General features: G+C 60.0%; 52 protein-coding genes (1 of these 52 running past the window's edge). 28 read left to right on the top strand and 24 right to left on the bottom strand.

Annotated elements, in window-relative coordinates:
* A protein-coding gene (gene rph, locus BY454_RS08380) for a ribonuclease PH (RefSeq protein WP_104416054.1) crosses the window boundary here: on the top strand, positions 1–707 show its 3' portion. The gene continues 10 nt to the left of window position 1, outside the view; the window shows 707 of its 717 coding nt (coding positions 11–717); its start codon lies off the left edge, out of view; it ends in the stop codon at positions 705–707.
* A gap of 507 nt (positions 708–1,214) precedes the next feature.
* Here the strand turns inward: rph and BY454_RS08370 are convergent.
* Positions 1,215–2,021: an exodeoxyribonuclease III gene (locus BY454_RS08370; protein ID WP_104416056.1), complete on the bottom strand. Its 807-nt coding sequence runs from the start codon at positions 2,019–2,021 to the stop codon at positions 1,215–1,217.
* Positions 2,022–2,102: 81 nt separating this feature from the next.
* On the opposite strand from BY454_RS08370, the gene pyrE reads away from it, so the two are divergent.
* Together pyrE and BY454_RS08360 are read left to right on the top strand one after the other, a co-directional pair.
* Complete coding sequence (gene pyrE, locus BY454_RS08365; protein WP_104416057.1) at positions 2,103–2,741, top strand: orotate phosphoribosyltransferase; 639 nt, start codon at positions 2,103–2,105, stop codon at positions 2,739–2,741.
* A gap of 3 nt (positions 2,742–2,744) precedes the next feature.
* On the top strand, positions 2,745–3,401 hold the full coding sequence (locus BY454_RS08360) for a DUF4124 domain-containing protein (RefSeq protein ID WP_104416058.1): 657 nt from the start codon (positions 2,745–2,747) through the stop codon (positions 3,399–3,401).
* Positions 3,402–3,428: 27 nt separating this feature from the next.
* Here BY454_RS08360 and BY454_RS08355 read toward each other — a convergent pair whose 3' ends face one another.
* Positions 3,429–3,767: a DUF2782 domain-containing protein gene (locus BY454_RS08355; protein ID WP_104416059.1), complete on the bottom strand. Its 339-nt coding sequence runs from the start codon at positions 3,765–3,767 to the stop codon at positions 3,429–3,431.
* Between the two features lie 110 nt (positions 3,768–3,877).
* On the opposite strand from BY454_RS08355, the gene polA reads away from it, so the two are divergent.
* Positions 3,878–6,610 (top strand): DNA polymerase I, encoded by a 2,733-nt coding sequence (gene polA, locus BY454_RS08350; protein WP_104416060.1) that lies wholly within the window; start codon positions 3,878–3,880, stop codon positions 6,608–6,610.
* Between the two features lie 192 nt (positions 6,611–6,802).
* The gene (locus BY454_RS08345) at positions 6,803–7,168 is read left to right on the top strand and encodes a hypothetical protein (RefSeq protein WP_104416061.1); all 366 of its coding nucleotides are present in this window, start codon (positions 6,803–6,805) and stop codon (positions 7,166–7,168) included.
* 31 nt (positions 7,169–7,199) lie between these two features.
* On the opposite strand, the gene BY454_RS08340 is transcribed toward BY454_RS08345, so the two are convergent.
* The 3 genes from BY454_RS08340 to BY454_RS08330 all read right to left on the bottom strand — a co-directional run bounded on the left by BY454_RS08340 (position 7,200) and on the right by BY454_RS08330 (position 11,091).
* The gene (locus BY454_RS08340; RefSeq protein WP_104416062.1) at positions 7,200–8,588 is read right to left on the bottom strand and encodes an OmpP1/FadL family transporter; all 1,389 of its coding nucleotides are present in this window, start codon (positions 8,586–8,588) and stop codon (positions 7,200–7,202) included.
* 116 nt (positions 8,589–8,704) lie between these two features.
* Complete coding sequence (locus tag BY454_RS08335) at positions 8,705–9,826, bottom strand: PilT/PilU family type 4a pilus ATPase (protein WP_104416063.1); 1,122 nt, start codon at positions 9,824–9,826, stop codon at positions 8,705–8,707.
* 230 nt (positions 9,827–10,056) lie between these two features.
* On the bottom strand, positions 10,057–11,091 hold the full coding sequence (locus tag BY454_RS08330; protein ID WP_104416064.1) for a type IV pilus twitching motility protein PilT: 1,035 nt from the start codon (positions 11,089–11,091) through the stop codon (positions 10,057–10,059).
* A 52-nt stretch (positions 11,092–11,143) separates the two neighbouring features.
* On the opposite strand from BY454_RS08330, the gene BY454_RS08325 reads away from it, so the two are divergent.
* The 10 genes from BY454_RS08325 to BY454_RS08280 all read left to right on the top strand — a co-directional run bounded on the left by BY454_RS08325 (position 11,144) and on the right by BY454_RS08280 (position 19,994).
* Positions 11,144–11,857 (top strand): YggS family pyridoxal phosphate-dependent enzyme, encoded by a 714-nt coding sequence (locus tag BY454_RS08325; RefSeq protein ID WP_104416065.1) that lies wholly within the window; start codon positions 11,144–11,146, stop codon positions 11,855–11,857.
* A gap of 63 nt (positions 11,858–11,920) precedes the next feature.
* Positions 11,921–12,754 (top strand): pyrroline-5-carboxylate reductase, encoded by an 834-nt coding sequence (gene proC / locus BY454_RS08320; RefSeq protein ID WP_104416066.1) that lies wholly within the window; start codon positions 11,921–11,923, stop codon positions 12,752–12,754.
* Positions 12,755–12,776: 22 nt separating this feature from the next.
* Positions 12,777–13,361 (top strand): YggT family protein, encoded by a 585-nt coding sequence (locus BY454_RS08315; RefSeq protein WP_104416067.1) that lies wholly within the window; start codon positions 12,777–12,779, stop codon positions 13,359–13,361.
* Positions 13,362–13,397: 36 nt separating this feature from the next.
* Positions 13,398–15,362: a dynamin family protein gene (locus tag BY454_RS08310; protein ID WP_104416068.1), complete on the top strand. Its 1,965-nt coding sequence runs from the start codon at positions 13,398–13,400 to the stop codon at positions 15,360–15,362.
* A 124-nt stretch (positions 15,363–15,486) separates the two neighbouring features.
* Positions 15,487–16,635 (top strand): homoserine O-succinyltransferase MetX, encoded by a 1,149-nt coding sequence (gene metX, locus BY454_RS08305; RefSeq protein WP_104416069.1) that lies wholly within the window; start codon positions 15,487–15,489, stop codon positions 16,633–16,635.
* Positions 16,632–17,234: a methionine biosynthesis protein MetW gene (metW, locus tag BY454_RS08300; RefSeq protein ID WP_104416070.1), complete on the top strand. Its 603-nt coding sequence runs from the start codon at positions 16,632–16,634 to the stop codon at positions 17,232–17,234. Before metX ends, metW begins: the two co-directional genes overlap by 4 nt.
* Positions 17,231–17,683, top strand: coding sequence for a DUF4426 domain-containing protein (locus BY454_RS08295; RefSeq protein ID WP_104416071.1), 453 nt, complete (start codon positions 17,231–17,233; stop codon positions 17,681–17,683). The genes metW and BY454_RS08295 overlap by 4 nt, the downstream gene beginning before the upstream one ends.
* 4 nt (positions 17,684–17,687) lie before the next feature.
* A complete protein-coding gene (gene rdgB, locus BY454_RS08290; protein ID WP_104416072.1) occupies positions 17,688–18,287 on the top strand; it encodes an RdgB/HAM1 family non-canonical purine NTP pyrophosphatase in 600 nt (199 codons plus the stop codon).
* Positions 18,280–19,446, top strand: coding sequence for a radical SAM family heme chaperone HemW (hemW, locus tag BY454_RS08285; protein WP_104416073.1), 1,167 nt, complete (start codon positions 18,280–18,282; stop codon positions 19,444–19,446). The genes rdgB and hemW overlap by 8 nt, the downstream gene beginning before the upstream one ends.
* A complete protein-coding gene (locus tag BY454_RS08280; RefSeq protein WP_308471496.1) occupies positions 19,443–19,994 on the top strand; it encodes a hypothetical protein in 552 nt (183 codons plus the stop codon). The genes hemW and BY454_RS08280 overlap by 4 nt, the downstream gene beginning before the upstream one ends.
* Before the next feature lie 55 nt (positions 19,995–20,049).
* Here the strand turns inward: BY454_RS08280 and trmB are convergent, their stop codons facing one another.
* The 3 genes from trmB to BY454_RS08265 all read right to left on the bottom strand — a co-directional run bounded on the left by trmB (position 20,050) and on the right by BY454_RS08265 (position 22,711).
* Entirely contained in the window at positions 20,050–20,775 is a 726-nt protein-coding gene (gene trmB, locus BY454_RS08275; RefSeq protein WP_104416074.1) for a tRNA (guanosine(46)-N7)-methyltransferase TrmB, read from the bottom strand.
* Between the two features lie 74 nt (positions 20,776–20,849).
* Positions 20,850–22,382 carry a YifB family Mg chelatase-like AAA ATPase gene (locus tag BY454_RS08270; RefSeq protein WP_104416075.1) on the bottom strand — a complete coding sequence of 511 codons (1,533 nt, stop codon included), beginning with the start codon at positions 22,380–22,382 and terminating at the stop codon, positions 20,850–20,852.
* Between the two features lie 74 nt (positions 22,383–22,456).
* Positions 22,457–22,711, bottom strand: a complete 255-nt coding sequence (locus BY454_RS08265; RefSeq protein WP_104416076.1) for an accessory factor UbiK family protein — start codon at positions 22,709–22,711, stop codon at positions 22,457–22,459.
* A gap of 387 nt (positions 22,712–23,098) precedes the next feature.
* On the opposite strand from BY454_RS08265, the gene glnK reads away from it, so the two are divergent.
* Positions 23,099–23,437, top strand: a complete 339-nt coding sequence (glnK, locus tag BY454_RS08260; RefSeq protein ID WP_091703047.1) for a P-II family nitrogen regulator — start codon at positions 23,099–23,101, stop codon at positions 23,435–23,437.
* A gap of 70 nt (positions 23,438–23,507) precedes the next feature.
* Complete coding sequence (locus BY454_RS08255) at positions 23,508–24,776, top strand: ammonium transporter (protein ID WP_104416077.1); 1,269 nt, start codon at positions 23,508–23,510, stop codon at positions 24,774–24,776.
* A gap of 102 nt (positions 24,777–24,878) precedes the next feature.
* Here BY454_RS08255 and speE read toward each other — a convergent pair whose 3' ends face one another.
* The gene (gene speE, locus BY454_RS08250; protein WP_104416078.1) at positions 24,879–25,760 is read right to left on the bottom strand and encodes a polyamine aminopropyltransferase; all 882 of its coding nucleotides are present in this window, start codon (positions 25,758–25,760) and stop codon (positions 24,879–24,881) included.
* A gap of 132 nt (positions 25,761–25,892) precedes the next feature.
* Between speE and speA the strand changes: the two genes are divergently transcribed.
* From speA to BY454_RS08225, 5 genes are all read left to right on the top strand, one after another.
* Positions 25,893–27,803, top strand: coding sequence for a biosynthetic arginine decarboxylase (gene speA, locus BY454_RS08245; RefSeq protein ID WP_104416079.1), 1,911 nt, complete (start codon positions 25,893–25,895; stop codon positions 27,801–27,803).
* A gap of 153 nt (positions 27,804–27,956) precedes the next feature.
* On the top strand, positions 27,957–28,556 hold the full coding sequence (locus tag BY454_RS08240) for a sigma-70 family RNA polymerase sigma factor (RefSeq protein ID WP_104416080.1): 600 nt from the start codon (positions 27,957–27,959) through the stop codon (positions 28,554–28,556).
* Complete coding sequence (locus BY454_RS08235) at positions 28,553–29,191, top strand: ChrR family anti-sigma-E factor (protein WP_104416081.1); 639 nt, start codon at positions 28,553–28,555, stop codon at positions 29,189–29,191. Before BY454_RS08240 ends, BY454_RS08235 begins: the two co-directional genes overlap by 4 nt.
* 155 nt (positions 29,192–29,346) lie before the next feature.
* Positions 29,347–30,138: a tRNA cyclic N6-threonylcarbamoyladenosine(37) synthase TcdA gene (gene tcdA / locus BY454_RS08230; protein WP_104416082.1), complete on the top strand. Its 792-nt coding sequence runs from the start codon at positions 29,347–29,349 to the stop codon at positions 30,136–30,138.
* Positions 30,139–30,161: 23 nt separating this feature from the next.
* A complete protein-coding gene (locus BY454_RS08225) occupies positions 30,162–32,051 on the top strand; it encodes a cation:proton antiporter (protein WP_104416083.1) in 1,890 nt (629 codons plus the stop codon).
* Here BY454_RS08225 and BY454_RS08220 read toward each other — a convergent pair.
* From BY454_RS08220 to BY454_RS08210, 3 genes are all read right to left on the bottom strand, one after another.
* Entirely contained in the window at positions 32,048–33,022 is a 975-nt protein-coding gene (locus BY454_RS08220; protein WP_104416084.1) for an NADP-dependent oxidoreductase, read from the bottom strand. The genes BY454_RS08225 and BY454_RS08220 overlap by 4 nt on opposite strands.
* A 3-nt stretch (positions 33,023–33,025) precedes the next feature.
* Complete coding sequence (locus BY454_RS08215) at positions 33,026–34,105, bottom strand: SMP-30/gluconolactonase/LRE family protein (RefSeq protein WP_104416085.1); 1,080 nt, start codon at positions 34,103–34,105, stop codon at positions 33,026–33,028.
* Between the two features lie 113 nt (positions 34,106–34,218).
* Positions 34,219–35,010: an alpha/beta fold hydrolase gene (locus BY454_RS08210; RefSeq protein WP_104416086.1), complete on the bottom strand. Its 792-nt coding sequence runs from the start codon at positions 35,008–35,010 to the stop codon at positions 34,219–34,221.
* Positions 35,011–35,171: 161 nt separating this feature from the next.
* On the opposite strand from BY454_RS08210, the gene cls reads away from it, so the two are divergent.
* A complete protein-coding gene (gene cls, locus BY454_RS08205) occupies positions 35,172–36,605 on the top strand; it encodes a cardiolipin synthase (protein ID WP_104416087.1) in 1,434 nt (477 codons plus the stop codon).
* Here cls and BY454_RS08200 read toward each other — a convergent pair whose 3' ends face one another.
* Both BY454_RS08200 and BY454_RS08195 read right to left on the bottom strand, forming a co-directional pair.
* The gene (locus BY454_RS08200; protein ID WP_374953543.1) at positions 36,606–38,684 is read right to left on the bottom strand and encodes a patatin-like phospholipase family protein; all 2,079 of its coding nucleotides are present in this window, start codon (positions 38,682–38,684) and stop codon (positions 36,606–36,608) included.
* Positions 38,685–38,826: 142 nt separating this feature from the next.
* Complete coding sequence (locus BY454_RS08195) at positions 38,827–39,441, bottom strand: hypothetical protein (protein WP_104416089.1); 615 nt, start codon at positions 39,439–39,441, stop codon at positions 38,827–38,829.
* Between the two features lie 181 nt (positions 39,442–39,622).
* On the opposite strand from BY454_RS08195, the gene BY454_RS08190 reads away from it, so the two are divergent.
* The gene (locus BY454_RS08190) at positions 39,623–39,988 is read left to right on the top strand and encodes a hypothetical protein (RefSeq protein WP_104416090.1); all 366 of its coding nucleotides are present in this window, start codon (positions 39,623–39,625) and stop codon (positions 39,986–39,988) included.
* Between the two features lie 3 nt (positions 39,989–39,991).
* Here BY454_RS08190 and BY454_RS08185 read toward each other — a convergent pair whose 3' ends face one another.
* Positions 39,992–42,694, bottom strand: coding sequence for an ATP-binding protein (locus tag BY454_RS08185; protein ID WP_181049666.1), 2,703 nt, complete (start codon positions 42,692–42,694; stop codon positions 39,992–39,994).
* 154 nt (positions 42,695–42,848) lie between these two features.
* Here BY454_RS08185 and BY454_RS08180 point away from each other — a divergent pair, with 154 nt between their 5' ends.
* The gene (locus BY454_RS08180; RefSeq protein WP_104416092.1) at positions 42,849–43,082 is read left to right on the top strand and encodes a DUF2789 domain-containing protein; all 234 of its coding nucleotides are present in this window, start codon (positions 42,849–42,851) and stop codon (positions 43,080–43,082) included.
* A gap of 6 nt (positions 43,083–43,088) precedes the next feature.
* On the opposite strand, the gene BY454_RS08175 is transcribed toward BY454_RS08180, so the two are convergent.
* From BY454_RS08175 to argH, 8 genes are read right to left on the bottom strand one after another with little or no spacing between them, the layout of a single operon-like run.
* Entirely contained in the window at positions 43,089–44,474 is a 1,386-nt protein-coding gene (locus BY454_RS08175; protein WP_104416093.1) for a GGDEF domain-containing protein, read from the bottom strand.
* An 11-nt stretch (positions 44,475–44,485) separates the two neighbouring features.
* On the bottom strand, positions 44,486–45,448 hold the full coding sequence (gene xerC / locus BY454_RS08170; protein ID WP_104416094.1) for a tyrosine recombinase XerC: 963 nt from the start codon (positions 45,446–45,448) through the stop codon (positions 44,486–44,488).
* An 8-nt stretch (positions 45,449–45,456) separates the two neighbouring features.
* Positions 45,457–46,218: a DUF484 family protein gene (locus BY454_RS08165; RefSeq protein WP_104416095.1), complete on the bottom strand. Its 762-nt coding sequence runs from the start codon at positions 46,216–46,218 to the stop codon at positions 45,457–45,459.
* Between the two features lie 17 nt (positions 46,219–46,235).
* A complete protein-coding gene (gene dapF, locus BY454_RS08160; RefSeq protein ID WP_104416096.1) occupies positions 46,236–47,138 on the bottom strand; it encodes a diaminopimelate epimerase in 903 nt (300 codons plus the stop codon).
* A gap of 13 nt (positions 47,139–47,151) precedes the next feature.
* On the bottom strand, positions 47,152–48,402 hold the full coding sequence (gene lysA, locus BY454_RS08155) for a diaminopimelate decarboxylase (protein ID WP_104416097.1): 1,251 nt from the start codon (positions 48,400–48,402) through the stop codon (positions 47,152–47,154).
* A 44-nt stretch (positions 48,403–48,446) separates the two neighbouring features.
* A complete protein-coding gene (lptM, locus tag BY454_RS08150) occupies positions 48,447–48,599 on the bottom strand; it encodes an LPS translocon maturation chaperone LptM (RefSeq protein WP_258075599.1) in 153 nt (50 codons plus the stop codon).
* 56 nt (positions 48,600–48,655) lie between these two features.
* Positions 48,656–51,505 (bottom strand): class I adenylate cyclase, encoded by a 2,850-nt coding sequence (locus BY454_RS08145; protein WP_104416098.1) that lies wholly within the window; start codon positions 51,503–51,505, stop codon positions 48,656–48,658.
* A gap of 42 nt (positions 51,506–51,547) precedes the next feature.
* Positions 51,548–52,957, bottom strand: coding sequence for an argininosuccinate lyase (gene argH, locus BY454_RS08140; RefSeq protein WP_104416099.1), 1,410 nt, complete (start codon positions 52,955–52,957; stop codon positions 51,548–51,550).
* A gap of 188 nt (positions 52,958–53,145) precedes the next feature.
* On the opposite strand from argH, the gene BY454_RS08135 reads away from it, so the two are divergent.
* From BY454_RS08135 to BY454_RS08120, 3 genes are all read left to right on the top strand, one after another.
* Positions 53,146–54,150, top strand: coding sequence for a sensor histidine kinase (locus tag BY454_RS08135; RefSeq protein ID WP_308471497.1), 1,005 nt, complete (start codon positions 53,146–53,148; stop codon positions 54,148–54,150).
* Positions 54,143–54,886: a LytR/AlgR family response regulator transcription factor gene (locus tag BY454_RS08130; protein ID WP_104416101.1), complete on the top strand. Its 744-nt coding sequence runs from the start codon at positions 54,143–54,145 to the stop codon at positions 54,884–54,886. Before BY454_RS08135 ends, BY454_RS08130 begins: the two co-directional genes overlap by 8 nt.
* 428 nt (positions 54,887–55,314) lie before the next feature.
* Positions 55,315–56,238 carry a formylglycine-generating enzyme family protein gene (locus tag BY454_RS08120; protein ID WP_104416103.1) on the top strand — a complete coding sequence of 308 codons (924 nt, stop codon included), beginning with the start codon at positions 55,315–55,317 and terminating at the stop codon, positions 56,236–56,238.
* A gap of 38 nt (positions 56,239–56,276) precedes the next feature.
* On the opposite strand, the gene BY454_RS08115 is transcribed toward BY454_RS08120, so the two are convergent.
* Positions 56,277–57,572, bottom strand: a complete 1,296-nt coding sequence (locus BY454_RS08115; protein WP_146082692.1) for a hypothetical protein — start codon at positions 57,570–57,572, stop codon at positions 56,277–56,279.
* Positions 57,573–57,671 lie beyond the last annotated feature (99 nt).

Genomic DNA, 57,671 nt, shown 5'->3' with positions numbered 1-57,671 from the left:
GCGGCAGAACACCGGAACAACCCAGAGACGTTCGCATTACCCGCAACTTCACCCGCCACGCCGAAGGCTCGGTACTGGTGGAATTCGGTGACACCAAAGTGATCTGCACCGCCTCCGTCGAAAACAAGGTTCCCCCGTTCCTGCGCGGCGAAGGCAAAGGCTGGATCACCGCCGAATACGGCATGTTGCCCCGCTCCACCGGCAGCCGCATGGGCCGAGAAGCCGCCCGTGGCAAACAGGGCGGCCGCACCGTGGAAATCCAGCGCCTGATCGGCCGCAGCCTGCGCGCCGCTGTCGACATGAAAGCGTTGGGCGAGCACACCATCACCATCGACTGTGATGTCATCCAGGCCGACGGCGGCACCCGCACTGCGGCCATCACCGGTGGCTGCGTGGCGCTGGTGGACGCCCTGAACTACCTGGTGGCCGAAGGCCGCCTGAAGAAATCCCCACTCAAGCGCATGATCGCGGCCATCTCCGTGGGTATCTACAAAGGCACGCCCGTTGCCGATCTGGACTACCCGGAAGACTCCGAGGCCGATACCGACCTGAACGTGATCATGACCGACGAAGGCGGCTTCATCGAAATTCAGGGCACAGCCGAAGGCGCGCCGTTCCAGCAGGACGAGCTGGACGCCATGCTGGCTTTGGCTCGCAATGCCAGCGACACTTTGTTTGCCGTGCAGAAGGAAGCTCTGGAGGGCTGATTTCTGGACTTGGGAGTTAGCTTCTCTGGAGTTGACTCCCGCGAGCCCGGGTGGGGAAACCTTTCCGGGACACGCTACAAGCACCCGCAAGCGGGTCCGGCCAGCAATCACAGATTGCTGTCGTTCGGCTGCGCATGAAGCTTCGCTTCATAAACACTTGCCTCACCCATGTGCGCTCGACTCCGGCCTTCCCTGGCCGGAGACGGTCCCGGAAAGGTTTCCCCACCCGGGCCCGCTACTTGCCACTCCTATCAAAGCAACGGTTTATGGTATCGACATCGCCATACCGCCAAACCAGGTTATCAGAGAGCTTCTTAAAAATTCGGGATGCGAGACTAGGCGCCTGCACAGAGTCCAATAAGCACTTACGGGATGTCTTCCCCAGAATTTCGAAGGCCAAGGATGGCCTGAGAGAAGCGCACATGGATGTGCTCGTAGCGGTTCTGGGGAAGGCATCCCGTAAGGGCGTCTCCCCCAGCTCCGATAGGCGTGACACTAGGCAGTAAGTTAGAAACCGATTTCGATGTCGTAGTCCATCACCACGGGCGCGTGATCGGAGAACCGCGCAGACGGATCAATCCAGCCATCCTGGATGGTCTTGCGGATGCCAGGCGTCAACAGCTGGTAATCCACTCGGATGCCGGCAGCCTTGCTCGGCCCCTCCACCTGCTCCGGCCACCAGGTAAACTGATTGCTCTGCTTGTTGATCTCCCGGAACGCATCAATACAGCCCATTTCATCAAACAGACGGTCCAGCCATGCACGTTCGTGGGGCAGGAAACCGGAGAAATCCATGCGGTGATACAGCGGGCTCGCGTCGGTCACGTGATGAGCGGTTTGCAGGTTAGCGCCAAAGATAAACTGCCGACGCTTGCGCAGCGTCTTCTGCATATGAACACCGAAGGCTTCCATGAACTCATCCTTGTGGTCCAGCACCGTCAGGTCATCCTCGCCGGTCAGCTCTTCTTCGCGGCCAAGGGCACAGGGGGCCAGCACCGATGCCACGGAAACCTTGTCAAAATCCGCCTGGATAAAACGCCCTTCGCGGTCGGCCTGCTCATTGGCAAAGCCGTACATGATGGCCTTGGGGAAGTGACGGGTGTAAATGCCCACACCGCCGTGCTCGTTCAGCTCGCCATCAATGAAGTAGGCCTCATAGCCTTCGGGAATCAGGTTCTGGTCCTCAATCTCGTAGGCGCGCATGCGGTGATCCTGAACGCAGACCACGTCCGCGTCCTGGTCGGCCAGCCAGTCGAAAAAACCGTTTTCAACAGCCCGGGCCAGACCATTGACACTGATTGATACTACCCGCATACGTGTTCCCTGATTCGCTTTGTGTGTATGATACCGTTTTTACATTCTAATTAAAGTTGCAACCCCGCCAGAACCCTTGCCATGCACGACTATCAGCGAAAGTTTATCGAGTTTGCCATCCAGCGGAATGTGCTGCGTTTCGGGGAATTCACCCTGAAATCCGGGCGCACCAGCCCCTACTTTTTCAACGCCGGGCTGTTCAACACCGGCGACGACCTGCTCCAGTTAAGCAAAGCCTATGCCGCAGCCATAGAACGCAGCGGGCTGGATTATGACATTATTTTCGGGCCAGCCTATAAGGGCATTCCCTTGGCCACCGTGACCGCCATGGCCCTCGCTACAGACGGTAACAGCAAACCCTTTGCATTCAATCGCAAAGAGAAGAAAGATCATGGCGAAGGCGGCAACATTGTCGGCGCACCATTAGAAGGCAAGGTGCTCATTGTTGACGACGTCATCACCGCCGGCACCGCCATTCGCGAGTCCATCGACATCATCCGCGCCGCGGGCGCAGAGCCTGCCGGCGTTCTTATTGCACTGGACCGCCAGGAAAAGGGCAATGCCGAGCTTTCCGCCATCCAGGAAGTCGAAAAAGAATTCGGCATCCCAGTTGTGAGTATTATTCGTCTGGAACAGGTATTGGATTACCTGAAGGCCAATCCGGAATTCGCCGGCCATGCGGAGAACGTGGCGGCCTACCGGGATCGTTACGGAGTTTAAGGCATGCAGCATCGCCCGATTGTTTCTTCCGCCATTGCCCTGCTGACCACCATTGGCATGCTGGCATCAACCGGCGCGCAGGCGGGCATGTACCGCTACGAAGATGAAAACGGGCGAATGGTGATTAGCAACACAATCCCGCAGGAGGCCACCAAGCGCGGCTACGACATCCTGGGCAACAACGGCCGGGTCGTGGAAACCGTCCCCCCGGCCCCAACAGCAGAAGAAATTGCGGCCCGGGAAGCCGAAAAGGAGCGCAAGCGCCAGGCGGAACTTCAGCGTCAGAAAGACGAGAAATTGCTGGAACGCTACAGCCACCCGGATCAGGCCGTGCGGGCAATGCACCGCAAAATCCGTGAAATGGAAGGGATGATTCAGCTGAAACGGGGCAACATCTCCGTTATATCCAGTCAGTTGAACAACGAACAAAGCCGCGCCGCCGATATGGAGCGGGCGGGCCGGGAAGTGCCCGAGGCGTCACTGGAAAAGATTCGTCGCCTGGAAGCGCAGATTGACGACGTGGAACAGGAAATCCAGAACCAGCGCCGTCAGATTGAAGACATGAAAGACGAGTTCAAAGCGGACATCACACGCCTTGAGACAATTACGGGCGAGGAACGCACACTGCCACTTGAGCCCCCGGAGAACGATTCACAGTAATCGGCCCCGGGACTCGCGCCGGGCTGCTTACCAGCGGAAAATCACCCAACTGGGGATCAACAGATCCGATTCTGTGTCCTCAATCCAGCCACCGCCTTCAGCCGGCACCAGGTAATACTCCGGCCCCACCTCTGGCACCACCTTGATTTCCATCAGCTGGCCATTCACGCGGTACTCATAGAACACCTTGTCCTCGCCGGGCCGGATCACGATCTGCGTATCGCTGGCCGGAGGCTGATAATCCGAGATAACCACCGGCTCATCTGGCGTCTCTACCGGCGTGGTATCCAGTGCACCTTCATCCTGAGCCAAGGCCGGCACCGAGACACAGCCAAGCAGCAGAGCAGAACAGGCGATTCGTTTCATTTTCGTGATACCCTTTGATCCAACGTTTGTCGGGAGCCGCTGAACAGCTCCATGGCTACAGAGTTGCACAAGCCAACCCACGCTTCAACAGAATCCGGACCTGTTTCAACATGAGTGACAACAAGACCCCACCCGTGGTTCTGGTGGACGGATCGTCCTACCTGTTCCGCGCCTATCACGCACTGCCGCCACTGACCACCAGCAAGAACCACCCCACCGGCGCCATCAAAGGGGTGATCAGCATGCTACGCCGGCTGGAGCAGGATTTCCCCGGCTCCAAGGTCGTGGTGGTGTTTGATGCCAAGGGCAAAACCTTTCGTCACGAAATGTACGAAGAGTACAAAGCCAACCGCCCACCGATGCCGGACGATCTGGCGGTACAGATTGAGCCCATCCACGAGATCGTCAAGGCCATGGGCCTGCCACTGCTGATCGTGCCGGGCGTGGAAGCCGACGACGTGATCGGCACCCTGGCTCACGAGGCCACCAGCAAAGGCATCGATGTGGTGGTGTCCACCGGCGACAAGGACATGGCCCAGCTGGTCAGCGACCACGTCACCCTGATCAACACCATGACCGAAACCGCCATGGACCGCGACGGCGTGGTGGACAAGTTTGGCGTCTCGGCCGACCAGATTGTGGATTACCTGGCCCTGGTGGGCGACAAGGTCGACAACATCCCCGGCGTGAACAAATGCGGCCCGAAAACAGCGGTTAAGTGGCTGCAGACCTATAACGATCTGGACAACCTGATCGAACACGCAGACGAGATCAAAGGCAAGATCGGCGAGAATCTGCGTGAGGCCAAAGACACCCTGCCCCTCAGTCGGCAACTGGCGACCATCCGCACCGATGTGGAACTGGAGTTCGGCCTGGAAGACCTGACCGACCGGGAGCAAAACGACGACCAGTTGCTGGAACTGTTCAAGGAATACGAGTTCCGCACCTGGGTGGCCGAGCTGGAAGACGGCGACAATGGTTCCGGTGGGCAATCGGAGCAGAATGGCGATTCTCCCATGCCAGAGAAGCCGGAAAAGCGCTATTCCGTCGTCACCGACCAGGCAGAGTTTGACCAGTGGCTGGAGCGCCTGAAAAACGCCGCCCTGTTTGCCTTCGACACCGAGACCACCAGCCTCCGCTATATCGACGCGCAAGTGGTTGGCGTGTCCTTCGCCATTGAAGCCGGCGAAGCAGCCTATGTTCCCCTGGCCCACGACTACATGGGCGCTCCGGATCAGTTAGACCGTGAGACTGTCCTTGAACAGCTCAAGCCCTTACTGGAAGACCCCAAGCAGAAAAAGGTCGGTCAGAACCTGAAGTACGACAAGAACGTGCTGGCCAACCATGGCATTACCCTGGAAGGCATTGCCGAAGACACCATGCTGGAGTCCTACGTCTATAACTCTGTGGCCACCCGCCACGATATGGACAGCCTGGCCCGCGTCTATCTGGATGAGCAGACCATCAGCTACGAATCCATCGCCGGCAAAGGCGCAAAACAGCTCACGTTCAATCAGATCGACCTGGAAAAAGCCGGCCCCTACGCCGCCGAGGACGCGGACATCACCCTGCGCCTGCACCATGCTCTGAGCCCCAGACTCAAAGAAACCGGCAAACTCGAATCGGTGTACCGGGACATTGACCTGCCACTGGTACCGGTGCTGTCGCGCATGGAGCAAAGAGGCGCGCTGATCAGCGCCAGCACCCTGCGTACCCACAGCCAGGAGCTGGCCGAGCGCATGGCCGAGTTGGAGAAAGAGGCCCACGAAGTCGCCGGTGAGGCTTTTAACCTGGGCTCACCCAAACAGCTGCAGGCGATCCTGTACGACAAGTTCGGCCTGCGGGTGATCAAGAAGACCCCGAAGGGCGCGCCGTCCACCGCCGAACCGGTGCTGCAGGAACTGGCCCACGAGCACGAACTGCCACGACTGATTGTGGAACACCGCAGCCTGAGCAAGCTCAAGTCCACCTACACCGACACTCTGCCAAAGCTGATTCATGAACGCACCGGCCGGGTTCATACCTCCTACCATCAGGCGGTGACGGCAACCGGGCGACTATCCTCTTCCGAACCAAACCTTCAGAACATTCCGATTCGCACCGAGGAAGGCCGCCGCATCCGTCAGGCATTCATTGCCCCGGAAGGCCACAAGCTGCTGGCGGCAGACTATTCCCAGATTGAACTGCGCATCATGGCGCATCTGTCCGGCGACAAAGGACTGCTGAAGGCTTTTGAACTCGGCGAGGACATCCACAAGGCCACCGCCGCCGAAGTCTTCGGTGTCAGTCTGGACGAGGTTTCCTCCGACCAGCGCCGCAGCGCCAAGGCCATCAATTTCGGGCTGATCTACGGCATGTCCGCCTTTGGCCTGTCCCGCCAGTTGGAGGTGGATCGCAGTACCGCGCAGAACTACATTGACCGCTACTTCGAGCGTTATCCTGGCGTTCTCAAGTACATGGACAACGTTCGCAAACAGGCCCATGACGACGGCTACGTGGAAACCCTGTTTGGCCGGCGCCTGTACCTGCCGGAAATCAACGCCCGCAACAAACAGCTGCAACAGGCCGCCGAACGCACCGCCATCAATGCCCCCATGCAGGGAACCGCAGCCGACATCATCAAGCGGGCCATGATTGAGGTGGACAACTGGCTGCGCACCGAGCACCCGGACGATGCCTGCATGACCATGCAGGTGCACGATGAACTGATCATCGAAGTACGGGAAAGCGCGCTTGAGAAAGTCAGAAAAGGGTTGCTGGAACGCATGTCAGCGGCCGCCGACCTGGACGTCCCGCTGGTTGTGGACGCAGGCGTGGGTGATAACTGGGACGAAGCCCACTAAAACCCTCTTACCCAGCCCGCTGCGCCCTGTTGCCGTGCAAAATCGCCCGATTTGTGCGGAAACAGGGCGTCTTCTGCCTATCCAGACCGCCTGACGCCAGTATCCACTGGTTGCAATAAACGGCACGGAACCTGCTTTGCCGACAGTATCAGGGCAAACGCCCTTTAAAGCTGAGGCAATGCGAGGCCCGTCATGAATTCCACCACCCACGAACGCACCTGGTTGTTCGAGCCGGAACTTCTGAGACTCGTTCACCAATGCCGGCGCCTGATCCAGTCCGAGTTCGGCATCAAACTGCACTTGAACCAGGACGATCTGGAAGAACAACTGGCCGACTACGCTGAGAAAACCCGATCACGTCACCTGGTTCACACCTGGGAAGCCTTGAAACAGCGGGTACCGGAACTGGACCAGTCCATGGCGACTGACGCACCGAAGAAAACGTATCGGGGCCAACCCATCGCGGATGATGAGGGCGGCATACAGAAAGAAGCGTTGGGGGAACCACCTCGCCCCCGGCACAACAAGGTGATTTACCGGGGACAGGTGATCGGCTGACCGGGGCAGTCAGCCGCTTAGCAAGGCTGGATTAGAAAGCCTTGCTGACTTGGAGGGAAGCGCTCCAGGCGCTGAGGTCGTATTCGGCCTGGTAGTTGCTGGGATCGTCTTGACCTCCCAGCTGCGCTCTATCGTCAGGCTCACCACCATGTTCATATTTATACTCGTTAACCTTGGCATCTCCGTCAAAGATCAAAGTGCCTACAGCCGCGTCAACAGCCCAACCACTTTGGGAGTCTTTCCATTGAGTACCGAGCGTCAGCCAGTGACGATCTTGGGATGGAATTCGTGCAGTGACAAATTCATCAACTGGCGACTCGTCATAAGCATAACCCGCTTTTAACTTCCAATTTGACGTCGCCTGCCAAATACCACCGACATTAAACTGCCAAGTATTTTTCCACTGTTCGGTGACGTGAGTTATGATGCTACCATCTTGTTTGTTGATGACATCCAATTCCTCAAAACGACTCCAGCGTGCATAGGTAGCCCCAGCCAATAGCGTAAGGTCATCCGTTAATTGATGACTAACCCCCAGCATTGCACTCTCTGGGATATTCAAAGGGACCTTGGCGTCTCGTGTAAAGTCAAAGTTCCCACTGGGACCACCTCCTGCGTTAGCCGGTGTCACCACATTGGTAAACTCAGCATCACCCTCCAACTCAAGCTCCGTACCTGTTTGCAGGTTCAATCCTAACTGCGTTTTATCCGTCAGGTCGTAGAGGAAACCCACTCGGAAGGTGACTCCAACATCGTCACCCTCAACATTTGCGTAACCCTGATCAGGATATAGCGGACCAGCTGGCCCTAATTGACTTTGAATGTAGCTATTATCTATAAATCTCGACAACTTGCCCTCGGCATACATAATGTTCATACCGATACCCATGGACAAACCTTCTCCATTGCTAGCCGAGATTGAAGGAGCAAAAGATATTACTGAGAGCTCAGTTTCATCAGCAAAGTAGCGCCCCCTAAAATCATCCTCATAATCAGCAGCCAATCCATAAGGGGCATGAAGTGCAAACCCCACATCTATCGAATCACTCACCTCGTGAGTTACAAATAGACTGGGCAATACAGCAGGATCTGCAATATCACCACCATTAGACCCGGTAACATTATCACCAACTTGGTCTGTGGCGACGATTGTGCCGCCCTTCGCCTCCGCATCAATATCCAACACAGAAGCACCAAAGGAAACATTGGTACCCGACAGCTTGCTCATACCCGCCGGGTTAAAGAAAACGGTACTGGCATCTTCAGCGTGCGCAGCAGCACCGGCGTTGGCGTAGCCGGAGGTCGCGGCACTTTGTTCGTTAAGGGAAAAGCCCCCCGCCATGACGGTAGCCGGTGTGGCAATGGCCGCCAGGGTTGCGAAACGGACAGCTTTAGCGAGTGTATTGTACTTGTTGTTCATAACGACTCCTTAAACGGTTTCACGCTGAGTATAGGCACCATTTCCTTGCCGTCACAACCAAATTAAACGAACGTTTGAACTATTTTTGTTAACTTTTGTATCAAGGGCTTGGCGAATCAATCGTCCTGAATGGAAAGCTTATCCACGGAAGAAGACAGCTGGTCGCCTCCCTTCGCATCCGCACCCAATTTGATCATCAGACGCAGGTCGTTTGCCGAGTCAGCGTGGGCCAGGGCGTCTTCGTAGGTGATGGAGCCCTCGGAGTAGAGTTTGTAGAGTGCCTGGTCGAAGGTCTGCATGCCGGACTCGTTGGACTTGGTCATCAGCTCCTTGAGCTTGTGCACCTCGCCCTTACGGATGTGGTCCGCCGCCAGCGGGGTATTGATCAGCACCTCGATAACCGCCTTACGGCCGTTGCCGTCCGGGGTGGGGATGAGCTGCTGAGCCACAATGGCCTTCAGGTTCAGGGACAGGTCCATCCAGATCTGGTTGTGCTGCTCCGGCGGGAAGAACTGGATAATCCGGTCCAGCGCCTGGTTGGCGTTGTTGGCGTGCAGGGTAGCCAAACACAGGTGGCCGGTTTCGGCGAACTGCACGGAGTATTCCATGGTCTGGCGGGTCCGCACCTCACCGATGAGAATCACGTCCGGAGCCTGGCGCAGGGTGTTTTTCAGCGCCACTTCAAAACTTTCGGTATCGATGCCCACCTCACGCTGGGTCACGATACAGCCCTGGTGCTGGTGCACGAATTCGATAGGATCTTCAATGGAGATGATGTGGCCACGGCTGTTTCGGTTCCGGTGGCCCAGCATGGCCGCCAGGGAAGTGGACTTACCGGTACCGGTAGCGCCCACGAACATGATCAGGCCACGCTTGGTCATGGCCAGCTCCTTGATGATTTCCGGCAGGGAAAGATCATCAACGTTCGGAATTTTCACCTCGATCCGACGCAGCACCATGCCGCATAGGTTGCGCTGGAAGAAGGCGCTCACCCGGAAACGGCCAATGCCACGGGCACTGATGGCGAAGTTGCACTCGTGGGTTTCCTCAAACTCGGCGCGCTGTTTGTCGTTCATAGCGCCGTAAACCAGCTCCCGGGTCTGCTCCGGCGTGAGGGCATTTTTGGTGACGGGCAAAACCTTCCCGTTCACTTTCATGCTGGGCGGCACGCCTGCGGTGATAAACAGGTCCGAACCGCCTTTTTCTACCATCAGCCGTAACAGTTTTTCGAATTCCATTTTTCTTTACCTACTTTGTTTATCCAATCCGGGTGCAAGGGTGAAGCAGCATTTGCTCAATACTATGGAGCGGGCAAACTCCGAGGTATACAGGCGCGGGTTGGCAGCCCTTTCCGGGACTGTCTGCAGCAGGGATGCTGCAGTCAAGCGTACAGGGACGTATTTACAGCGTGTCCCGGAAAGGGCTACCAACCTGCGACCATGCACCAAGCCAGAAGCCCGACCAAGTTTTAGAAATTATCCGGCATCTTCGCTTTCGCGCGCGCCGCTTCGCGGGAAATCAGACCCTTCTGCAGCAACCGTTCCAGGCACTGATCCAGGGTCTGCATACCCAGGGACCCGCCGGTCTGGATGGAGGAGTACATCTGGGCGATCTTGTCTTCGCGGATCAGGTTCCGGATGGCGGGCGTACCCAGCATGATTTCGTGGGCGGCAATCCGGCCGCCACCCATTTTCTTCATCAGGGTCTGGGAGATAACCGCCTGAAGGGACTCGGAGAGCATGGAGCGGACCATCGATTTCTCTTCCGCCGGGAACACGTCGACCACACGGTCAATGGTCTTGGCGGCGGAGGTGGTGTGCAGGGTGCCGAACACCAGGTGACCGGTTTCGGCGGCGGTCAGGGCCAGACGAATGGTTTCCAGGTCCCGCAATTCGCCCACCAGGATGATGTCGGGGTCTTCCCGCAGGGCGGAGCGCAGGGCTTCGTTAAAGCCGAGGGTGTCGCGGTGTACTTCGCGCTGGTTCACCAGACACTTTTTCGAGTCGTGCACGAATTCGATGGGGTCTTCGATGGTCAGGATGTGCTCATAACGGGTGTCGTTGATGTAGTCCATCATCGCCGCCAGGGTGGTGGACTTACCGGAACCGGTAGGGCCGGTCACCAGCACCAGGCCCCGGGGCACCGAGGAGATGTCCTTGAAAACCTGGCCCATGCCCAGATCATCCATGGTCAGCACTTTCGAGGGGATGGTCCGGAACACCGCGCCGGCGCCACGGTTCTGGTTGAAGGCGTTAACACGGAAACGGGCCACACCGGGAACCTGGAAGGAAAAGTCGGTTTCCAGGAATTCCTCGTAATCCTTGCGCTGCTTGTCGTTCATGATGTCGTAAATCAGCCCATGCACTTCTTTGTGCTCCATGGGCGGCAGGTTGATCCGGCGGACATCGCCATCAACACGAATCATCGGCGGCAAACCGGCAGACAGGTGCAAATCCGACGCACCCTGTTTCGCCGAAAAGGCAAGCAGTTCAGTAATATCCATAGGTTTCCTCGGAGGGCTTTTTCTTTTGGTCCAGAAGCGGCAAACTCACAGTATGAGCAGCATAGCAGACAACATCGGGAGCGTAACCCGACGCATACAAAAAGCAACATTGGCCGCCGGGCGGGAGCCCGGCAGTGTGAGCCTGTTGGCAGTCAGCAAGACGCGTCCGCCGGAAGACCTTCGCGCAGCAGTCACCGCCGGGCAAACCGCCTTTGGCGAAAACTACCTGCAGGAAGCGCTCGACAAGATCGAAGCGTTGCGTGACCTACCTGACCTGGAATGGCACTTCATCGGCCCGATCCAGTCCAACAAGACCCGACAGATTGCCGAGTCCTTTGCCTGGGTACACAGCGTGGATCGGCTGAAAATCGCCCGCCGGCTGAGCGAACAGCGGCCCGAGGGCCTGCCTCCGCTGAATATCTGCCTGCAGGTGAACATTAATGATGAGGCCTCAAAATCCGGCTGCACGCTGGATCAGTTGCCGGACCTGGTGGCTGCAATCGGCGAACTGCCCAACCTCCGCCTCCGGGGCCTGATGGCCATCCCGGACCCTGACCAGCCGGAAGGCGAGTTGCGCCTGAGCTTCCGTCGGCTCGCCAATGCACTGAACGCCCTGAAACAGCAGCACCCGGATGCCGGCCCCCTGGACACCCTTTCCATGGGTATGTCCGGCGACATGGACCTGGCCATCGCCGAAGGCGCCACCTGGGTGCGCGTGGGCACGGCCCTGTTCGGAGCACGGCCACCCAAACAGGCACAAGGCTGAAGTCGGCGGTTCCTGCTATGATGCCGAGATAACCCATTAATCGACCAAGTTCGGGAGTGAACCTTGAGTACTTCACCGACCATTTCCTTTATCGGCGCCGGCAACATGGCCAGCGCCATCATTGGCGGCATGCTCGACAACGGCTTCCAGGCCGACAAGATCTGGGTCAGCGCCCCTGACGACAACCACCTTCAATCTATCCGCAAGCGCTTTGGCATCAGCGTCACCACCGACAACCGCTACTGCGCCCAGCAGGCCGACATGGTGGTTCTGGCGGTAAAACCCCAGGTGATGGCCGAAGTATGCCAGGACATCGCCCCGGTGGTGCAGAATACCCGCCCATTGATGGTGTCGATTGCCGCCGGCCTGACGGCGGACACCCTGGACGAGTGGCTTGGCGGTGGCCTGCCCCTGGTTCGGGTGATGCCCAACACTCCTTCCCTGGTGGGTAAAGGGGCTGCCGGCCTTTACGCCAACAGCCAGGTGAAAGACAAGCAGAAAAAGATGGTGCAAGCGGTGTTCGAAAGCATCGGTTCGGCGCTGTGGGTGGAGGATGAGAACCTGCTGCACGCGGTCACCGCCCTCTCCGGCAGTGGCCCCGCCTATTTCTTCCTGATGCTCGAAGCGCTGGAATCCGCCGCCACAGAAGCCGGCATTGCCCCGGAAACCGCGCGCGAACTGGCCATCCAGACCATGGCCGGTGCCGCCGAAATGGCCGGTCGCAGCGAGCACGACCCGGCCCAGCTCAAGCGTAATGTCATGTCACCGGGTGGCACCACCGAGCAGGCTATTCACACCTTCGAAGACGGTGGTCTTCGCGAGTTGGTGAAAAAAGCCTATGGCGCCGCGTTCAAGCGCTCCCAGGAAATGTCCAAAGAACTGGCCAAAAAACAGTAACCGATCACGGAGACACCGCTAAATGCTGGCAGACATTGTCATTACCGTTCTGGCGATCGCCTCCACCTTCTATATGACGGTGGTGTTGTTGCGCTTTTTGCTGCAACTGGCACGAGCTGATTTCTACAACCCCATCACCCAGTTTGTGGTGAAGGCCACCAATCCGCCGTTGCGCCCCCTGCGTCGTATCATCCCTGGCCTGGGAGGCATTGATGGGGCCTCCCTGGTGCTGGCGGTGATCATCCAGGCGCTCACCTTCTTCCTGATTCTGGTGGCCCTGAACGGCGGCATTCCCATGGTGAATCCGCTGACCTTGCTGGTCTGGGCGGTACTTAACGTTCTCAGCCTGATTGTGAAGATATACTTCTGGTCCGTGATCGCGGTGGTCATCGTGAGCTGGATTGCACCCCAGAGCGGGCACCCGGCCATTCAACTGGTGGCACAGTTGACCGAACCGGTGATGCGCCCGGTACGAAACATCATGCCGTCCATGGGCGGCCTGGACTTGTCCCCGATCATTGTTTTTCTGATCCTGAACGTGATTACTGTCGCTATCGATCACATGAAAATCGCGGCAGGCATGGGTTCTCTTGGCCTGGGCATGTAATCCGGGGCAATGTCGAAATAGAAGAAGGAACGTCCGATGCAACAACAGGGAACACTGTCACGGCAGGTTGAGGCCTACCATCAGTGGAAAAAAGACCTGATCCGGCAGATGGGGCATTATCGACTCTGGCTGCAGAACAATGACCTGTTTTCGGATGACATCGGGCAGCGCATCCGCAACGGGGTGGAACTGCTGCTCGAAGACGAACTGACCATTGCCTTTGTGGGCGAATTCTCCCGGGGCAAAACGGAGCTGATCAACGCCCTGTTCTTCTCCGGGTATGGCCAGCGGATGCTGCCTTCCCAGGCGGGCCGCACCACCATGTGCCCCACCGAGCTGTTTTTCGACCGGGAGCAGGGACAGAACTACCTCAACCTGCTGCCCATTGAAACCCGGACAGGCGAGCTGTCACTCCAGCAACTGCGCAAACAGCCCGAACGCTGGCAACGCTTTGAGCTGGACGAGCACCAACCCGACCTCATGCGGGACGTGCTGGCCGAAGTCGCCCGCACCAAAAGCGTCTCACCGGACTACGCCCGGGACCTGGGATTCAACGAAGCCATGCTGGATCAGGACCGGGAAAACCCGGGCCAGGTGCTTGTACCGGCTTGGCGACATGCCCTGATCAGCATCCGCCATCCCCTGTTTGAACAAGGACTGCGTATCCTGGATACGCCGGGCCTCAACGCCCTTGGCTCGGAACCGGAGCTGACCTACAGCATGCTGCCCCGGGCCCACGCCGTTATCTTTGCCCTCAGCGCCGACGCCGGTGTCACCGCCAGCGACATGGCGCTGTGGAGCGAGCACATCGATACCCGGGACGCCGACCACCGCGCCGGTCGCTTCGCGGTCCTGAACAAGATTGACGTGCTGTGGGACGACCTTCAGGGCGAGGAATACACGGCCGCCGCCATTGAACGCATCCGTGGCGAGACCGCGGATCACCTGGGCATCAACCATCGCGATGTCATTCCCCTGTCTGCGAAGCAGGCCCTGTTGGGTCGTGTTCGCCAGGACGACGCACTGTTTGCACGCTCCAACCTGGACCAACTGGAAAACCTGATTGTCCAGCGCATTCTCACGTACAAAGAGCAGTTGATCACCCAGAACCTGATCAGCGACCTGCTGGGCATGCTGCAGAACAGCCAGGCCAACCTCAAGGCCCGCCTCGATGGCCTGGAGCAGGAGCGGGAGGCCTTTAGCGGCGCAACCACGGATAAAGCCACCCTTCGGCGCCTGGCCGAACGCGCCCAGAAGGATTATGAGTTTTACAACAAAAAGCTCATTACCCTTCGCTCTTCCCGACGGCTGATGGACTCCCAGGGCGACATCCTGGCCAAGATCCTTGACGAGGACCGGTTCGAGGCCCACGCCGACAAAGTCCGCAAGATGATGTCCAAAAGCTGGACCACCGCCGGCATGAACCGGGCCATGGAGCAGTTCTTCGAGCTGATCGAAAACGACATGGCAAACCTGTTGAGTGAAGCCCATCTGGCCGAGAAAATGGCCACCGGCATCTACAGCCGATACAACGAACACCATGGCACCCACCATCTGGCACCAACACCACTGCGAGTGGGACGGCACATGATCGCCGTCCGGGACCTGCGCAAAAAGGCCCGGCGCTTCCGTATCAGTCCCAAGAACGTGCTGACCGAGCAATCCGTACTGGTTCGGCGCTTCTTCAACGTTATGGTCAGCGAGGCGCGCCAACTGCATGAACGCGCCAGGAAAGACGTCGAACGGTGGCCACAGCAGGCCCTGTTGCCGGTAATGCAGTATTCCCTGGAACAGAAACAGATGCTGGAACACCAGATCCGCCGTCTGCGTGAAATGGTGGAGACCGACCGCAACAGCCGCACTGAACGGGAGCGGCTGGACAAGACCATCGCCGGCCTGCAACGGCAGTTGGCCATGACCAACGCCATGAGCCGACAGATCCGCAAGCCGCCACCCAGCACGGTACAACAGAAGGTGGTAAACCTCTCCGGGGCGGTTTAACACCAGCGGTTGCCGGTTGCAGCCACCGGCAGCCGGCTTTAAACTGACCGGCTCGCGCACGTTCGCGCAACTTCACGGCCGTTGGCCAGATATTCGTGGACCGGACCAGGAACCCATCACACCCATGCCCGATTCCCTGCCCCCGGATTCCGTGGGCCTTGTCAGCCCCGAAACCCTGCATTTTGATCAACCGATCGAACTGGCCTGCGGCCAGACCCTGAACAGCTACGACCTGGTGGTTGAAACCTACGGCGAGCTGAACGACGACGCCAGCAACGCTGTCCTCATCTGCCATGCCCTGAGCGGCCATCACCACGCCGCCGGTTACCACAGCATGGATGAACGCAAACCCGGCTGGTGGGACAGCTGTATTGGCCCAGGCAAGCCCATCGACACCGACCGTTTTTTCGTGGTCAGCGTTAACAACCTTGGGGGCTGCCATGGCAGCACCGGCCCGGCCTCGATAAACCCAGACACCGGCAAGCCCTATGGCCCGGACTTCCCGGTTATTACCGTGACCGACTGGGTGGAAAGCCAGGCCCGGTTGGCCGATCGCCTGGGCATTGAACAATGGGCCGCGGTGGTTGGCGGCTCCCTGGGTGGTATGCAGGCAATGCAGTGGAGCCTGAGTTACCCGGACCGGCTGCGCCATTCGGTGGTGATCGCCTCCACGCCAAAACTGAGCGCCCAGAACATTGCCTTCAACGAGGTGGCCCGGCAGGCAATCACCTCCGACCGGGAATTCCACGAAGGCCGCTATTACGATTTTGACACGGTTCCCCGCCGTGGCCTGATGCTGGCACGTATGGTGGGCCACATCACCTACCTGTCCGATGCTTCCATGGGCGAAAAATTTGGCCGGGAACTGCGGGACGAAGCCTACAAATTCGGCTTTGGCGCCGAGTTCCAGGTGGAAAGCTACCTGCGCTATCAGGGTGAGCGGTTTTCAGAAAGCTTTGACGCCAACACCTACCTGCTGATGACCCGGGCGCTGGACTATTTCGACCCCGCCTGGGACACCCACGGGGATCTGCCCAAGGCCCTGGCGCCGGCGCGCTGTGAATTCCTGGTGTTGTCGTTCAGCACCGACTGGCGTTTCTCCCCGGCCCGTTCGGAGGAGTTGGTGAACGCCATGATCTCGGCCCGCAAGAAAGTCAGCTACGCGGAGATTGATGCCCCCTGGGGTCATGATGCCTTCCTGATTCCCACCCCCAGGTACACCGACATCTTCACCGCTTACATGGACCGGGTTGCACGGGAGGTAGGCGCATGAGACCGGATCTTGAAATCATTCAGCAATGGGTGGGCCCGGGCCAGCACGTACTTGACCTGGGTTGCGGCGACGGCACGCTACTGGATTACCTGCAGCGCGAGCGCAACGCCACCGGCTTTGGTCTTGAAATCAACCCGGACCACATCACAACGTGTATGGGGCGCGGCGTCAGCGTTATCGAGCAGAACCTGGATACCCAAGGCCTGGAGAACTTTGACGACGGCATGTTCGACATCGTCCTGATGACCCAGGCGCTACAGGCCGTTCGCCGGCCCGACATGGTGATCGAGGAAATGTTGCGGGTCGGTCGGGAAGGCATCGTCACCTTCCCGAACTTTGCCCACTGGCGCCTGCGCTGGGGCTTGGCGCTCTCAGGTCGAATGCCCGAATCAAATGCACTACCTTATAAATGGTACAACACGCCAAACATCCGACTGTGTACGTTCAAGGATTTCGAGGCGTTGTGCCGGAAAAAAGGCATTCGGATCAAGACCCGACGCGTGGTGGACGGCCAGCACCAGAATAGTTGGCTGGCCAGGGCCTGGCCCAACCTGCTCGGTGAAATTGCCATTTATCGCATTACACGGGAGGAATCATGATGATCACTCGTCACGCCACGGCTTTGCTATTCACCCTGACCGCCTTGCTACTTGCCAGCGTCCAGGCACACGCCGATCAGAAGGACTTCGGTGAATACACGGTTCTCTGGAGCGTGTTCCCCAGTACTTTCCTGGCGCCAGAAGTCGCCAAGGCCAATGATCTGCAACGGGGCAACGGCATAGGCGTCGTTAACATCGCGATCATGCGTGAGGCGGAGAATGGCCAGCTTAAACCGGTCAATGGTCAGGTAGAGGGCAGCGTCTCCAACGACATCCAGCAAACCACCTTCCTGGGATTCCGCCGGATCAAGGAAGGAGATGCCGTTTACTTCATCGCCCAATACCAGTACCAGTCAGGCGGTATGATGACTTTCAACGTGACCGCACAGCCGGCAGGCTCTGAAGATGATCTGCCCGTGCGCTTTACCCACACACTGTTCCAAGACTAACCCCATGAGCCGAAGACTCGTTATCGCCAGCAATAATGCCGGCAAGATTGCCGAACTGGACCACCTGCTTTCCCCACTGGGCCTTGAGCCCGTGGCCCAGGGCGAACTGGGTGTGACCGAGGCGGAGGAGCCGGCCGTTACCTTTGTGGAAAACGCCATCCTCAAGGCGCGGAATGCCGCCCGCCAGACCGGTCTGCCGGCCCTGGCCGATGACAGCGGCCTGGCCGTGGACGCCTTGGATGGTCAACCGGGTGTGCGCTCCGCGCGATATGCCGGCCCCCAGGCCAGCGATGCCGATAACGTGCAGGCCCTGCTGGCTGCCCTGAAAGACGTACCCGATAAAGAAAGGACGGCCCAGTTCCACTGCGTGCTGGTGTATCTGCGCCATGCCGATGATCCCACACCGATCATTTGCCACGGTCGCTGGCCCGGTCGAATTCTGTTCGAGCCCAAGGGCGATGGCGGTTTTGGTTACGATCCGGTTTTCCTGGTGCCCGAATACTTCCGGAGTGCCGCCGAACTGACCCGTGAACAGAAAGGCCGCATCAGTCATCGTGGGCGGGCACTGGCCAGCCTGCTGGAGCAGTTGAAGGCCGATGCCTGATCCCCAGACCACGCAGGCCAGCGATCCGGCGGTGGTATGTCCTCCCCTGTCCCTGTATATCCATGTGCCGTGGTGTGTGCGCAAATGCCCCTATTGTGACTTCAACTCCCACGCCATCCGTGGCGAGATCCCCGAATCCGACTACCTGGCCGCGCTGATTGAGGACCTGGACCAGGATCTGGCACTGGTACGCGGACGACCCATTGAGAGCGTATTCATCGGCGGGGGCACGCCATCGTTGATGTCCGGGGACTTTTATCGACAACTGTTCGAACAATTGCGCCAACGGCTGGATTTTCGCAAAGACCCCGAGATCACCCTGGAGGCGAACCCCGGCACGCTGGAAGCCGGCCGCTTTCGTGAATTCCGGGAAGCCGGCATAAACCGACTGTCCATTGGCGTTCAGAGTTTCAATCCCGAGCATTTACAGGCGTTGGGGCGGATCCACGACAGCGAGGCCGCGCGCAAGGCCATCGAAAGCGCGCGGAGCGCCGGCTTCGACAACTTCAACATCGACCTGATGCACGGCCTGCCAGGCCAGACACCGGAGCAGGCGCTGAGGGATCTTGAGATTGCGGTGAGCTATCAGCCCACCCACCTGTCGTGGTACCAGCTCACCATCGAACCCAACACCGAATTTTTCTCCCGACCGCCCGAGATCCCGGACGATGATCGCCTGGGGGATATTTACGAGGCGGGCGCGGCGTATCTCCACCGCCAGGGCTTTTGCGATTATGAAGTCTCGGCCTGGAGCCTGCCCGGACGTGAGAGCCGCCACAACCTGAACTACTGGACCTTTGGCGATTACCTCGCCCTGGGCGCAGGCGGGCACGGCAAAGTCAGCCTGGAAGACGGACGTCTCCTGCGCTACTGGAAAACCCGCCAGCCCGACGCTTACCTGAACCGAATCGGCTCCCGTACCGCTGGCAAAGAGGAGATTAAAGCGGAAGACCGGCCCCTGGAATTCATGATGAACGCACTGCGCCTGAGGCAAGGCGTGGAGGAGTCACTATACTGTGAACGTACGGGTTTACCGCTATCATCCATTGCGGTAAAACTTGAAGAACTGAGGAATCAAGGGCTGCTGACCCGGGACCGCATTCAGGCCACGGAGCAGGGTCAGCGCTATCTGAACAGTTTGCTGGAGCGTTTTCTGTGAAGGACCATCCACGACCAACCTGGCTGCCCAACCTGCCCATGCGCCTGCCCATGAAGATCTCCATGGTTCTGGCCGCCTCCCTGTTGATCGCCATGGCGGTCGTCAACCAGCCTTTGCAGACCGCGGCAGCGCCTCAAGGCCTGATCAGCTTCCAGTTGGCTGGCAGCGCCGAGCAGACCCACGCCATCCTCCTCAGCTGGCCTCGCGACACCCTCACCCTGGCGAAAGTGGCCCTGTGGCTGGATTTCCTGTTTGTGGTTACCTACCTGGCGGCCCTGTTGCAGTTGACCCGGCATTTCACCCGGGATCGGCCCGGCATTCGCGAGCGCATGATTGCCCGGGGCGTACGCACCCTGTTTGTCGTGGCCGGGTTGAGCGATGTCATTGAGAACATCGTGCTGCTGAACAACTTCAACCCGCCCTCCGATGGCCTGAGCCTGACCGCTGCGATCCTGGCGCTACTCAAATACACCGGGTTTGTACTGGGCGCAGCCGGGTTGGTGGTGATCCGGGCGGCGCGGCGGCACCCTCTCAGCCACAGCCAGTAAAACGTTCAGCGGTCGCCACCCCAGTCTTTCGGCCTGGAGTGGCCCTGCCGGCGAATCAGTTGGTGCGGTAGAACAGCAGGTCCCAGACACCGTGACCCAGGTTCTCACCCCGCTTCTCGAACTTGGTGATCGGTCGCTCCTCGGGGCGAGGCGAATAACCGCCCTGCTCCTGGGTGTTGGCGAAACCTTCGGCTTCGTTCATCACCTCCAGCATGTGCTCGGCGTAGTTTTCCCAGTCCGTGGCCAAGTGCAATACACCGCCAACCCGCAACTTGTGGCGGATGCGCTGGACGAACTCCGGCTGCACCAGACGACGCTTGTGGTGCTTTTTCTTCGGCCAGGGATCCGGGAAGAACACCATGACCCGGTCTAGGCAGGCTTCCGGCAGGCAAAGGTCGATCACATCGTTGGCATCGATGCTGTACACACGCACATTCTTGAGCCCGCGCTCCTCGACTTCCTTGAGCAGGGCGCCGACACCCGGCAGGTGCACTTCCACCCCGATGAAATCCTGCTCCGGCGCTGCCTCGGCCATGTCCGCCAGAGAGCGGCCCATGCCAAAGCCGATTTCAAGGTTCAACATGTTGTCACGCCCGAATACCTGGCGCGGATCAATCATGCCGTCCTCACGGGTCAAGCCGTATTCCGGCCACAGCCGGTCATAGGCCTTTTTCTGGCCTTCGGTCATGCGGCCCTGGCGCAACACAAAGCTGCGAACACCACGGCGGGTCGTTACCGGGTTTTCTCCGGAAGACTCTCGATTATCTGTCTGATCGGTCATCTGTCATCCTCAACTGCCACAGCGGATGTTGGTCTTGTCTGGAATTTGGTGACAGTTTAACAGAGTCCCGCCGGTCAGGCTGAAATCACCGAGCTCTGGCCCTGCTGCCGATCCAGCTGGCGATAGCCCAGGGCCTCCATCAGGTGCTGGCGCTGCAGGTGACCATGACCTTCCAGGTCCGCCAGCGTGCGTGCCACACGCAGGATCCGGTGCAGCGCACGGGCCGACAACCCCAGGCGCTCCATGGCCGAAGACAGCAACTGCTGGCTGTCCGCATCCAGTGCACAGGCGCTATCCAAAGCCTTCCCGGACAGGGCAGCGTTCAGCACGCCCCGGGCATCCTGGGCGGCACGAGCCGCCATAACCCGCTCGTGTACCGAGACACTGGATTCACCCTGCTCCCCACTGGCCAGCAGGACATCGCCCGTCTGTACGGGCACTTCCACATGCAAATCGAATCGATCCAGCAACGGGCCGGATATCTTGGCGCGGTAGCGCATTACCTGAGTCGGTGTGCACTGGCATTCGATGGTCGGATGCCCGTGATAACCGCAAGGGCAGGGATTCATGGCAGCCACCACCTGGAAGCGGGCGGGAAAGGTCACCTGCCGGGCAGCCCGGCTGATCACAATTTCCCCACTTTCCATGGGTTCGCGCAGCACTTCCAGTACCCGGCGGTCGAACTCCGGCAGCTCATCAAGGAACAGCACCCCACGATGGGCCAGGGAAATTTCTCCGGGCCGGGGACTACTCCCACCACCCACCAGCGCCACCGCCGAGGCCGTATGGTGTGGCGCCCGGAATGGCGGTCGGCGCCAGGCACCGGCCTCGACCGCATGCCCCGCAACCGAGTGCACGCTGGCCACTTCCATTGCGGCCTCATCCGCCAGCGTGGGCAGAATGCCGGGCAGCCGGCTCGCCAACATACTCTTGCCCGTGCCTGGAGGGCCGAAAAACAACAGGTTGTGTCCGCCGGCCGCCGCCACTTCCAGTGCCCGGCGCGGCACCTGCTGGCCCCGCACATCCGCGAGATCCGGGCCTGAAGACCCAGAGGCCGTCAGAGCGGCATCCTCAGCACGGGGCACAGGCACCAACTTTGCGCGCCCCGACAAGTGTTCACAAACCGTCAGCAGGTGGGTCGCCGCCAGCACGTCACCGTCGCTGGCCAGGGCCGCTTCGGCTGCATTGTCCTGGGGCAGGAGCAATGAGCGACCAGCCTCCCGGGCGGCCAATACCGCCGGCAGCACGCCTTTTAATGGGCGCAGGGCGCCATCCAGGGATAGTTCACCGATGCATTCCAGATCATTCAGGGATTCCGCCGGGATCTGTCCGGAAGCAGCGAGGATACCGAGAGCGATAGGCAGGTCGAAGCGCCCACCCTCCTTGGGAAGGTCGGCCGGCGCCATATTGATGGTGATACGACGGGCGGGAAAATCAAAGCCGGCGTTCAACAGGGCACTGCGGACCCGGTCCTTGGATTCACGGACGCCGGTCTCCGGCAGGCCGACAATAGAGAGTGCCGGCAATCCGCCGGACAGATGCACTTCAATGGTGACCGCAGGGGCACTGACCCCGACGCTGGCGCGGGAGTGAACAATGGCAAGCATGACAACCTTCCGTGGTGATGAGCAGATAGCGCCGGGCACCATTCCTTTGCCCGGCCTTCAACGTGCGTTGACGATCAGGATGAGGAGGTGCGGCTTTCCAGCTCGGCTACCCGTTTTTCCAGCAGATCGACTTTCTCACGGGTCTTTTCCAGAACGGCCTGCTGGGCATCGAATTCCTCCCGGGTGACCAGTTCCAGACGGGACATCACCGCCATCACACTGGCACGGACCTGGGTTTCCACATCGTCCCGGGCAGCCCGGGCCATGTCAGGGACAAACTGTCCGAACTGGCCCTGTAGCTGGGCAAAAATATCCTGCGGCCCTTTCATGAGACACCTCTATTGCGGGTTTCTGTCGGTATGCGTTCGTTGCCGGCCACAGATTGAAGCTGACAACATCATGTTTTTACAGTGTATCACAGCGGTGCCGGTGCCATACTGTCAACACATAGCTTTGCAGTAGCTCGGGACCGCGCGGGCTGCTCTATTTTAAGCCAGCGGTTGACACCGCGCCCCACATTGGTGCGCGCAACTGCGCTAAAATAGAACCGCTTTAGGTCAAGCAACTGTATTAAAAGAACTTTTTTGCGTTGGCACACCCGATGCTAAAGCCTACGTACGCAATCCGCACAATTGACGTGCGAGGTAGCAGCATCCCGAACTCAACAACTGGCCGAAGGGCCCACCTGTTGGGACGGCTTTATCAAGGAGACAGCAATGAAACTTGTGACAGCAATCATCAAGCCTTTCAAACTGGATGATGTCCGTGAGGCACTTTCCGAGATTGGCGTACAGGGCGTGACGGTCACCGAAGTGAAAGGCTTCGGTCGGCAGAAGGGCCATACCGAGCTCTATCGTGGCGCAGAATACGTGGTGGACTTCCTGCCCAAAGTGAAGGTGGAAATCGCCATTGGCGACGACCTGCTGGACCAGGTCATCGAAGCCATCACCAAAGCGGCCAACACCGGCAAGATCGGTGACGGCAAGATTTTCGTGACCGAGCTGGCTCAGGCCATCCGGATCCGGACTGGCGAGACCGGCGAAGAAGCAGTCTGATAACAGACATAATAAATCTCAGCCAACGCAAAAATTTCTGATTTGACAAGCCTTGTGCGGAGGGCTTCCCATGGAAAGTAATCTTTTTCACCTGCAGTACGCTATAGATACGTTTTATTTCCTGGTGTGCGGTGCATTGGTTATGTGGATGGCAGCAGGCTTTGCCATGCTGGAATCCGGTCTGGTGCGCGCCAAGAACACCACTGAAATCCTGACCAAGAACGTGGCCCTGTTTGCCATTTCCTGCATCATGTACCTGGTGTGCGGTTACGCCATCATGTACGGCGGCAGCTACTTCCTCTCCGGCATCGCCGGCATCAATGTCGAAAGCATTCTGGGTGATTTCGCCGCCCGTGACGGTGGCTTCGAGGGTGGTTCCATCTACTCTGCCGCTTCCGACTTCTTCTTCCAGGTGGTCTTCGTCGCTACCGCTATGTCCATCGTATCCGGTGCCGTGGCTGAGCGTATGAAGCTGTGGTCTTTCCTGATCTTCGCCGTGTTCATGACCGGCTTTATCTACCCGCTGGAAGGCGCCTGGACCTGGGGCGGTGCTGACGTGTTCGGCATGTTCAACCTGGGCGACCTGGGCTTCAGTGACTTCGCCGGTTCCGGCATCGTGCACATGGCTGGCGCTGCTGCCGCCCTGGCTGGTGTGCTGCTGCTTGGTCCGCGTAAGGGCAAGTACGGCCCGAATGGCGAAATCCGCGCCTTCCCGGGTGCCAACCTGCCGCTGGCGGCTCTGGGTACCTTCATCCTGTGGATGGGCTGGTTCGGCTTCAACGGCGGTTCCGTTCTGAAACTGGGCGACATCGCCAGCGCCAACTCCGTGGCCATGGTATTCCTGAACACCAACGCTGCCGCTGCTGGTGGTGCCGTTGCGGCCCTGATTACCGCTCGCGCCATGTTTGGCAAGGCCGACCTGACCATGCTGCTGAACGGCGCCATCGCCGGTCTGGTTGTGATCACGGCCGAGCCTTCCACTCCGAGCGCTCTGACAGCGACTCTGTGGGGTGCCCTGGGTGGTCTGCTGGTGGTACTGAGCATCGTGACTCTGGACAAGCTGCGCATTGACGATCCGGTCGGTGCCATCTCCGCGCACGGCGTGTGTGGCCTGCTGGGTCTGCTGCTGGTACCGGTTACCAACCCGGGCGCGACCTTCAGCGGCCAGATCATCGGCGCCCTGACCATCTTCATCTGGGTATTCGTGGCCAGCCTGATCGTCTGGGCAATCCTGAAAGCCGTGATGGGCATTCGGGTTTCCGAAGAAGACGAGTACGAAGGCGTCGACCTGTCCGAGTGTGGTATGGAAGCCTATCCGGAGTTTGTTTCCAGCAAGTAAATCGCTGGCAAACAGACAAACAAAAAGGGGTGCCGATATCGGCACCCCTTTTTTATGCAAGCCCGAAACTGGCCTGCCTCGGAAACGGACTCAAATCAATGATCAGCCCTCTTCCGGGCGCACCTCATCTTCCAGTGCATCCACCATGAACTGGGGCATGGCCAACGCGCCCTGATGAACGCCCCGGTTGTAATAGCGGGTCACGAAGGGACGATTGACGGCATCCTCTTCCCGGAAATACTTCAGTGGGTTTTCCTTGCTGCCCATGGTGCAGCTCCACCACCCGGTGGGGTAGACCGGCTGCGGGAATGCCAGAGTCTGTACATGGTCCAGGCCTGCCTGGCGCATGTCACCATGAATGTCCTTGATAATGGTGTCGGTGTGCAGCAAGGGCGACTCACTCTGCTGGACGATGATGCCGCCCTCACCCAACGCCGCCATGGCGTCCCGGTAAAAATCGAGCGCAAAAAGCCCTTCCGCCGGGCCCACCGGGTCGGTACTGTCGACGATCACCACATCCACGCTGCCCGGCTCAACATCCCGCATCCACTGGATACCGTCACCAAAGAAGAAATTGGCGCGGGGGTCATCGTTGCTTTCGCACAGTTCCGGGAAGTACTTCTCGGACATCCGGGTTACCCGCTCATCGATTTCCACCTGCCAGGCTTCTTCCACGCCCGGGTGCTTCAACACCTCTTTCAGGGTGCCGCAATCGCCCCCGCCGATAATCACCACCTTTTTCGGGTTCTTGTGGGTAAACAAGGCCGGATGCGTCATCATCTCGTGGTAGAGAAAATTGTCGCGGGAGGTCAGCATCACACAACCATCAAGCACCATCAGGTTGCCGAAGGTTTCGGTTTCATAAATTTCGAGCTTCTGAAACGGCGTTTGCTCCTCATGGAGCTTACGCTTGACCTGCAGGGAAAATGCGGTGCCCTGATCCTGGAAAACCTCGGTAAACCAACCGTCGTTCAATGCTGTCATGTCTGCCTCTCAGTGTGTGCGATTACCGCCGGGCCCGGCCGTTTGCGGGCGGCGTATTGTAGGGCCAGCGGCCAGCTCCTACAATGCAGCCAAACACCGCGCGCCCGGTTTCCAATGAACAGGATAGCAACCATGCCCCACTCCGCAGCCCAGCCTGCCCACAAGGTCTACAACATTGCCCACTGGAGCGACGGTTATATCTCTGTCAACGCCAGCGGCGAGGTGGAAATCCGACCGGACCGGGGCCAAACGGACGCCCACATCAATCTGCCGGCCCTGACCCGGACACTGACCGAACAGGGCGTGGCTTTGCCGGTACTGATTCGCTTCACCGACATCCTGCATGACCGGGTCAATCGCCTGTGCAACGCCTTCAACAAGGTGACCGCCGAGCAGGGATACCAGGGCAAGTACACCGCCGTCTATCCCATCAAGGTCAACCAGCAGCGCCGCGTGGTGGAAGAACTGCTGGCGGCCGAACCAGCCGCCTCCGCCGGTCAGGTCGGCCTGGAAGCGGGCAGCAAGCCGGAACTCATGGCCGTGCTGGCACTGACCGGCAAAGCCGGCTCCACCATCGTGTGCAACGGCTACAAGGACCGGGAATACATCCGTCTGGCACTGATTGGCCGGAAGCTGGGCTACCGCGTGTTCATTGTGGTGGAAAAGCAGTCCGAGTTGCCCGTCATCCTGGAGGAGGCGGACAAACTCGGTGTGGCCCCGTTGATTGGTGTGCGCGCCCGCCTGGCCACCATCGGCAAGGGCAACTGGCAGAATACCGGGGGCGAGAAATCCAAGTTCGGCCTGTCCGCCAGCCAGGTGCTGGATGTGGTCGAAACCCTGCGCCGCCATAACGCGCTGGATGCCCTGCAACTGCTGCATTTTCACCTGGGCTCGCAGATTGCCAACATCCGGGACATCCAGACCGGCCTGCGGGAATGCGCCCGGTTCTACACCGAACTGCGTCAACTCGGCGCCCCGATTGGCACCGTGGATATTGGCGGTGGCCTGGGCGTGGATTACGAGGGTACCCGCTCGCGCAGCAGCTGTTCGATGAACTACAGCGTGGCCGAGTACGCCTATAACGTGGTGCACGTGCTGCAGGCTGAATGCGACCGCCAGGGCATTCCCCACCCGGACCTGATCAGCGAATCCGGCCGCGCCCTGACGGCCCACCATTCGGTGCTGGTCACCAACGTGATCGACCAGGAAAAGCCCGATCAACGGCCATCGAAACAGCCATCCCCGGATGCTCCCGCACCGCTGCACGATCTCTGGCGCGACCTGCAAAGCCTGCGCGACGAGCACTCCTCCCGCTCGCTGGCGGAGATCTACCATGACATTCTGCACGCCATGGCCGATGTCCATGCCCAGTTTGCTCACGGTCTGCTATCACTGGCCCACCGGGCTCAGGCGGAAAACCTGTACACCGTGGGCTGTCGTCTGCTGCACAGCGAACTGGATACCGCCAACCGCGTGCATCGGGAAATCCTCGATGAGCTGAATGAAAAGCTGGCCGAAAAGCTGTTCGTCAATTTCTCTCTGTTCCAGTCCCTGCCCGATGTCTGGGGCATTGACCAGATTTTCCCGGTGATGCCGATTAATGGCCTGACCCGCCCGCTGAACCGGCGAGTGGTCATCCAGGACATCACCTGCGATTCCGACGGCCGGATCGACCAGTACGTGGATGGCCAGGGCATCGAAACCACGCTACCCCTGCCCGAGGAACGGGCAGACGACCCACTGCTCATGGGCTTTTTCATGACCGGCGCCTATCAGGAAATCCTGGGAGACATGCACAACCTGTTTGGTGACACCCATTCCGTGGACGTGCGCCTGAACAAGGACGGCCACTACGCCGTCACCGAAACCGTGGAAGGTGATACCGTGGCCCGGGTCCTGCGCTATGTGAATTTCGAACCGGCAACTCTGCTCACCGCCTACCGGGAAAAGTTTGCCCACAGCGAGCTTCCCACGGCACTGAGCCAGACCCTGTTGGCCGAGTTGGCCGAGGGCCTGGATGGCTACACCTATCTCGAGCAGTGAGGCAATTCCTCACCGCTCGATTATTTTTTTCGTACGCAAGAGCAATCCACTTATTGCAACAGGGCGTAAATCCCTGCACTGACAAATCTGCGATGAGTGAATAAAATGATTGCTATAAAGCGCTCAACACACGCGACCGTCAAGGAGCGTCCGGTGACCACACTGGATCAGAAACCAGCCAAAGCCGAGGGCCGTAAAGACCCTTGGGGTGTGCTGCTGGAGAAAGTTGGCAAGCATCAGGACCGGGCCGCCTACCAGGCCCTGTTCGAGCATTTTGCCCCGCAGATCAAGTATTACGCGATCTCCAACGGCATCGCCAATCACGCGGAGGAGCTGGTTCAGGAGGTGTTCATCTCCATCTGGCGGCGCTCCTGCCTGTATGACTGGCGCAAGGCTGCGGCCTCCACCTGGATATTCACCATCGCCCGGAACCAGCGCATCGACATGCTGCGCAAGCTGCAGCGCAGGAACGCCGAGATGGCCGTGGAAACCGAGGATCTGTGGCAGATTCCCGGCGAAAATGAAGACGAACCGGTCACCTCACTGCACCGGCTGATGTCTGAGCGCCGTATCCGGGAGTCCCTGGGCCAGCTGCCCGAAGAACAGATTACCGTCATCGCAAAAGTGTACATGGAACATAAATCCCACCAGATGGTGGCCGACGAGCTGGGCATTCCACTCGGCACCGTGAAAAGCCGGGTGCGCCTGGCACTGAACAAACTGAAAGTGATCTTGCAGGACCAGAACGTATGACCCGGCATCATCCTGACAGCCTTACCCTGATGGAATACAGCGCAGGCAACCTGAGCGAGCCGCGGGCGCTGTGCATCCGGCTGCACCTGGAGCAATGCCCCGAGTGCCGTGGCCGGGTGGACACCCTCGACAGCCTGGGCGCGGTCATGATGGACCAGCAGCCCAAGGTTTCGGTATCCGATACCAGCTTTGAGCAGTTGATGGCACGCATCGACGAGGCGCCTGAAGACACCAGCCCGGTGGCCGAAGCCCCAAAGGTCAGCCCCCTGCAGAAATTGCTGGGCCAGGACATCAACGATCTGCCCTGGAAACGCCAGTTGGGGGATGTGAGTGTGCTGGACATCACCGACAAGTTTCCGGACCAGCATGACCGGGTGGTGCTTCAGAAGCTGGTTGCCGGTGGCAAGGCGCCCGCCCATACCCACAAGGGCGACGAGACCACGGTGATCCTCCAGGGCGCGTTCAGTGACCAGAACGGGGTCTTCAACCAGTGGGATTTTGTCTCGCTCGACGAGCACGACGAGCACCGCCCTGTGGCGGTCGGCAACGAAGACTGCATCACCCTGTCGGTTCTGAGTGCTCCGGTGAAGCTCACCGGCACTTTCACCCGACTGCTCAACCCGTTTATCCGCTAAACCCCTTCTGATGGTCCCGTCCTGGCTACCACCGGTAGTCGGGCCGCGACCGTCATTCTTCTGGCCATATCGCCTCAACCTGCTTCCCGGATTACGGTAATGCATCACACTCTTGCTACAATGGGCGCTTTGCATCCTGAGAGTACGAGCCTTGCATGACAGCCGATGATTATGACTTCCGTTTTGGCGGCATTAAACGACTCTATGGCCGCCAGGCACTGACGGCCTTCCGCAACGCTCACATTGCCATTGTCGGACTGGGCGGCGTGGGTTCCTGGGCCGCCGAAGCCCTCGCCCGAAGCGGCATAGGGACCCTCACCCTGATCGACATGGACGATATCTGCGTGTCCAACACCAACCGCCAGCTACACGCCCTGGACGGCCAGTACGGCCAGACCAAGACCGATGCCATGGCCCGGCGGCTCAAGGCGATTAACCCGCACGCCGATATTCGAGTGCATTTCGGTTTTCTGACCGTCAAAAACGTTCAGGAACTGATTACCGACGATATGACCGGGGTGGTGGACGCCATCGACAGCGTCAAAGCCAAGGCGGCGCTGCTGGCCCATTGCCAGCGGCGGAAAATCACGGTGGTCTGCGCCGGCGGCGCGGGCGGCCAGATGGACCCGACCCAGATCCAGGTGGCGGATCTCAGCAAAACCACCCAGGACCCGTTGCTGGCCAAGGTGCGCAACACCCTGCGGCGTGAGTATGGCTTCTCCCGCAATCCGAAGCGGCGTTTTGGTATTGAGGCGATATACTCCCTGGAGCAGCTGACCTATCCGGCTGGCAATGGCGAGGTCTGTCACCAGAAGCCTGCAACCGACGGGCCGGTGAGGCTCGATTGCGCCTCCGGCTTTGGCGCTGCCAGCCCGGTAACCGCCAGTTTTGGTTTCTTTGCCGCTGCCCGGCTGCTGAACCGTATTGCCCGGCGGGCGAACTCATAGAACATCAACACGGAACCTGATTTATGGCTGTGAGTACGGCAATGATACTCGCCAGCATCGGCGTGATCTCCCTGTTCTGCCAATGGCTGGCCTGGCGTATGCGCATGCCGGCCATCCTGTTCCTGCTGATTGGCGGTATTGTGGCCGGACCAGTGACCGGCTTCCTCAACCCCGAAGCGGTCTTTGACGACATCCTCTTCCCCATGATCTCCCTGGCGGTGGCCATCATCCTGTTTGAGGGCAGCCTGACCCTGCGGGCCGAGGAAATACGCAGCCACGGCAAGATGGTGCGCAACCTGATTCCGGTAGGCGCGCTGGTGACCAGTACCATTGGCACCCTGGCGGCACGCTGGATACTTGAAGTGCCCTGGGAAGTGGCCCTGCTGTTTGGCGCCATTTCCGTGGTGACCGGCCCCACGGTTATCGCACCGCTACTGCGCGCGGTTCGACCCACCTCCACCATCGCCAACATCCTGCGCTGGGAGGGCATCATCATTGACCCCCTGGGCGCGCTGCTGGCCGTGCTGGTGTTTGAGGGCATTGTGTCCTGGGGCCAGGGCAACGTCTTCAGCCACGCGCTCTATATTTTCGGCAAGACCCTGATGGTGGGCTTCCTGATTGGCGCGGCCGCCGGTTACCTCAATGGGCTGGCGCTACGTAAACACTGGCTCCCACAATACCTGCACAACGCCGGTACGCTCACCTTCATGCTGGGGGTGTATGTGCTGTCCAACGAGCTGGCCCACGAAGCAGGCCTGCTTACGGTGACCGTCATGGGCATCTGGATGGCCAACATGAAGCAGGTGCCGGTTGAGGACATCCTGGAATTCAAGGAATCCCTGAGCGTACTGCTGATCTCCGCGCTGTTCATTATCCTGGCTGCCCGGGTCGATTTTGCCTCAATTGCCGGGCTGGGCTGGGGACTGGTGTCGGTACTCGCCTGCCTGATCCTGATCGCCCGCCCCATCAGCATCTTCCTCTCAGCCATTGGCACCAAGCTGAACTGGCGTGAGAAGCTCTACCTTAGCTGGATTGCACCCCGGGGCATTGTCGCGGCTGCGGTTTCCGCCCTGTTCGCCCTGCAACTGGAGCGTGCGGGTTTTGCCGGGGCGAACACCCTGGTCCCCCTGGTCTTCATGCTGATCATTGCCACCGTGACCCTGCAAAGCCTGACCGCCCGCCCCATTGCCAAACTGCTGAACGTCCAGGAGCCGCCGGCCCACGGGTTCCTGATCCTGGGCGCCAACCCGGTGGCACGACTGATTGCCGAAGCCCTGGGCAAGCACGAAATTCCGGTGATGCTCACCGATACCAACTGGGAAAACGTGCGCCAGGCGCGCATGAAGAACATGCCGGTGTATTTCGGCAACCCGGTATCAGAACACGCCGCCACCCACATGGACCTGACCGGCATTGGCAACGTACTGATACTGTCGCCCTATAAGCAGCTTAACTCCCTGGCCACCTATCATTTCCTGGACTGGTTTGGCGATGATTCGGTATTCAGCCTCTCCGAGGGCGACCAGGACCAGCGCGCGCGCCTGCAGACCGCCGGCAAGATCCAGCGTACCCGGGGCCTGTTCAATAGCGTCAGTTACGCCAAGCTTGCGAGCCTCGTCAGCCAGGGTTATACCGTGAAAACCACCAACCTGCGGGAAGAATTCAGCTACCAGCAATTCCTGGATCAGTACCACAACCAGGCATTGGTGCTGTTTGCCATTGATGGCCGGAAACACATCCAGGCCGTGCGGGACATGGAAGACCTGAAGCCGGAAGAGGACTGGAAACTGATCAGCCTGGTCCCACCCCAGCCTCAGAAGGAACGTAAGGAAAAAGAGAAGGAAAAAGAACGGGAGAAGAAGCCGGAATCATCAGCCCCCTCCCCGGAAAGCACGGAAAAGCCGGCTGATTAACGGCAGTCGAGGACGAGCTTGCCGCGCACATGCCCGGATTCAAGGCGCTCGTGGGCGGCCGCCACCTCGGCCAGGGGGAAGACTTCCTCAATGTGAATCTTCACATCGCCGTCCTCGATCAACTCGGCAATTTCATCCAGGTGGAAGCTGTCCGGGCGCACGGTCATGCCGTGGGCCCGAAGCCCCATGGCCTCCGCCTCACTGACGACGTCATCGGCGGTCACCGTTGGCACCGTAACCAGAACGCCGGTTTCCGACAGGGTATGCAAGGCCCGTTTGCCGGTATCCCCCCCGATCAGATCCAGCACCACGTCCAGCCCATAACATTCGTCGGCAACATCGGTGGTGTGGTATTCGATCACTTCATGAACACCCAGCTCCGCGAGAAAATCCCGGTTGGCCGACGACGCCGTGGCAATCACGTGGGCACCCCGCTCCAGCGCAAACTGAGCGGCAAAATGCCCGACACCACCCGCGCCGGCCAGGATCAGGATTTTCTGTCCCGATTCCAGACGGGCCATTTCAAACAGCGCCTGCCAGGCGGTCAGTGCGGCCAGCGGCACGGCACCGGCAGTCACCAGGTCCAGCTCCTCCGGCACAATGGAGAGCTCATCGGCCTGGGCCAGGGCATACTCGGCACAGGCGCCACCCCCGGTGGGAAAACCAATCAGCCCCATCACCTTGTCACCAGGTGCCAGGGTGGTGACTTCCTCGCCTGCGGCGACGACTTCACCAGCCACGTCATAACCCGGCGTCCAGGGCAGGTTTGATTCAATCTGCCGGGCGGCAAAGCCCAGCCCTTTCCGGGTTTTCCAGTCAATGGGATTCAGACCAGCGCCATGGACCCGAATCAGCACCTCACCGATGCCGGGTTCAGGCACGTCCCCCTCCGTTGTCTGAAGGACTTCCGGACCACCGAAGCGGTCGTAAACCACATGGCGCATTCGGTTTGATTCCGTTGCATGGCTCATTGTTCAGTCTCCAAGGCCGGGAATGGCTTTAAACGGCAAGCGGCCGATTCGGTCATTGTCCAGGGACCCAAAGTATAGCGTATCGCCGTTGGGCGTTACCGACGTCACCGTCCGCAGGTGGGTACCCCGGGTGTCGTGCAAACTGATCAGGGGCTCCCCCGCCTCATTGTAGGCGATCACAAGACCGTAGGAGTCCATGCCCGGCTGCAGAAATGCGGGCAGCCGGGCCACCAGGTCTTTCAGCCAGGGCTTGCGGTGCAGTGCGTCGATCTCCGGATGCCTGGGCGAGGGAAAGGCCACCCAATACCGCCCCTCACTGTCGACATCCAAATTGTCAGGAAAACCGGGCAGGTTACTGGCAAAAACTTCCGCCTGGCCTTCGTGTGGGCCCTTCAGTCCGTATTTCAGAATGCGGTATTTCCAGGTTTCCGCCACCAATAGATAGTCGCCGTTTGGCGAGACCACCACACCATTGGGGAAATGCAGGTGATCGAGCAGGACACTGACCTTTCCGGTCTCGGGGTTGTAACGCAGCAACCGGCCATGGGGGCGCATTTCCAGCAGGTCGTAGGCGTATTCCGAGATCGGGAAACGGGAGCTGGCATCGGTGAAATAGATCTGCCCGTCGGGGCCGACATCCACCCCGTCTGTCAGGCGAAACAGAGTGCCCCGGGCCTCCCGGGCCAGGACGGTCACCTCGCCGTCCGGCGTAACCGACAGCAGCCCGCGGTCGGCATCGGCCACGATCAAATTCCCCTGCCGGTCAAACGCCAGGCCTAGTGGCCGCCCCCCGGTTTCCACCCAGGTCTGGGCCCGGCCATCCTGGCTGACTCGAACAATGCGGCCGTCGGCCATACCTGTGTAGATGTCACCCCGGGGAGAAACCGCAATATCTTCAGGGCCGGTCAGTTGCCCGCGCGCAACCAGGTCGGCCAGACGCAGGCGTTCATTGGGGGCCAACACCCCCGTCATGGCCGGTGGAGACGGTGGGTTCCAGGCCTGGCTATCCACCGGCGAGGGCGTCAGCAGGAAGCTTCCCAGTAGCAGGAAAACCACCAGCAAGCCAATCAGCAACCATTTCATCATGCGCGCCTGACCTGTTTATGCATTGCGAGTCCGTAGACCGTTTGCGGGTGTCTTCACCTTAGCAGATAAGGCCTGTCCACTGACACTGCTGGCCCCGCCCCCACTAGGCCTCAATGACTCAGAAAACGGCGACACAACGCAGCGAAAGTGTCCGGCTTTTCCGCATGCAGCCAGTGTCCGGTCCCGATAATCACCCGCAGTTCGGCGGCCGGGAACAGGGACCGGATGGTCTGCTCGTGCTTCTTCTGAATATAGGGTGAGTCACCGCCCTTGATAAACAACACGGGCCCCTCAAACGGCCCCGCTCCCTCCGGAGCCGCCGCAATGTTCGCGTAACAGGCATCGATGACCGGCAGGTTCAGGCGCCAGCGAAAGCGCTGCTGGCCGTCGCTTTGCTCATCGTCGGGAATGCGCTCCAGGTTCTTCAGCAGGAACTGGCGAACGCCGGGTGTCTCAACGTACTCGGCCAGTTGCCGGTCGGCGTCCCTGCGGCTGGCGACAATCGACAGATCCAGATTGTTCAGCCCGTCCAGGATCTCATCGTGCCGTGGCGCGTAGCCAACCGGCGCGATATCGGCGGCGATCACCGAACGCACCCGCTCCGGATGCGCGAGGGCAACCTGCATGGCCACCTTGCCACCCATGGAGTGGCCCAGGATGCTGGCCTTTTCCAGGCCCTGGGCATCCATGTACGCCACCACATCGTCGGCCATTGCCGGATAGCTCATATCCTCGGTATGGGGGGAGTTGCCGTGATTGCGCAGATCCAGGGCGTGAATCTGCCAGCCATCTTCCAGGCGGCGGGCGATACCGCCCAGGTTATCCAGGGAACCAAACAACCCGTGCAGGACAATCAGTGGCTCGCCCTCGCCGGTAATACGGTAGTTGAGTTCAACACTCATGGGCCGAAATCTCCGGTCAAACAATGGAAACGGCTACACTACCACCGCCAGTCCCGCTGGCAAGGGGAAATCCGCCTTTGTCGCGCTGCCCGGCTTTGCGTACCGGCCAGCCTTGGGGTACAAAGACTGCAGACCTAACAATCACTGCGGGAACCCGGTCCATGTTTGGGGATTTTTCATTCATTGCCATTCTTGTTGCCGGCCTTTACCTGGCCGCGATGGCCTGCATCTACCGCATCCTGCTGACCTATCGCACCGCCCAGGGCGCCCTGGCCTGGATCATTGCCCTGCTGGGTTTGCCTTATGTCGCTGTGCCGCTGTTCGTGCTGATCGGGCGCAACCGGTTTGGTGGCTACGTCAAAGCCCGACGCATGGGCGATCGTGCCATCAGTACCCTGATTGACCAGTTTGAGCAGCAGACCACGTCCATTCGGGGCCAGCCCCGGGGCACCCTGAGTGACGAGCTCGATGTGCTCTGCAAGCTCAACCGCCAACCCTTCACCGACGGCAATCACTGCACCCTGCTCAAGGACGGTGAAGCCACCTTCCAGGCACTGTTCGACGACATGGAGGACGCCCGGCATTACATCCTGCTGGAGTTCTACATTGTCCGAGCCGATCGGGTGGGGCACCGCATCAAATCGATCCTCGAGCGCAAACTGGCCCAGGGGGTGGAAGTCTGGCTGCTCTATGACGATATTGGCAGTGTGTTCCTGTCCCGGCGCTGGTTAAAAGAACTGGCCGCCGCCGGTGCCCAGATTGCCTCGTTCGGAGCGGGCAACCTGCGCACGCGCCGCTTCCAGATCAACTTTCGGAACCATCGCAAGCTGCTGGTGTGTGACGGTCAGGTGGGGTTCGTGGGTGGCATTAACCTGGGCGATGAATACCTGGGCACTGCCATGGATCAGGAACCCTGGCGCGACACCCATTGCCGCATCGAGGGGCCGGCGGTTACCGGCCTGCAACTGGCCTGGCTGGAAGACTGGAACTGGGCCAGTGACCTGCGCCCGGAACTGGACTGGTCGCCCCGGCCGAGTGACCACGGGCGCGAGAAAGTCCTGATTTTTCCCACCGGGCCAGCGGACACCTGGGAAACCTGCAGCCTGTTCTTCCTCAACTGCATTAACAATGCCCGGGAGCGGATCTGGCTGACCACGCCCTACTTTGTTCCCGACTTCCAGATCATGAACGCCCTGCAGCTGGCCGCCCTTCGGGGCGTGGATGTGCGCATCCTCATTCCCGAAAAGGCCGACAGCCAGCTGGTACGCATCGCCGCCTATTCCTATCTGGTACAGGCCTGTCAGGCCGGCATCGGCATCTATCGCTACCAGCCCGGCTTCATGCACCAGAAGGTGGTACTGGTGGACGACCGTTACACCGCCATCGGCACCGCCAACCTGGATAACCGATCCATGCGACTGAACTTCGAGATTACCGCCGTCACCACCAGTGAAGCGTTTGTCGGGGATGTCGAGCGCATGCTCAAAGAAGACCTGGCTCACGCCAAGCTGATGACAGAGGGGGACTACAAAGAACGTTCCCTGCTCTTCCGGCTGGGCTGCCGGGCCGTCCGGCTACTGGCCCCACTGCTGTGATCAGTAGAACAACTGGGTGAATGAGAAGCCGATATTGAGATAGGCGGTCCACTCGTCCTCGTTGTTGTAGGCACCGGACAACTGCACCGGCCCCAGGAAGGTATCGACACCGGCAAACAGGCTCCAGGAGCGAACCAGGCCGGACCACTTGGCCTGGTCCATGCTATCCCAGGCATTGCCGGTTTCAAATCCCACTCCCGCAAACCAGGGCACCACCGGACCCCCAAACTCCCGGCGGGCATAGACGGACAGCAGGGCGGCGTCGTTACCGGTAATCTCGCCAGGGGCGTAGGCCGAGAGCTGGCGGAAGCCTCCCAGCCGGGCCAGGTTTTCCAGCCCGGCCTCCCCCTTGGTGATCTTGCGCGCCCAGAGCAGCCCGGTGAGATTAAAACGCCGCCAGCTGCCGGTACCCAGCGCCATGGCACGAACCGCATCAAAGTTCCGGTCAGACCCCAGACCCGGGCGCTCCATGCGGCCCCGGATACCGGCGAACGCCCCGGCGGTTGGATAGAAGGTATCGTTCAGTGAGTCATGCACCAGTTGAAGGCTTAAATAGCCCTGGTGCACATCGTCGGAGGGGGCCACAAATTGGCCAATATTATCCTCCACCGAGGCAATACCACGGACATAGCCCAGGCGGGCCTCGGCATTACCACCCAGCTCGGTTCCCAGGGCGAGATCGAACTGCCGGAAAGTGACGTCTATTTCGGCAATACGTTCACCGTTCTCGTAAATGCTGTAATCGTCGCGGTTGTACTCCAGCCCCGCCACGGCGAACTGGTCATAGCCGTAGCCCAGCGGCTGATACCACTGGGTTCGCACCCAGGGCTGGGTTCCCAACTGCACCCCGGTCTGCCACTCGGCACCCAGGCGGTTGAGTTCGGTCATTCGCAAACCGGTCGCCAGGTTAAAACGGGTATCGCCATTGAAGTTGTCTTCGTAGTTCAGGCCGAACGACAGGTAATTGGGGCCCCAGCTCTTCTCGCGGGCCTGGATGGTCAGGATCGCGCCAGCTTCCGAAGGGGCCAGCGACCAGGTCACGCTCTCGTAATACCCCAGACCGTAGATGCGCTTCAGGTCCGCTTCGAGCTGCGCGATGTCCAGGGGCTCGCCGATTCGCTGGCGCAGGCGTTCGCGCAGGAATTCACTGGCCAGCCGCTCGCCCTGGTGGAAGCGGATGGCGACCACCGGTTTCTGCCGCCACTGCTCGGTTGTCAGCGTCGTGCGCTCTTGTTGCCACTCCTGATCGGAGACACTCAGGCGATTAAGGGCCACGGCCTGCTCCCGGGCCGCCGTGGCGCCAATCTCAAACAATTCCGGACCATCATAGAAATCCGCCGAGCTGTAGCCTTTGAGCTCCGGGCGAATAAGAATGTCCCGATCCGTGAGTAAGGCCAGTTGATCATCGGTATTACGGCGGGTCAGGAGGGTGGTCAGTTGCCCCACCACGGAAAAGGCTTCCTGAATGTCCTCGGTACTCATCAAGGGGTCGGTGATGTCCACGGCAATCACGACATCCGCGCCCATGTCGCGGGCTACGCTCACGGGCAGGTTATTGGCAACGCCGCCATCCACCAAAAGCCGTCCACCACGCCGGACCGGCGCATACACTCCTGGAATACTCATGCTGGCGCGAATTGCCTCAGAGATATTGCCCTGGGCAATCACCACCTCCACCCCGGTTTCCAGATCCGTGGCCACCGCCCGGAAAGGAATCGGCAACTGATCAAAGTCATTCACCAGGGCAGCGTTGCGAGTGAGCTCGTTCAGGATCAGGCCCAGGTTCTGGCCGGCGATCAGCCCCCCACCCATGTGAAAGCCATCCGAACGAACCCCAAGCCCCGGGATAAGGGGTAGGCGCCAGTCGTTCTGTTTACGACGCACGGGCTTATAAACCCGCCCGGGGTCGTCCTGGAAACTGGACAGCCAGTCCAGCTCCAGGAATCGGCGTTCGATGTCGTCCACCGACATGCCAGTAGCATACAGCGCGCCCACGGCGGACCCGGCACTGGTGCCGACAATCAGGTCCACTGGCACCTGCATTTCCTCCAGCACCCGGAGTACGCCCACATGGGCCATCCCCTTGGCGCCACCCCCGCTAAGGACCAGGCCAACAGTCGGGCGCTCATGATTTTGGGCAGAGGTTGCCGGTGCCCAGAGAAAAGAGACCAGGCACACCAGCAACCAGAAAGAAAAAGCAGGGAAAAAGAGACCGTCAGACTCAGCTGTTTTTCGAATCATCATCAGCCAGGGAAAGATGGGAAACGTCGGGCACCACTGGCGGCGGCAAGTCGCGCTCCACGCCGATATCGGAACCGGCCGGGGCCAGACTCCACTCATCCAGATGCTCGAACATGGGTGCCTGTTCTTCCTCCGCCTCGGCCAGCGTGACCCCGGCAGGGTCCAGGGTCAGGCCCGAACCGGCGAGAATGTCGTCCACCTTCTCACCGGCCACCGGCAAACGGTCGCCCGGCTCCACCTCCACCGATTTGCCTTTGGCAGCAGGCGCTGGCGAGGACTCCGGGCGCGCGCTTGGGGGTGCTGACTCCGCTGAAGGGGCAGGGGCTGGCGCCGGTTTTGGGGTCGGCTCGGGCGCTTTTTCCGCCTCCGTGCCTGGCATCGGCTGCACATAGGCCACCATACCGTGCTTTTCCAGCACCGCGCGGTACTTTTCCGCCTGGGCCTGTTCCAGCTTGTTGCGAATCACAACCGGCTGACCACTGAACATGCGATCCAGTTGCTCGACACTGGCTTTAAACAGGGCCTGGGCATTACGGCGGGCGGTCTGGGTCTCGGTGCCGGACGTGCACTCGCCCTTGAACACAAGCTGGAACATGCTTCTTCCTCGTTCGCGTTAAGCGGTGGCTCTGTTCCCATGATAGCTGAAATACACGGGCGAAACAGAGGTGAAAAACTACTTGAAAATCTGCAGCAAAATACGACACTCTCTGCCATACTTACGACAGAGACGTTACACACAGTTACACAGGGCCCCATCACCCTCACAGGACGACATCATGCGCATCACAACTTCACTGCTTGTCACCCTGATGGCACTGACCTGGCCCGCTGCACAGGCCCGCGCAGAAAACCTGGACCTGCTGATGAGCCAGGTCTTTGAACCGGGCACGGCTGACTACATCGGCTACGAAAGCATCGAGCGTGAAGACATTCCGGAGTCCGCGGCGGTGGAACGAAAATACCTGATCGTGGATTTCCGGTTCACCGAGAAGCAGCCCACCGGCCAGCAACTGCAGGCCAGCATCCATGAAGTCTGCACGGCTCTGCTGAAAAACCGGGAGCTGATCCGTTCACTCTCCGACTCCGGCTACGACATGGTCTCGGTGGCCTTCGACCGCCGCTCCCAGTTTGATTGTCTATAACGGTCAGCGCTGCCCCAGCAAATTCGGGAAAGCGTCCAGCGCGGCGTTCACCGCATCCAGGTTGAACGCCTCCACGTCCGCCAGCAGTTTCTCACCGTAACGGGTGGCGGAGGACGAGCGGTACTGTTTGCCCCACTCCATGACCCGCAGGGCAAAATCCTTCATCTTTTCAGGGTCACCGCTCTCGCGCACTTCCTGCCATTCATTGCCAAAGTCCTGGGCCAGCTTCTCCCGCAGCCAGCCCCGCTCACGCAGGCTCATGGTCTGGGCCAACAGGCGATCGGATTCTTTCGGGGCACCTTCGTCCTCAGCCTGCTCGACGGTGGCTTCGACCCGGGGCAATACCAATGTGAAGGTGGAGCCCTCGCTCTGGGCACTCTGGACCGTCAGTTCACCGCCCATCATCTCCACCAGCTTACGGCTGATGGCCAGGCCCAGCCCCGTTCCGCCGTAACGGCGGGAGCTTTGCCCCTCCTGCTGCTCGAAGGCATCGAAAATGCGTTCCTGCTGGTCCGGGGCAATGCCCACACCGGTATCGGAAACCGTAATGACCAGGCGATAGTGCCGGGTCTCCCCGGCCTCGTCGCTTTCCCCGCCAGGGTGCTCCAGCTCTTCGGCTTGGGCCCTCACGGTCACTTCGCCCTCATGAGTGAACTTGATGGCATTGCCCACCAGGTTGAACAGCACCTGTCGCAACCGGGTTTCATCCAGGATCATGGCATCCGGCATGCCGGAGACGACGCTGACCTCCAGGGAAATCCCCTGCTCCGTGGCCCGCAGATCAAAGATATGGCGGACATCGCTGAGCAGGCGACGAATCGAGACCGGGGTGAAGTCCAGACGCATCTTGCCGGCCTCGATCCGGGACAGGTCCAGGATGTCGTTGATCAGCATCAGCAGACTTCGGCTGCCGGCCCGGATGGCGTTCAGATAGTTTCGCTGCTGCGGGTCCTTCACACTATTGAACAGCAAATCGCTGTAGCCGATCACCGCGTTCATCGGGGTTCGGATTTCATGGGACATATTGGCCAGGAATTCACTCTTGGCCCGGCTGGCCGCCTCAGCCTGTCGGGCCAGTCGTTCTGCCTCCAGCTTGGCGGCGCGCAGCTCATCTTCACTCCGGCGCAGGGCATTCTCCGAGCGGATCCGTTCGTCCACCTCCAGCGACAGCTTGCGGTTCCAGTACAGGAACATCAGCACCACCACGATGGCGATCAGGACAATGCGGCGCACCACGGTGTAATCAGTGCGCTGTTCGATATCCAGGTCAATCCAGCGGTTGTAGACCGCCTCGGTCTCTGAATCCGGCAGGCTGTTCAGGGCCTTGTTCAGGATTCGATGCAGCTCCGGGCTGGATTTGCGCACCGCCAGCCTCAGGTCGTACTCGTAGGGGGTGACACTGGTGATGCGCAGGTTCGACAGGCCCAGGCGGGCGACGGTGTAACTCACGGCCGGGATGTGGGTCACCATCACATCCAGATCGCCGTTGGACAGGGCCAACAAGCCTTTTTCCACGGTTTCCTGGGGGTAGAGATCCAGTTCCGGGTGGTTGATCAGCAGGTAATCGTGGCTGGCCTGGCGGTTCACCACGCCCACCCGTTCGTTACGAACCTCTCGCAGGTCACCGATAAAACGCCCGGTGTCCCGGGTGGCCAGGGCAATGGGTACGGTAATATAGGCCCGGGAGAACAGGAAATCCTCCTCGGTCCGGGGGGTGCGGGACATACCGGGAATCACATCCACTTCCCCGGATTTCAGCATTTCCTCCGCCGAGGAGCGGCTGTTCACCGGGACGCGCTTGAAACGGATGTCCATGTCCTTCTCCAGACGACCCACCAGATCCACCACCAGTCCGGCTGCCTCGCCATCCTGTTCAAACTCGAAAGGCGGCCAGTCCCGCCGCAGACCCACCTTGAGGTCTGGATGGTTACGGAGCCACTCCTCGTCCGACAGGTCCAGAGCCATGGCCTGGTTGTCCAGTGTCGGCACCTCCCCCTGCAACCAGGAGGATTCAATGCTCTGGTGTGCCTGCTCACTGAGGGAGACCACCGCCTGGTCCAGCATCCGGAACAGGCGCGGCTGGTCTTCCGGCACCTGCAGAACCACATCCACCGGCTGTTTAATCAGATCCAGCGCCAGGCCAATGTCTTTCATCGAGGCGGAATCCAGGTAATCCGCCACCACGGGTATTGGCCCGACAAAGGCGTCCGCCTGGTCCGACTGCAGTTGACCAACCGCCTCGCTGACGCTGTTTACGGGCACCGGCGTAAAGCTGTCCACGGCCTTGAGTAGTGGGAACTGGTTGGGGTCATTCGCAACGATCGCGACCCGGGCCGATTCGAGGTCTTTCACGCTACGCACGGCCGCATCGCCAACACGCACGAACACACCATAGGTAAGGGTCATCAGCGGCCGGGTATGACGCATGCCAGAGGGCGGTTCGGCACCGGGAAAGCGGGTGGTCAGCATCACCCCGGCACTTTCCGGATTGTCCTCGACGTAGGGTTCAAGGGGCACGGGCAGTTGCTCTGACAGAGCCTGAAGGTAATCAATCCAGATACCGGCCAGGCCATTGTCTCCGGCCTCAAAGACCAGCGGCACCTGCTGCTGGGAGAGCCCAACCCGCAATGCATCCCTGTCGGGCAGCCAGGCCTCCGACACTTCGCCAGATTCAGGGGGCGGTGTGTCCTGGGGAGCTTGAGCCATTGCCTGCCCTTGAAAAATCAGGAAAAACAGGCAATACAGTAAGTAAGAACGGAAAGGCACTGGATATCCTCGGCGGGTTTACTACAGTTTCAGCAAACGATACCTGCATGCACGGAAAATTTCATTTTGTGACAAAGCCAAAGGAGGCTTTTCTATGGACACAAGCAAACACACTCTGAGCACTCTGTTCGAACAACTCGGCATGGCTTCCGACAAAGCCAGTATTGATGACTTTATTGGCCGGCATTCACCACTGCCCAGAGAGATCGCGATTCAGGATGCCCCGTTCTGGTCGGAAAGTCAGTCGCACTTTTTGGAGGAAGGCCTGGAAGACGACAGTGACTGGGCTGAAATCATCGATGAGCTGGATGCTCAGCTACGCCACTAAACCCGCTCAGGCACTGGTGGTCTGATTCCGCCCCGCGTCCTTGGCCTGATAGAGGGCGCGGTCGGCACGATCAAAGACCGACTCCACCGCATCGCCATCCCGAAACTCCGTCAGCCCGGCCGAGAACGTCACACTCACCGGCTCGCCCCCGAAATGGAAAGGCAACCCGGCCACCCGCTCACGCAGCTGGTCAACAACTGTCCGGGCGGTTTCGACTTCGGTCTCCGGCAACAACAGAACAAATTCTTCACCGCCATAACGGGCAATAAAGTCCGTCTCGCGCAGGCGCGTCCGCAATTCCCGCGCGACCAACTGTAAAACCCTGTCACCGGCCTTATGGCCGTAGGAATCGTTGACCCGTTTGAACAGATCAATATCAATCACGCAAATTGTGAGCGGCTTTTGGTATCGCTGCCAGCGGTTGAACTCAAACATCAACCGTTCCTGCCAGGCCTCCCGATTGGGCAATTGCGTGAGCAGATCGGTCACGGCCCGTTCCCGTTCCTTACGCACCTGTGCCTGCATCTGGTCGGAATGGGCCTCCATGGCCGCGACCTTTTCCTGCATGGCTTCCAACTGGCCCGCCAGCATTTCCTCCCGCTCCAGCTCTCGGTTGCGGAAGCGCTCCATGGCGTTGCCAATGAATTCCAACCGCTGGCTGACCGACTGCTTCAGGGTGCCAAGGTCCTGACTATTAGCAATATCCCGCCCCACCCGGTCCAGCTCATCACGAATCTCACGGTCCAGTGTGGCGGTATCGTCTTGTCGGGACTCGTGCATCTGGGTCTGTTCAGAGAAGTGCTGGCGCAAAGTTTCCAGGCGCTCGTCCAGACGTTTGAGGAAGGCTTCAAATTCTCGTTGGCTGCGGGTGACCGCCTCGATCACCAGGCTCGCCACCTGGTCCAGCCCCTCCCGTAACACGGACCAGTCATTGCTGCCCAGCAACGTTTTCTGAAGGCCACGGGCGTGGGCTTCCACCTTGGGTTCCAGGGACACCTGGTGCAGCAACTGCCCCACCAGCTGACCGACCCGCCGTGCAATCCGGAGATGCTGGCTATCAGCCGCGAGCTCCAGGCCTTCATCTGCCTGCTCTTTCGGCGTCTCTGGTGGCCGGGAGGAGCGGGGCTGACTTTCATCCAGCAGGGTAATCTGGCGATCAATCTCATCTTGAAGAGTGCGCCAGCGCTCGACGTCTACCTGCTGCTTACGTAAATCGTCCCGCAGTTGCCCCAACAGATCATCCAGCTTATCGGACTGCCCCTCGGACGCTAGACTGGTACGCACCAGCATGCGCTCAAGCACGTTACGCTCGGCTTGCCACTGTTTTTCCTTGCGTTCTGACTCATCCAGTTCCCGAAGGTATTTATCCTTCCAGGATTCTTCCGATGCCATGAAGCACTCCGTCAGTGACCCTTCGGGTCGGGTGATTTGCGGGGTTCTATTGTGCCAGACCGGCGGCGCGCCCTGGGGTGACTTCTGTCATAAACCCGGGCCAGGTGCTGAAAATCAAGGTGAGTATAGACTTGTGTGGTCGCGATGTCTGCGTGGCCCAGTAATTCCTGCACGGCGCGAAGGTCGCCGCTGGATTCCAGCATGTGGCTGGCGAAGGAGTGGCGCAGCAGGTGCGGGTGCAGGCGCTGGTCGGCCCCGGTACGCAGCCCCCAGCGTGCCAACCGGTCCTGTATGCTGCGCCGGCTCAGGCGTCCGCCCCGCTGACTGACAAACACTGCCGGTTCGGCCTCGCCGGTGTATTGCCCACGCACGGCCAGCCACCGTTTCAGGGCATCCACGGCTTTGCCGCCAATCGGCACCAAACGCTCCTTGCTGCCCTTACCCAGCACCCGGACCTCTCTGCCAGACAGATCCAGGGCAGACAGATCCAGCGATGCCAGCTCCGCGAGTCGCAGGCCGGAGGAATACATCAACTCAAACATCGCCAGGTCACGTATTTCCAGCGGATCCTCCGGGGGCGCATCCAGCAGCTGCTGGATCTGATCCACATCCGCCACTTTTGGCAGGCGACGACCCGATTTGGGGGCACGGACGTCCAGCGCCGGGTTGTCCCGGGCCATGCCCTCACGCAACAGGAAATCATAGAACCGGCGAATGGCGGACAGGTGACGGGCAATGCTCTGACCACTGAGCCCACCCCGACTCAGGTTTGCCACGTAGCGGCGGACATGGTGGATGGAAAGGTCCGCCCAGGCGGTCAGTTGCTGTTGCTCCAGCCAGGCCGCCAGGCGCCCCAGGTCCCGCTGATAATGCTCGCAGGTACGGGGCGAATAGCGCTTTTCCGAGGCCAGGTAGCGGAAGAAGCCGGCCAGTGGTGCGGCCAGCGTCTCCGGCAACGTTTGGGCGGTGACCATGGCCGGCCTCAAGCGGGGTCGCTTTCCGAGGCCAGGCCAGCCACCGGCGCGGCGGTGTCATGCTGCTTTAGCATGGGCGGCAGTAACCGGCTGAGTGTATCGCTGATGTAGCTGAGAAACAGCGACCCCATGTTCTGGTCAAAATAGCCTAACTGGCAGCTGCCAACCGCAAACACGCCGACCAACCCCTGATGGCGCAGGGGCATGATGGCCACGGAGGCAATGGGTTCATCACGGTCCGGGAACAGGAAGCTGCGCTCCTCTTCGTGGAAATGGCCACAAATGGCCCGGTCACCTTCCAGAAGGGTTCCCAGCCGACGCTGCGCTTCGCTGGCATCCACAATGTGCAGGGCACCCTGGACCTGCCCGGCGCGGACCCGATCAGGCGTATCACTGAACAGCAGGATAGACGCGGCATCCAGGCCAAAGTCGCCCCGCAGGCTGTCGTCCACGGCGGCTGCCATTTCGTTCAGGGTCTTCGCCTCGATCACCTGCAACAACAGACGTTTGCTTTTCTCAAACAGGCGGTCGTTATGCCGGGCAATGGAGACCAGCTCCACCATCTCCCGGCGCAGGGTATCGCGCTGCTCCCGGAACAGGTGCACCTGGCGCTCCACCAGGGAAATGGCCTGGCCACTGTCGTGGGGGAGGGTCAGACTGCGCAGAAGCTCATCCTGATCGACAAAGAAGTCCGGGTGGTTACGCAGGTATTCCACCACCTGCTCCCGGGTTGGTTCCTCGACCTTCTGGCGGGCCGTTGATTCTGTCATTGTTTTCTCCTGAGTTGTCAGGACCTTTTTGAGGGTTTCCGGCGGCGCGAATGGGGCTCCCCGGGCAGGCGTAATTGTCCTTCAAACACCGTGGTTGCAGGGCCTTCCATCATAACAGGGGTGCCCTCACCCGACCATTCGATGATCAGCCGGCCACCACGGAGCTCCACTTCCACCCGGCTATCAAGCAAACCGCGCAGATGCCCCGCCACCACGGCGGCACAGGCGCCACTGCCGCAGGCCAGGGTTTCGCCGGACCCACGTTCGAAAACACGGAGCCGGGCGTGGCCCCGGTCAATAATCTGCAAGAAGCCAATATTGGCCCGGGAGGGAAAGCGCGGGTGTTTTTCCAGCGCGGGGCCAAGGGTGCTGACCGGCGCGGAATCCACATCATCAACCACCAGCACGCCATGGGGATTGCCCATGGAGATGGCCGACAGTTCCACCACCTGCTCCCCCACATCCACGGTATAGACGTCCTTGCGGCAGTCTGCAGCGAACGGAATGGCGGGCGGGTTCAATTCGGGCACGCCCATATTGACGCGAACCAGGCCGTTTTTGCCGACCTCCAGTTCAATCACGCCCTTGGCCGTCTGAACCCGGATCAACCGCTTGTTGGTCAGGCGCTGATCACGCACGAAACGGGCAAAGCATCGGGCACCATTGCCACACTGTTCCACTTCCGAGCCGTCGGCATTAAAGATGCGGTAGCGAAAATCCACGTCCGGCAGCCCTGGCGGTTCGACCACCAGCAACTGATCAAACCCGATCCCGAAGTTCCGGTCCGCCAGCTCACGAATCCGTTCCGGGCGCAAGCGGAACGGCTGGCTGATGGCGTCCACCACCATGAAATCGTTGCCCAGGCCATGCATCTTGGTGAAGCGCAGGAGTGGGCCGGCATTGCGTCTGTTCTGACTCATGCTTGGCTCCCCTTCATTCCGGCAGGCAACTTTCCGGCCCCAGTTGATCTTCCAGGGTTTCCCGGCGACGCACCACATGCACCTGATCACCATCCACCATCAGTTCGGGCGGGCGGTTGCGGGTGTTGTAATTGGAGGCCATCACAAAACCGTAGGCCCCGGCGGAGCGTACCGCCAGCAGGTCACCGGCTTGCAGGCGCAATTTGCGATCCTTGCCCAGGAAATCCCCGGTTTCGCAGATCGGACCCACCAGGTCCCAGTTCTTTTCTTCGCCGTGCTGGTGAGGCTTGACCGGGATAATGGCCTGCCAGGCGCTGTACAGGGCCGGGCGGATCAAATCGTTCATGGCGGCGTCAATAATCGCGAAATTGCGGTGCTCGGTGCACTTCAAAAATTCCACCTGCGTCACCAGAATGCCGGCGTTGGCGGCGATGGAGCGCCCCGGCTCCAGGATCAGTTCCAGCTTGCGGCCGCCGAGCCGCTCGATCAGCGCCTCGGCGTATTGCGCCGGCTGCGGTGGCTGCTCGGTCTCGTAGGTCACGCCCAGGCCGCCACCCATGTCCAGATGACGAATGCTGATGCCCTGTTCCGCCAGGGTGTCGATCAGCGCCAACACACGATCCAGGGCATCCAGGAAAGGCGATACCGAGGTCAGTTGGGAGCCGATGTGACAATCCACACCGTGGATGTCCAGGTTCGGCATCGCCGCCGCCCGGGCATAGACCTCGGGCGCCTCGGCGATGTCGATCCCGAACTTGTTTTCTTTCAGGCCGGTGGAAATGTAGGGGTGGGTGCCCGCATCCACATCCGGATTCACCCGCAGGGAAATCGGCGCTTTCACACCCAGCTCGCCCGCCACTTTGTTCAGGCGGTCCAGTTCGGTGTCGGATTCCACGTTGAAACAGCGCACGCCAACTTCCAGGGCCCGCTTCATTTCCCATTCCTGCTTGCCAACACCGGAGAACACTACCTTGCCGGCGTCACCACCGGCACGCAGTACCCGTTCAAGCTCGCCGGCCGAGACAATGTCGAAACCCGCTCCCAGGCGGGCCAGCACGTTGAGCACCGCCAGGTTGCTGTTGGCCTTCACCGCATAGCACACCAGGTGCGGGTGCTCACCCAGGGCCTGGTCGTAGGCCCGGTAATGGCGCTCCAGGGTGGCACGGGAATAGATATAGGCGGGCGTACCAAAACGCTCGGCAATGCGACTGACAGGCACGTCTTCGGCGAACAGTTCGCCATCGCGGTAATTGAAATGATCCATGTTGTTCCTGAAATTCCGGCCGGGGCGAGATAGGACAGACGTCGTTAACGCGGCGCTTGCGGTTGTGCCTCACTGGCGTATCCAGCCTGCGCGCCGGCATCCCGGTACAGCGGGCCTTTCTGGCCGCAACCGGCCAACATCAAAGACAGCATGGTGACGGCGACGACAACCGGGCGATACCTTGCTACAACCTGCATATCCCTACCCCTGAATGATTGATGCCGGCAGTATAACCGACAGCCGGGGCGCACCGCTAACGCAGCTGACGGTTCAGGGCGTCTTCCAGCAGGCTGCGGTAATGCAGGTATTGGCAGGTTTGGATATCGCGCTGGTACTGCTGCGGTTCCAGATCGTGCGGCAGGTGCAGGTCAGTCAGGTAAATGGGGTAAGGTTCGTTACTGCGACGCAGCGAACGGATGTAGTGGGCCACGGCGGGAATGAGCTGCTCCCCGTATTCCTCGGCGGTGAACTCCCGGTCCTGGCAGTAGATATCAAACTTCAGCGAACCATCACCCTGGCGCACCCCCACACCCTGCACCTCAAAACCGGGCAAGGCGATGCCCGCCTGCTGGTCGGGCCTGGCAACGGCCTGCCAGCGTCCACCCCGGCGCACCAGCTCATGGCACTGAATGCCGCCCAGCGGCCCGGCCATATCCAGCTGTCTCAGCATGCGGCGCTCCAGCAAGCTGTCCAGGAAACGCAGCAGGGGGCTGAGCAGGTGGCTACGGCGCTGAACACGCAAGCTACGACTCCAGATACTGCCACACTCATCCACCACCCAGAGCCGCCCAATGCCAGCCCTCAGGGACCAGAACACCTGCAGACTGTCCGGCTCCGAGGCCTCGCACACCGCTTTGAGCTCGGGCTCGTCCCGCAACGCGTGACGATCCGGGACCATCGGAAGATAACGTTCCTGAGGCTGCAGCAACGCGTCCATCAGGGCCTGGCGATTGTTCAATACCGCAAAGCTCGGCTCCAGGCCATTGAACTGCAGCAGGAAATAGCGCCGGTCCATTTCAATCAGGTAGCGCACCGGGTGGGGGCCGTGGCCCCCGGCAAAGAACTGGCGCAGCACATCACCAAAAAGTTCCTGCAGGCGCCGGGCGATGGCCGCGCCGTGCCCCCGACTGGAGGCAAAGACCTGGATCTCAGGTAATTCCGCCGGACTCTGGGCCACCTGAGCCAATACGTTTTTCAGGCACTGGATCAGGGTGTCGCCCGCCGCGTAGTGCTGCACGCTGACTTCCTGCCAGCTGTTAAGGGCGACCTGATCGATGGTGGACACCAGATTGTCATGGCCGCCACTGAAGCCGAGGGAATCGTTACGGGCCGACAGCTTGTGTAGCCCCTTTTCCGACAGGTGCGCCTGGGGATCGGTGGCCACATTCACCAGCAGCAGATTCTTCAAGGGGCGCACCGCACGGGACAGCGCCTGACGCGAGGCCGGGGGCAGAGGCATGGGTAGAAAGGCCTGCATAACATCCAGGATTTCGCGAACTTCCAGCACGTTGGCAACGCTGGTACCGGCCCGCACGTTCAGCCGAGTGGCGCGACCCAGCAGGCCGTTGCAGTAGCACCAGACCAGCAGTTCGGCCAGGTTCCCGGAACGACGGATAACCGGCTTCCAGAACGCATCGGAGGGGTCTTCCAGATCCCGGAACAGCAACCAACCTTCGCCGTCACGGCCCTGCTCCGACTGGTGGTGAAACGACAGGTTTTCCTCCGCCAGGGAAGGCACCAGACCGGGGTTGATCATCTCCACCTTGCCGGCCTTGCGCTGGAATGCCGCATACAGTTTTCTACCCAGCAGGTTGATGTCATGGGGGCTGATGGCAGCGTCCGTGCCCTGTTCCCGGGCCATGCGTGATAACAGGCGATAGCTGTGAGTCAGCTCACTGACAATGATACGACGCAGGCCAATCACCTCCTCGGCCCGCCAGTTCTGACGGTCGTCGAGGGAACGCAGCTGGCTGTCATCCCACTGCCAGTGCTCAACCAGCCGGCGCAGCATGTCGATGCGCCACTGGTCGCCCACCATACCGGCACGACTCAACGGCAGACCGGTTTTCAGATACAGGCTGCGGCGCACCAGTTCCAGCCGGCTTCCCGCATCCTGATTGAGTAGCCAGTTCTCCAGGCGCCGGTACATCATGACGTACGGATCCAGGGAATCTACATCCAGGTGTCCCTGGTGCACTGCCTGCTTGAAGTTGGCAGACAGCAGTGACTGTTCCCGGTCGGTGGCGTAACACTCGATCAGCAACAGTTTTAGGATCGCTTTCCACGGGGCGTCGATCCCCTTGTACAGCTGCCAGATGCCTGCCCCCGGAAATTCCTCCGGGGGAATGGCGGGCACCGGCCCGAAATCAATGTATTCGTGGGGCTTGATGAAGCGGCAGTCCACCAGTCGGCGCCGGCATTCGTCGTAATCGGCTTCAGACTCCACCGGCACCAGCCACCACATCGGGTATTGGCCGCCCAGGTGAATGCTGGTGCGGTAGAACTCATCCAGCAGCAGATAATGCTGGGCACTGCCGCAATTCTCACCGGTCACCTCCGCCTGCTGCCGGCCGGCGCGCCAGTCACTGGCCGAGAACACAAATACGTGCAGCTCCACGCCCAGGGTGGCGGCCCAGGCGGAGAGCTTATCCGCCTTGCGTTCGAGGCTGCGAACACCCTGGGCGGACAAATCGGCGCGATGACACAGCCAGACATCCAGGTCACTGGCCACCGAGTGACCCAGAGTCCCGGGACTACCCATCAGAAACAGGCTGTCGATATCGGGGTGGCGTAGCCCTTTATCCCGGTAGCAGAAACTCCGGGCCACGCGGCGGGCCGCATTGAGGGTGGACTTTGAGGGAGTGTACCCGGACAGCCCCATGGGACAGCTGCCGTCCAGGTACCCGGGCAGGGAAGGATGATTGAGATGGAACACCAGCGGCAGCACTTCCAGTACCACCTGTTGGCGCCAGGTCAGGGCGGAACAGGCGCGTTCCCAGCGTTGACGATTGACCAACAGAAAGCGGTCACGCAGACGCTGCAACGTCTTGCGGTCAATGCCTTCCTCGAAATCGAGGACAATGGGCAGCGCCTGAACCGTCAAATGACCTCCAACCTGTCGTTACTTCCTGCCATTACCCCGGCGTTACTTCGCTGCCGCGCGGGCGCGGGCCACGGCGGCCCGCACCTGGTCGGGCGCCGTGCCGCCGGTGTGGTTACGGGCCTGCACCGAACCTTCCAGGGTCAGCACGTCAAACACGTCTTCGGTGATGAAATCGGAGAACTGCTGCAGCTCTTCCAGGGTCATGTCCGACAGGTCGCGCCCTTCGGCGACACCAAAGGCCACGGATTTACCGACGATTTCATGGGCATCGCGGAAGGGCACGCCCTTTTTCACCAGGTAATCCGCCAGGTCGGTGGCGGTGGAGAAGCCACTCTTCGCCGCCACGCGCATGTTGTCGGCCTTGGAGCGAATGGCCGGGATCATGTCGGCGTAGGCTTTCAGGCAGCCCTTGACGGTATCGACGGTGTCGAACAGCGGCTCCTTGTCTTCCTGGTTGTCCTTGTTGTAGGCCAGGGGCTGGCTTTTCATCAGGGTCAGCAGGCTGATCAGGTGGCCATTCACCCGGCCGGTCTTGCCGCGAACCAGCTCCGGCACGTCCGGGTTTTTCTTCTGCGGCATGATCGAGGAGCCGGTGCAGAAACGATCCGGCAGGTCGATGAAGTCAAACTGGGCCGAGGTCCACAGCACCAGCTCTTCGCTGAAGCGGGACAGGTGGGTCATCAGCAATGCCGCGAAGCTGCAGAACTCGATGGCGAAATCCCGGTCACTGACCGAATCCAGGCTGTTTTCAGTCGGCCGGTCAAAGCCCAGCAGCTCGGCGGTCAGGTTACGGTCAATCGGGTAAGTGGTGCCGGCCAGAGCGGCGGCGCCCAGGGGCATGATGTTCACCCGCTTGCGGCAGTCCTGCAGGCGCTGACCATCACGCACCAGCATTTCGTACCAGGCCAGCAGATGGTGGCCGAAGGTGACCGGCTGTGCGGTCTGCAGGTGGGTAAAGCCCGGCATGATGGTGTCGGCCTCGCGCTCGGCCAGGTCCAGCAGGCCATTCTGCAGGCGCGTCAGCTCTTCGGTGATCACATCAATTTCGTCACGCAGGTACAGACGGATGTCGGTGGCCACCTGGTCGTTGCGGCTGCGCCCGGTGTGCAGTTTTTTACCGGTGATGCCGATGCGCTCGGTCAGCGCCGCCTCGATGTTCATGTGCACATCTTCCAGGCTGACGGACCACTCAAAGCGTCCGGCGTCGATGTCCGCCTTGACGCCGTTCAGCCCCTCGATAATCTGGTCACGCTCCTCGTCGGTCAGCACGCCGACTTTCGCCAGCATGGTGGCATGGGCAATGGAACCGGTAATATCGTGGTGGTAAAGACGCTGGTCAAAGCCAACCGAGGCGGTAAAGCGCTCAACAAAGGCATCGGTGGGTTCGCTGAAACGTCCGCCCCAGGGTTTTTCGGAGGATGCGGCCTGGTCAGAGTTTTTCTGATCCGTCATGGTCTATCTTTCCTGCTGTCACGCCAGTGTCGCGCCACCGGCGATGTGTAAATGAATGGATGAGCAAAAAGTGGTCGCAGTATAGCATTGTGGCCACCATTAAGGAGACACCCCTGAACACCGACAAACGCCTTAACGCCAGGGAATTCTACGTGCCGGACCTGTGCCGGGTGCGGGCGGTCTTCCTGATGCTGGTCACCAGCGAACTGCTGGTACTGGTGCTGGCCATCGTCCAGGCCCCACAGGGCTGGATTGACTGGAGCTATTTCGGCCTGCTGTCGCTGTTCGTGCAGTGGACCACCCTGACCAGCGCCGCGCTGGTCTGCCTGCTGCGCCCGCGGCTCGCGCGCCTGACCACCAGCCGCGCCACCCTGGCGATCCTGGCGATTGTGCTGCTCGATGTCCTGGCCTTCAGCCTGTTTGCCGACCGGGTCCTGCACCCCGCCCCCGGCGGTCCCGACTGGCAGGGCATAGCCAAGAAACTGCTGCTCGGCGCACTGATCACCCTGATGGTGCTGAGGTACTTCTACCTGCAGCACCAATGGCAACAGCAGCGCGAGGCGCAAATGCAGGCTCGCCTGGCCTCACTGCAGGCCCGAATCCAGCCCCACTTCCTGTTCAACAGCATGAACAGCATCGCCAGCCTGATTGCCAGCGACCCGGACAAGGCCGAAGAGGCGGTGCTGGACCTGTCCGAGCTGTTCCGCGCCAGCCTGCGCACCGACGACCAGCAAGTGCCCCTGGCCCGGGAACTCGACCTGTGCCGGCGCTACCTGGCCATCGAAAGCCTGCGTCTGGGTGAACGTCTGAATGTGGAATGGGCCATTGCCCCGGGCCTGGAGAGCCAGGCCATACCGCCACTGAGCCTTCAGCCTTTGGTCGAAAATGCGGTGCACCACGGTATCCAGCACCGGTCCGACGGTAGCACCATCCGGATCGAGGCTTACGCCAAGGGCGCATTTGTGTATGTGATGATCCAGAACCCGGAGCCAGGCCCCCACGGCGGTTCACACCAGGGTCACCGGGTGGGCCTGAGCAACACCCGTTCACGGCTGACCGCGGTCTTCGGCGACACCGCCGTACTCAAACAGAGTCGCCATAATGGCACCCATACCGTCACCCTGCGACTGCCCCGGCAAAACCTCCGCCAGGATTCCGGACATCATGGCCAGGAAGTGAAACACCATGGATAGAATCGACAAGAACGTCCTTATTGCCGACGACGAACCACTGGCCCGCCAGCGCCTGGGCCGCCTGATTGATGCCCTGCCTGGCTACACCGTGTGCGGCGAAGCCGTGAATGGCGAACAGGCCCTGAGCCAAACGGCAACCCTGCAGCCCGACATCCTCCTGCTGGACATCCACATGCCCGGCGTGGACGGCATGGCCACCGCCAAACACCTGATGCAGCAGCCCAACCCGCCAGCCCTGATATTCTGCACCGCCCACGACCAGCACGCCCTCGAAGCCTTTGACGTCAATGCCACCGCCTACCTGCTCAAGCCGATCCGACGGGAAGCGCTGGCCGACGCCCTGGCCCGGGCGGAGAAAACCAACCGCCTGCAAAACCAGGCCCTGGAAAACCGCCAGAGCCCGGAACCCGAGCAGATCACCGTTCGCAGCCAGCGCGGCACCGAACTGATCGACCTCGCCGACATCCTCTACTGCCAGGCCGACCAGAAATACGTCACCCTGGTGCATCGCCACGGCGAGACCCTGTGCGACTACAGCCTGAAAGAACTGGAACAGGCCCACCCGGCCCACTTCCTGCGCATCCACCGCCATACCCTGGCCGGCGTAGCGTTCATCCAGGCCCTCAAACGAGACGGCGAAGGCCGTCCGGTACTGGCCCTGAAAGAAACCGACGCCCGGTTACCGGTCAGCCGCCGCCATGCTGCTCATGTTCGGCAGTGGCTCGAACGGCAATAAACAATATGCACGGATGAGGTTTCACAGGAGCCGGGAGCCAGCGGGTGGACCTTTCCGGGAATTTCGAAGGCCATGGATGGCCCGCCCTAGCCACATGGCGCGACGCAGGACCATGGGCGATAAGGGGCCAAAATATTGGACAACGCCTCAAAAGCCTCATCATCAATAAACTCCAGCCGCTTGTTGCTGATGTTCTTAAGCTGCTAGACCGCCCATTGGGGGAATTCCCAGACCAGCTCAGCATCGACTTTCAAAGTCAACTTGCCTTTAGCCCCTACCCCGAAGCAAAAGCCGGGACGGGCTCGGCATGGCCACTGATCTTGATGGGTGCTAGTTCTTAAAGCCAAGTGCGTAAAACTGCACGTCATAACCTATCCAGGCCAGGTGTGGCATAATGCGAAAAACGTTTCATAGAACAAGGATGTACCATGAAGCCAGCAATTGTATTGCTCGCCCTCTCGGCGTTTACCCTCCCTGCCTGTACTTCGGGCAAGGCTACCCCAGATAACCATCAGGCCGTGGAGGCGCTGCTCAAGAGAACCCAGGAACACTTAGTCTATGTGAAAGGCGGCAGCTTTGAGATGGGTGATTTCGGGCCGAAAGACCCCCGGGGCTACTTACCCTGGAGTTTTAAGCAGGACGACAAACACCTCCACAAGGTCACACTGGACGGCTATTACATCATGGACCGTCAGGTGTCCTACGCGGACTACGACACCTACACAGAAGCCACCGGCCAGCTCAGGATCAACACTGATAACCGCAGTAGTGCCACACGAGCCCCGAATGTGCCGGCAGGCGTGGACTGGTATCAGGCCCGGGATTATTGCCAGTGGCTGGCCGAGCAAACCGGCCGGCCCTTCGCGCTGCCGACCGAAGCACAATGGGAGTATGCCGCCCGTAGCCGAGGACAAATGATGCCCTATGCCACGGATGATGGCATTTTGCGGAAAGGGAAAAACTATCCCACTCGGGAAGAGCGACGGCAGGCTACTTCAGGCAATTCTCCATACGCACCGTACACAATCGCAAAAAAGTATCCCCCAAATCCTTTGGGCATCCATCAGATGGGACTTAATGGTTATGAGTGGGTCAGCGACTGGTACAGCGAAGACTATTACAAACACTCGCAGGAACAGAATCCGACCGGCCCCAAATCGGGGACACTCAAAGTGCGTCGTGGGGGGGCCACAGGAGAAAGCTTCTTGGGCATGGTCACGGTTATACGAACGCCGTATAACCCAGACCTGACGGAGATTCCACCAAAGCATAGTGATGTGGAAATCGACCCAACAAGGAAGCAGCGATATAGCATGAGCACTGCACGCTGTGTGCTCAATGAGACTAAATAGCTCAGCGGGAAGCCTAATCCCCGCCATTCCATGATGACCTAAACATTTTCTTTGTGGGGAGGTGGCAAACATTCGGTGTAATTGAAACAGGCGCGGTGAAACTTTGGCTCAACGTCATACTGGGTCAGATAGTCTGCCATGTCGTTGCGGACTATCGGGGTTCCCTTGGAGGCCGTTGGCTTTAGTTGCTGGTAAAAGCGCTGGAGATTGCCTGGATAATCACTGGACAGCCAGGACTTCTCACCTCGCCCCAGAAACTCAAGCAGCGCCGCTTCGCCCTCATCCACGGTGGTATTATCATCACTGATTTTCGGTTTAATGCGCTGCATAATGTTGCGGTATTCCGACTGCGACTGCGCCCAGGCAAAGATGCTGATAATGGCCCGCTTGCGCTCTGTCATAAAGCCAAAGCGCCAAAAGTTGATGTCCTCCCAGTCCCAGGTGCGATTTTCAGGCTCCAATGCGTCAAAGGCGTTGACCTGCATTAAGCGGTAGAGTAGAGCTCCTTTGGCATCTGGAGTGGTATACCGGAGCACATCCGGGTTAGTGTTAATTCGTTCAACTAAAATACTGCGAGCCTCCGCAGCAGCCATCTCATCCCTCAGACCATCCCAGAAGTCAACCAAGGCATCTTGTGCTTGTTGAGCGGTGTCATATATATAATCTTTCAATTCTCTTCCATTTTGCAGCGCAATAACCAGGATGTTAGACAACGCCTCAAAGGCCTCATCATCAATAAACTCCAGCCGCTCGTAATTGATGTTCTTGAGTTGGTAGGCCACCCATTGGGCGAATTCCCAGATCAGGTCGGCGTCGACTTCCAAAGTCAGCTTCCCTTTGGCGCCTATGCCGAAGCAAAACCCCGCTTTAGCCACGATGCGAAATTTGCCTGCTGCATAATTTATTTTGAATGTTGATTCCGCCCCTACACCAACCTGCCCCATGAGCGCCGGCGCAATCTTCGCAAAGGGCGCGAACTCGTCGGTCTCCGGGTTTTTCCACTCCACCTGGCCGGCCACCGTGACTCCCAGCTCACCGCCAGCAAACGCTTTGAGTTCCGCGCCCTGAATCGGTTCAGGGTCAGCCATATCAACGACCTGTTGTCCCGGAACACCCGCTTCGCGGGAGGAGCCTGGAATGCCCTTGGCTTTCGCCCCCTGGCCGGTAAACTCGGCCTCAAGATTAAGTTCAATGGCCACACTGGCACCCAGGCTGCCGGCAACGCTTAGCAGAGTATGACTGCGCAGCATGCCGAGATTCACACCGGCAAAGGCCATCATGTAGCCGCCGGGCGGTTCATAGCAGTCGATGGTGCCTTTTGCCTGGGCCAGCATGAGTTCAGCGTGGCCACTGGCCTTGATGGAGGCTTTGCCCTGAAAGGGGTTGAACTCACCGCTAAGGCCACTGGCGCCATAGCCCCAGCGCATCAATTG

The sequence above is a fragment of the Marinobacter persicus genome, assembly GCF_002934325.1.
Taxonomy (GTDB): Bacteria; Pseudomonadota; Gammaproteobacteria; order Pseudomonadales; family Oleiphilaceae; genus Marinobacter; species Marinobacter persicus_A.
The sequence above is the reverse complement of the archived record's forward strand: the minus strand, read 5'-3'. Positions and strand labels throughout refer to the sequence as shown.

Coding starts and splice junctions, on each gene's coding strand:
- BY454_RS08370 (WP_104416056.1), bottom strand. CDS start 2,021: ATGCGGGTAGTATCAATCAGTGTCAATGGTCTGGCCCGGGCTGTTGAA.
- pyrE (WP_104416057.1), top strand. CDS start 2,103: ATGCACGACTATCAGCGAAAGTTTATCGAGTTTGCCATCCAGCGGAAT.
- BY454_RS08360 (WP_104416058.1), top strand. CDS start 2,745: ATGCAGCATCGCCCGATTGTTTCTTCCGCCATTGCCCTGCTGACCACC.
- BY454_RS08355 (WP_104416059.1), bottom strand. CDS start 3,767: ATGAAACGAATCGCCTGTTCTGCTCTGCTGCTTGGCTGTGTCTCGGTG.
- polA (WP_104416060.1), top strand. CDS start 3,878: ATGAGTGACAACAAGACCCCACCCGTGGTTCTGGTGGACGGATCGTCC.
- BY454_RS08345 (WP_104416061.1), top strand. CDS start 6,803: ATGAATTCCACCACCCACGAACGCACCTGGTTGTTCGAGCCGGAACTT.
- BY454_RS08340 (WP_104416062.1), bottom strand. CDS start 8,588: ATGAACAACAAGTACAATACACTCGCTAAAGCTGTCCGTTTCGCAACC.
- BY454_RS08335 (WP_104416063.1), bottom strand. CDS start 9,826: ATGGAATTCGAAAAACTGTTACGGCTGATGGTAGAAAAAGGCGGTTCG.
- BY454_RS08330 (WP_104416064.1), bottom strand. CDS start 11,091: ATGGATATTACTGAACTGCTTGCCTTTTCGGCGAAACAGGGTGCGTCG.
- BY454_RS08325 (WP_104416065.1), top strand. CDS start 11,144: ATGAGCAGCATAGCAGACAACATCGGGAGCGTAACCCGACGCATACAA.
- BY454_RS08315 (WP_104416067.1), top strand. CDS start 12,777: ATGCTGGCAGACATTGTCATTACCGTTCTGGCGATCGCCTCCACCTTC.
- BY454_RS08310 (WP_104416068.1), top strand. CDS start 13,398: ATGCAACAACAGGGAACACTGTCACGGCAGGTTGAGGCCTACCATCAG.
- metX (WP_104416069.1), top strand. CDS start 15,487: ATGCCCGATTCCCTGCCCCCGGATTCCGTGGGCCTTGTCAGCCCCGAA.
- metW (WP_104416070.1), top strand. CDS start 16,632: ATGAGACCGGATCTTGAAATCATTCAGCAATGGGTGGGCCCGGGCCAG.
- BY454_RS08295 (WP_104416071.1), top strand. CDS start 17,231: ATGATGATCACTCGTCACGCCACGGCTTTGCTATTCACCCTGACCGCC.
- rdgB (WP_104416072.1), top strand. CDS start 17,688: ATGAGCCGAAGACTCGTTATCGCCAGCAATAATGCCGGCAAGATTGCC.
- hemW (WP_104416073.1), top strand. CDS start 18,280: ATGCCTGATCCCCAGACCACGCAGGCCAGCGATCCGGCGGTGGTATGT.
- trmB (WP_104416074.1), bottom strand. CDS start 20,775: ATGACCGATCAGACAGATAATCGAGAGTCTTCCGGAGAAAACCCGGTA.
- BY454_RS08270 (WP_104416075.1), bottom strand. CDS start 22,382: ATGCTTGCCATTGTTCACTCCCGCGCCAGCGTCGGGGTCAGTGCCCCT.
- BY454_RS08265 (WP_104416076.1), bottom strand. CDS start 22,711: ATGAAAGGGCCGCAGGATATTTTTGCCCAGCTACAGGGCCAGTTCGGA.
- glnK (WP_091703047.1), top strand. CDS start 23,099: ATGAAACTTGTGACAGCAATCATCAAGCCTTTCAAACTGGATGATGTC.
- BY454_RS08255 (WP_104416077.1), top strand. CDS start 23,508: ATGGAAAGTAATCTTTTTCACCTGCAGTACGCTATAGATACGTTTTAT.
- speE (WP_104416078.1), bottom strand. CDS start 25,760: ATGACAGCATTGAACGACGGTTGGTTTACCGAGGTTTTCCAGGATCAG.
- speA (WP_104416079.1), top strand. CDS start 25,893: ATGCCCCACTCCGCAGCCCAGCCTGCCCACAAGGTCTACAACATTGCC.
- BY454_RS08235 (WP_104416081.1), top strand. CDS start 28,553: ATGACCCGGCATCATCCTGACAGCCTTACCCTGATGGAATACAGCGCA.
- tcdA (WP_104416082.1), top strand. CDS start 29,347: ATGACAGCCGATGATTATGACTTCCGTTTTGGCGGCATTAAACGACTC.
- BY454_RS08225 (WP_104416083.1), top strand. CDS start 30,162: ATGGCTGTGAGTACGGCAATGATACTCGCCAGCATCGGCGTGATCTCC.
- BY454_RS08220 (WP_104416084.1), bottom strand. CDS start 33,022: ATGAGCCATGCAACGGAATCAAACCGAATGCGCCATGTGGTTTACGAC.
- BY454_RS08215 (WP_104416085.1), bottom strand. CDS start 34,105: ATGAAATGGTTGCTGATTGGCTTGCTGGTGGTTTTCCTGCTACTGGGA.
- BY454_RS08210 (WP_104416086.1), bottom strand. CDS start 35,010: ATGAGTGTTGAACTCAACTACCGTATTACCGGCGAGGGCGAGCCACTG.
- cls (WP_104416087.1), top strand. CDS start 35,172: ATGTTTGGGGATTTTTCATTCATTGCCATTCTTGTTGCCGGCCTTTAC.
- BY454_RS08200 (WP_374953543.1), bottom strand. CDS start 38,684: ATGGCCCATGTGGGCGTACTCCGGGTGCTGGAGGAAATGCAGGTGCCA.
- BY454_RS08195 (WP_104416089.1), bottom strand. CDS start 39,441: ATGTTCCAGCTTGTGTTCAAGGGCGAGTGCACGTCCGGCACCGAGACC.
- BY454_RS08190 (WP_104416090.1), top strand. CDS start 39,623: ATGCGCATCACAACTTCACTGCTTGTCACCCTGATGGCACTGACCTGG.
- BY454_RS08185 (WP_181049666.1), bottom strand. CDS start 42,694: ATGGCTCAAGCTCCCCAGGACACACCGCCCCCTGAATCTGGCGAAGTG.
- BY454_RS08180 (WP_104416092.1), top strand. CDS start 42,849: ATGGACACAAGCAAACACACTCTGAGCACTCTGTTCGAACAACTCGGC.
- BY454_RS08175 (WP_104416093.1), bottom strand. CDS start 44,474: ATGGCATCGGAAGAATCCTGGAAGGATAAATACCTTCGGGAACTGGAT.
- xerC (WP_104416094.1), bottom strand. CDS start 45,448: ATGGTCACCGCCCAAACGTTGCCGGAGACGCTGGCCGCACCACTGGCC.
- BY454_RS08165 (WP_104416095.1), bottom strand. CDS start 46,218: ATGACAGAATCAACGGCCCGCCAGAAGGTCGAGGAACCAACCCGGGAG.
- dapF (WP_104416096.1), bottom strand. CDS start 47,138: ATGAGTCAGAACAGACGCAATGCCGGCCCACTCCTGCGCTTCACCAAG.
- lysA (WP_104416097.1), bottom strand. CDS start 48,402: ATGGATCATTTCAATTACCGCGATGGCGAACTGTTCGCCGAAGACGTG.
- lptM (WP_258075599.1), bottom strand. CDS start 48,599: ATGCAGGTTGTAGCAAGGTATCGCCCGGTTGTCGTCGCCGTCACCATG.
- argH (WP_104416099.1), bottom strand. CDS start 52,957: ATGACGGATCAGAAAAACTCTGACCAGGCCGCATCCTCCGAAAAACCC.
- BY454_RS08135 (WP_308471497.1), top strand. CDS start 53,146: ATGCTGGTCACCAGCGAACTGCTGGTACTGGTGCTGGCCATCGTCCAG.
- BY454_RS08130 (WP_104416101.1), top strand. CDS start 54,143: ATGGATAGAATCGACAAGAACGTCCTTATTGCCGACGACGAACCACTG.
- BY454_RS08120 (WP_104416103.1), top strand. CDS start 55,315: ATGAAGCCAGCAATTGTATTGCTCGCCCTCTCGGCGTTTACCCTCCCT.
- BY454_RS08115 (WP_146082692.1), bottom strand. CDS start 57,572: ATGCTGGCCCAGGCAAAAGGCACCATCGACTGCTATGAACCGCCCGGC.